At 62.1% G+C, this 55,752-nt stretch carries 56 protein-coding genes, 2 tRNA genes and 2 rRNA genes (1 of these 60 only partly in view); 29 read left to right on the forward strand and 31 right to left on the reverse strand.

Annotation, left to right across the window (positions count from 1 at the left end; genetic code table 11):
• A 23S ribosomal RNA gene (locus RS9916_RS00005) occupies positions 1 to 533 on the forward strand; the annotation flags it as partial.
• Between the two features lie 109 nt (positions 534 to 642).
• Positions 643 to 759: ribosomal RNA gene (gene rrf, locus RS9916_RS00010) — 5S ribosomal RNA — on the forward strand.
• Positions 760 to 966: 207 nt separating this feature from the next.
• On the opposite strand, the gene mtnC is transcribed toward rrf, so the two are convergent.
• The 4 genes from mtnC to RS9916_RS00030 are packed head-to-tail and all read right to left on the reverse strand — an operon-like array spanning position 967 to position 3,442.
• The gene (mtnC, locus tag RS9916_RS00015; protein ID WP_007097061.1) at positions 967 to 1,722 is read right to left on the reverse strand and encodes an acireductone synthase; all 756 of its coding nucleotides are present in this window, start codon (positions 1,720 to 1,722) and stop codon (positions 967 to 969) included.
• Positions 1,722 to 2,330, reverse strand: a complete 609-nt coding sequence (gene mtnB / locus RS9916_RS00020; protein WP_038022913.1) for a methylthioribulose 1-phosphate dehydratase — start codon at positions 2,328 to 2,330, stop codon at positions 1,722 to 1,724. The genes mtnC and mtnB overlap by 1 nt, the downstream gene beginning before the upstream one ends.
• 36 nt (positions 2,331 to 2,366) lie before the next feature.
• Positions 2,367 to 3,227: a DNA-formamidopyrimidine glycosylase gene (locus RS9916_RS00025; protein ID WP_038022916.1), complete on the reverse strand. Its 861-nt coding sequence runs from the start codon at positions 3,225 to 3,227 to the stop codon at positions 2,367 to 2,369.
• Between the two features lie 5 nt (positions 3,228 to 3,232).
• Positions 3,233 to 3,442, reverse strand: a complete 210-nt coding sequence (locus tag RS9916_RS00030; protein WP_007097064.1) for a photosystem I reaction center subunit IV — start codon at positions 3,440 to 3,442, stop codon at positions 3,233 to 3,235.
• An 84-nt stretch (positions 3,443 to 3,526) separates the two neighbouring features.
• Between RS9916_RS00030 and RS9916_RS00035 the strand changes: the two genes are divergently transcribed.
• Both RS9916_RS00035 and RS9916_RS00040 read left to right on the forward strand, forming a co-directional pair.
• Positions 3,527 to 4,600: a hypothetical protein gene (locus RS9916_RS00035; RefSeq protein ID WP_369791597.1), complete on the forward strand. Its 1,074-nt coding sequence runs from the start codon at positions 3,527 to 3,529 to the stop codon at positions 4,598 to 4,600.
• Positions 4,601 to 4,642: 42 nt separating this feature from the next.
• Positions 4,643 to 6,127, forward strand: coding sequence for an ATP-dependent DNA helicase RecQ (locus RS9916_RS00040; protein ID WP_007097066.1), 1,485 nt, complete (start codon positions 4,643 to 4,645; stop codon positions 6,125 to 6,127).
• Positions 6,128 to 6,137: 10 nt separating this feature from the next.
• Here the strand turns inward: RS9916_RS00040 and RS9916_RS00045 are convergent, their stop codons facing one another.
• Together RS9916_RS00045 and RS9916_RS00050 are read right to left on the reverse strand one after the other, a co-directional pair.
• Positions 6,138 to 7,223, reverse strand: a complete 1,086-nt coding sequence (locus RS9916_RS00045) for a LysM peptidoglycan-binding domain-containing protein (RefSeq protein WP_038023879.1) — start codon at positions 7,221 to 7,223, stop codon at positions 6,138 to 6,140.
• A 57-nt stretch (positions 7,224 to 7,280) separates the two neighbouring features.
• The gene (locus RS9916_RS00050) at positions 7,281 to 8,699 is read right to left on the reverse strand and encodes an aldehyde dehydrogenase family protein (RefSeq protein ID WP_007097068.1); all 1,419 of its coding nucleotides are present in this window, start codon (positions 8,697 to 8,699) and stop codon (positions 7,281 to 7,283) included.
• 118 nt (positions 8,700 to 8,817) lie between these two features.
• On the opposite strand from RS9916_RS00050, the gene RS9916_RS00055 reads away from it, so the two are divergent.
• On the forward strand, positions 8,818 to 10,509 hold the full coding sequence (locus RS9916_RS00055) for an alpha-amylase family protein (RefSeq protein ID WP_007097069.1): 1,692 nt from the start codon (positions 8,818 to 8,820) through the stop codon (positions 10,507 to 10,509).
• Here the strand turns inward: RS9916_RS00055 and RS9916_RS00060 are convergent.
• The 7 genes from RS9916_RS00060 to RS9916_RS00090 all read right to left on the reverse strand — a co-directional run bounded on the left by RS9916_RS00060 (position 10,493) and on the right by RS9916_RS00090 (position 17,590).
• Complete coding sequence (locus tag RS9916_RS00060; RefSeq protein ID WP_007097070.1) at positions 10,493 to 12,067, reverse strand: glycerol-3-phosphate dehydrogenase/oxidase; 1,575 nt, start codon at positions 12,065 to 12,067, stop codon at positions 10,493 to 10,495. The genes RS9916_RS00055 and RS9916_RS00060 overlap by 17 nt on opposite strands.
• Entirely contained in the window at positions 12,064 to 13,581 is a 1,518-nt protein-coding gene (locus tag RS9916_RS00065) for a glycerol kinase (RefSeq protein WP_038022920.1), read from the reverse strand. Before RS9916_RS00065 ends, RS9916_RS00060 begins: the two co-directional genes overlap by 4 nt.
• Positions 13,582 to 13,656: 75 nt before the next feature.
• Positions 13,657 to 14,526, reverse strand: a complete 870-nt coding sequence (locus tag RS9916_RS13640; protein WP_038023884.1) for a LysR substrate-binding domain-containing protein — start codon at positions 14,524 to 14,526, stop codon at positions 13,657 to 13,659.
• A 77-nt stretch (positions 14,527 to 14,603) separates the two neighbouring features.
• A complete protein-coding gene (locus RS9916_RS00075; protein WP_007097073.1) occupies positions 14,604 to 16,658 on the reverse strand; it encodes an ATP-binding protein in 2,055 nt (684 codons plus the stop codon).
• On the reverse strand, positions 16,658 to 17,212 hold the full coding sequence (locus RS9916_RS00080; RefSeq protein WP_232199478.1) for a response regulator transcription factor: 555 nt from the start codon (positions 17,210 to 17,212) through the stop codon (positions 16,658 to 16,660). The genes RS9916_RS00075 and RS9916_RS00080 overlap by 1 nt, the downstream gene beginning before the upstream one ends.
• Before the next feature lie 214 nt (positions 17,213 to 17,426).
• Positions 17,427 to 17,498: transfer RNA gene (locus tag RS9916_RS00085), tRNA-Thr, on the reverse strand.
• A gap of 10 nt (positions 17,499 to 17,508) precedes the next feature.
• Positions 17,509 to 17,590 (reverse strand) — tRNA-Tyr (locus RS9916_RS00090).
• Between the two features lie 109 nt (positions 17,591 to 17,699).
• On the opposite strand from RS9916_RS00090, the gene aroQ reads away from it, so the two are divergent.
• From aroQ to RS9916_RS00120, 6 genes are all read left to right on the forward strand, one after another.
• On the forward strand, positions 17,700 to 18,152 hold the full coding sequence (gene aroQ, locus RS9916_RS00095; RefSeq protein WP_007097075.1) for a type II 3-dehydroquinate dehydratase: 453 nt from the start codon (positions 17,700 to 17,702) through the stop codon (positions 18,150 to 18,152).
• Positions 18,152 to 18,814 (forward strand): tRNA-(ms[2]io[6]A)-hydroxylase, encoded by a 663-nt coding sequence (locus tag RS9916_RS00100; protein WP_007097076.1) that lies wholly within the window; start codon positions 18,152 to 18,154, stop codon positions 18,812 to 18,814. Before aroQ ends, RS9916_RS00100 begins: the two co-directional genes overlap by 1 nt.
• A 106-nt stretch (positions 18,815 to 18,920) precedes the next feature.
• Complete coding sequence (gene grrP / locus RS9916_RS00105) at positions 18,921 to 19,823, forward strand: extracellular substrate binding-like orphan protein GrrP (protein ID WP_007097077.1); 903 nt, start codon at positions 18,921 to 18,923, stop codon at positions 19,821 to 19,823.
• A 51-nt stretch (positions 19,824 to 19,874) separates the two neighbouring features.
• Positions 19,875 to 20,186, forward strand: a complete 312-nt coding sequence (grrA, locus tag RS9916_RS00110) for a GrrA/OscA1 family cyclophane-containing rSAM-modified RiPP (protein ID WP_071961536.1) — start codon at positions 19,875 to 19,877, stop codon at positions 20,184 to 20,186.
• A complete protein-coding gene (grrM, locus tag RS9916_RS00115; protein WP_007097079.1) occupies positions 20,183 to 21,331 on the forward strand; it encodes a cyclophane-forming radical SAM/SPASM peptide maturase GrrM/OscB in 1,149 nt (382 codons plus the stop codon). The genes grrA and grrM overlap by 4 nt, the downstream gene beginning before the upstream one ends.
• A gap of 115 nt (positions 21,332 to 21,446) precedes the next feature.
• A complete protein-coding gene (locus tag RS9916_RS00120; protein WP_007097080.1) occupies positions 21,447 to 21,680 on the forward strand; it encodes a hypothetical protein in 234 nt (77 codons plus the stop codon).
• 26 nt (positions 21,681 to 21,706) lie between these two features.
• On the opposite strand, the gene RS9916_RS00125 is transcribed toward RS9916_RS00120, so the two are convergent.
• Positions 21,707 to 22,252 (reverse strand): acireductone dioxygenase, encoded by a 546-nt coding sequence (locus tag RS9916_RS00125; protein ID WP_038022926.1) that lies wholly within the window; start codon positions 22,250 to 22,252, stop codon positions 21,707 to 21,709.
• A 125-nt stretch (positions 22,253 to 22,377) separates the two neighbouring features.
• On the opposite strand from RS9916_RS00125, the gene cobI reads away from it, so the two are divergent.
• Together cobI and RS9916_RS00135 are read left to right on the forward strand one after the other, a co-directional pair.
• Complete coding sequence (gene cobI / locus RS9916_RS00130) at positions 22,378 to 23,088, forward strand: precorrin-2 C(20)-methyltransferase (protein ID WP_038023891.1); 711 nt, start codon at positions 22,378 to 22,380, stop codon at positions 23,086 to 23,088.
• 3 nt (positions 23,089 to 23,091) lie between these two features.
• A complete protein-coding gene (locus tag RS9916_RS00135) occupies positions 23,092 to 23,733 on the forward strand; it encodes a DUF4079 domain-containing protein (RefSeq protein WP_007097083.1) in 642 nt (213 codons plus the stop codon).
• Here RS9916_RS00135 and RS9916_RS00140 read toward each other — a convergent pair.
• Genes RS9916_RS00140 through RS9916_RS00150 form a run of 3 tightly spaced genes read right to left on the reverse strand, consistent with a single transcriptional unit; the run spans position 23,726 to position 27,393 of the window.
• Entirely contained in the window at positions 23,726 to 25,738 is a 2,013-nt protein-coding gene (locus RS9916_RS00140; RefSeq protein ID WP_007097084.1) for a glycosyltransferase, read from the reverse strand. The two genes, RS9916_RS00135 and RS9916_RS00140, sit on opposite strands and share 8 nt — an antisense overlap.
• The gene (gene dusB / locus RS9916_RS00145; protein WP_007097085.1) at positions 25,735 to 26,754 is read right to left on the reverse strand and encodes a tRNA dihydrouridine synthase DusB; all 1,020 of its coding nucleotides are present in this window, start codon (positions 26,752 to 26,754) and stop codon (positions 25,735 to 25,737) included. Before dusB ends, RS9916_RS00140 begins: the two co-directional genes overlap by 4 nt.
• Before the next feature lie 57 nt (positions 26,755 to 26,811).
• Positions 26,812 to 27,393 (reverse strand): hypothetical protein, encoded by a 582-nt coding sequence (locus RS9916_RS00150; protein ID WP_007097086.1) that lies wholly within the window; start codon positions 27,391 to 27,393, stop codon positions 26,812 to 26,814.
• 82 nt (positions 27,394 to 27,475) lie between these two features.
• Here RS9916_RS00150 and RS9916_RS00155 point away from each other — a divergent pair, with 82 nt between their 5' ends.
• On the forward strand, positions 27,476 to 27,940 hold the full coding sequence (locus RS9916_RS00155) for a DUF1823 family protein (protein WP_007097087.1): 465 nt from the start codon (positions 27,476 to 27,478) through the stop codon (positions 27,938 to 27,940).
• 58 nt (positions 27,941 to 27,998) lie between these two features.
• On the opposite strand, the gene RS9916_RS00160 is transcribed toward RS9916_RS00155, so the two are convergent.
• A complete protein-coding gene (locus RS9916_RS00160) occupies positions 27,999 to 28,382 on the reverse strand; it encodes a L,D-transpeptidase (RefSeq protein WP_007097088.1) in 384 nt (127 codons plus the stop codon).
• Between the two features lie 135 nt (positions 28,383 to 28,517).
• Here RS9916_RS00160 and der point away from each other — a divergent pair, with 135 nt between their 5' ends.
• The 6 genes from der (at position 28,518) to proC (ending at position 33,291) form a co-directional block, all read left to right on the forward strand.
• Entirely contained in the window at positions 28,518 to 29,885 is a 1,368-nt protein-coding gene (gene der, locus RS9916_RS00165) for a ribosome biogenesis GTPase Der (RefSeq protein ID WP_007097089.1), read from the forward strand.
• Positions 29,886 to 29,888: 3 nt separating this feature from the next.
• Positions 29,889 to 30,803 carry an energy-coupling factor transporter transmembrane protein EcfT gene (locus RS9916_RS00170; RefSeq protein WP_007097090.1) on the forward strand — a complete coding sequence of 305 codons (915 nt, stop codon included), beginning with the start codon at positions 29,889 to 29,891 and terminating at the stop codon, positions 30,801 to 30,803.
• 17 nt (positions 30,804 to 30,820) lie between these two features.
• Positions 30,821 to 31,087: a PipX family protein gene (locus RS9916_RS00175; RefSeq protein ID WP_007097091.1), complete on the forward strand. Its 267-nt coding sequence runs from the start codon at positions 30,821 to 30,823 to the stop codon at positions 31,085 to 31,087.
• 14 nt (positions 31,088 to 31,101) lie between these two features.
• Complete coding sequence (locus tag RS9916_RS00180; RefSeq protein ID WP_007097092.1) at positions 31,102 to 31,776, forward strand: YggS family pyridoxal phosphate-dependent enzyme; 675 nt, start codon at positions 31,102 to 31,104, stop codon at positions 31,774 to 31,776.
• Between the two features lie 91 nt (positions 31,777 to 31,867).
• The gene (locus tag RS9916_RS00185; protein ID WP_007097093.1) at positions 31,868 to 32,449 is read left to right on the forward strand and encodes a cell division protein SepF; all 582 of its coding nucleotides are present in this window, start codon (positions 31,868 to 31,870) and stop codon (positions 32,447 to 32,449) included.
• 23 nt (positions 32,450 to 32,472) lie between these two features.
• Positions 32,473 to 33,291, forward strand: coding sequence for a pyrroline-5-carboxylate reductase (proC, locus tag RS9916_RS00190; protein ID WP_038022930.1), 819 nt, complete (start codon positions 32,473 to 32,475; stop codon positions 33,289 to 33,291).
• On the opposite strand, the gene RS9916_RS00195 is transcribed toward proC, so the two are convergent.
• From RS9916_RS00195 to hpf, 5 genes are read right to left on the reverse strand one after another with little or no spacing between them, the layout of a single operon-like run.
• Entirely contained in the window at positions 33,292 to 34,506 is a 1,215-nt protein-coding gene (locus RS9916_RS00195) for a glycosyltransferase family 4 protein (protein WP_007097095.1), read from the reverse strand.
• 33 nt (positions 34,507 to 34,539) lie between these two features.
• Complete coding sequence (locus RS9916_RS00200; RefSeq protein ID WP_083773073.1) at positions 34,540 to 35,919, reverse strand: MFS transporter; 1,380 nt, start codon at positions 35,917 to 35,919, stop codon at positions 34,540 to 34,542.
• A 19-nt stretch (positions 35,920 to 35,938) separates the two neighbouring features.
• Positions 35,939 to 36,745, reverse strand: coding sequence for a DNA repair protein RecO (locus tag RS9916_RS00205; protein ID WP_007097097.1), 807 nt, complete (start codon positions 36,743 to 36,745; stop codon positions 35,939 to 35,941).
• The gene (gene deoC, locus RS9916_RS00210) at positions 36,738 to 37,451 is read right to left on the reverse strand and encodes a deoxyribose-phosphate aldolase (protein WP_007097098.1); all 714 of its coding nucleotides are present in this window, start codon (positions 37,449 to 37,451) and stop codon (positions 36,738 to 36,740) included. Before deoC ends, RS9916_RS00205 begins: the two co-directional genes overlap by 8 nt.
• A 19-nt stretch (positions 37,452 to 37,470) precedes the next feature.
• Positions 37,471 to 38,058: a ribosome hibernation-promoting factor, HPF/YfiA family gene (hpf, locus tag RS9916_RS00215; RefSeq protein ID WP_007097099.1), complete on the reverse strand. Its 588-nt coding sequence runs from the start codon at positions 38,056 to 38,058 to the stop codon at positions 37,471 to 37,473.
• Between the two features lie 12 nt (positions 38,059 to 38,070).
• Between hpf and lipB the strand changes: the two genes are divergently transcribed.
• From lipB to queA, 6 genes are all read left to right on the forward strand, one after another.
• A complete protein-coding gene (gene lipB, locus RS9916_RS00220) occupies positions 38,071 to 38,838 on the forward strand; it encodes a lipoyl(octanoyl) transferase LipB (protein ID WP_038022935.1) in 768 nt (255 codons plus the stop codon).
• A 29-nt stretch (positions 38,839 to 38,867) separates the two neighbouring features.
• A complete protein-coding gene (locus RS9916_RS00225) occupies positions 38,868 to 40,811 on the forward strand; it encodes an AMP-binding protein (RefSeq protein WP_038022938.1) in 1,944 nt (647 codons plus the stop codon).
• 84 nt (positions 40,812 to 40,895) lie between these two features.
• Positions 40,896 to 41,339 (forward strand): YlqD family protein, encoded by a 444-nt coding sequence (locus RS9916_RS00230; RefSeq protein ID WP_007097102.1) that lies wholly within the window; start codon positions 40,896 to 40,898, stop codon positions 41,337 to 41,339.
• 63 nt (positions 41,340 to 41,402) lie between these two features.
• On the forward strand, positions 41,403 to 42,743 hold the full coding sequence (locus tag RS9916_RS00235; RefSeq protein WP_007097103.1) for a dihydrolipoamide acetyltransferase family protein: 1,341 nt from the start codon (positions 41,403 to 41,405) through the stop codon (positions 42,741 to 42,743).
• Positions 42,744 to 42,802: 59 nt separating this feature from the next.
• On the forward strand, positions 42,803 to 44,653 hold the full coding sequence (locus RS9916_RS00240) for an APC family permease (protein ID WP_007097104.1): 1,851 nt from the start codon (positions 42,803 to 42,805) through the stop codon (positions 44,651 to 44,653).
• Between the two features lie 77 nt (positions 44,654 to 44,730).
• On the forward strand, positions 44,731 to 45,846 hold the full coding sequence (queA, locus tag RS9916_RS00245; RefSeq protein WP_007097105.1) for a tRNA preQ1(34) S-adenosylmethionine ribosyltransferase-isomerase QueA: 1,116 nt from the start codon (positions 44,731 to 44,733) through the stop codon (positions 45,844 to 45,846).
• A 93-nt stretch (positions 45,847 to 45,939) separates the two neighbouring features.
• On the opposite strand, the gene cysK is transcribed toward queA, so the two are convergent.
• From cysK to rpsD, 6 genes are all read right to left on the reverse strand, one after another.
• Entirely contained in the window at positions 45,940 to 46,926 is a 987-nt protein-coding gene (gene cysK / locus RS9916_RS00250) for a cysteine synthase A (protein ID WP_007097106.1), read from the reverse strand.
• 75 nt (positions 46,927 to 47,001) lie between these two features.
• On the reverse strand, positions 47,002 to 48,492 hold the full coding sequence (locus RS9916_RS00255) for a PLP-dependent transferase (RefSeq protein ID WP_007097107.1): 1,491 nt from the start codon (positions 48,490 to 48,492) through the stop codon (positions 47,002 to 47,004).
• On the reverse strand, positions 48,489 to 49,628 hold the full coding sequence (locus RS9916_RS00260) for a PLP-dependent aspartate aminotransferase family protein (protein WP_007097108.1): 1,140 nt from the start codon (positions 49,626 to 49,628) through the stop codon (positions 48,489 to 48,491). The genes RS9916_RS00255 and RS9916_RS00260 overlap by 4 nt, the downstream gene beginning before the upstream one ends.
• A gap of 79 nt (positions 49,629 to 49,707) precedes the next feature.
• A complete protein-coding gene (locus RS9916_RS13430; protein WP_007097109.1) occupies positions 49,708 to 50,808 on the reverse strand; it encodes a hypothetical protein in 1,101 nt (366 codons plus the stop codon).
• A 72-nt stretch (positions 50,809 to 50,880) separates the two neighbouring features.
• Positions 50,881 to 51,393, reverse strand: coding sequence for a hypothetical protein (locus RS9916_RS00270; RefSeq protein WP_007097110.1), 513 nt, complete (start codon positions 51,391 to 51,393; stop codon positions 50,881 to 50,883).
• 110 nt (positions 51,394 to 51,503) lie between these two features.
• A complete protein-coding gene (rpsD, locus tag RS9916_RS00275; protein ID WP_007097111.1) occupies positions 51,504 to 52,112 on the reverse strand; it encodes a 30S ribosomal protein S4 in 609 nt (202 codons plus the stop codon).
• 60 nt (positions 52,113 to 52,172) lie between these two features.
• Here rpsD and yidD point away from each other — a divergent pair, with 60 nt between their 5' ends.
• The 3 genes from yidD to RS9916_RS00290 are packed head-to-tail and all read left to right on the forward strand — an operon-like array spanning position 52,173 to position 54,303.
• The gene (yidD, locus tag RS9916_RS00280) at positions 52,173 to 52,451 is read left to right on the forward strand and encodes a membrane protein insertion efficiency factor YidD (RefSeq protein WP_038023901.1); all 279 of its coding nucleotides are present in this window, start codon (positions 52,173 to 52,175) and stop codon (positions 52,449 to 52,451) included.
• Position 52,452: 1 nt separating this feature from the next.
• Positions 52,453 to 52,740: a glutaredoxin family protein gene (locus tag RS9916_RS00285; protein WP_007097113.1), complete on the forward strand. Its 288-nt coding sequence runs from the start codon at positions 52,453 to 52,455 to the stop codon at positions 52,738 to 52,740.
• A gap of 27 nt (positions 52,741 to 52,767) precedes the next feature.
• Positions 52,768 to 54,303: a UDP-N-acetylmuramoyl-L-alanyl-D-glutamate--2,6-diaminopimelate ligase gene (locus RS9916_RS00290; RefSeq protein WP_007097114.1), complete on the forward strand. Its 1,536-nt coding sequence runs from the start codon at positions 52,768 to 52,770 to the stop codon at positions 54,301 to 54,303.
• Between the two features lie 22 nt (positions 54,304 to 54,325).
• Here the strand turns inward: RS9916_RS00290 and RS9916_RS00295 are convergent, their stop codons facing one another.
• Positions 54,326 to 55,081 carry a hypothetical protein gene (locus RS9916_RS00295; protein ID WP_007097115.1) on the reverse strand — a complete coding sequence of 252 codons (756 nt, stop codon included), beginning with the start codon at positions 55,079 to 55,081 and terminating at the stop codon, positions 54,326 to 54,328.
• A 107-nt stretch (positions 55,082 to 55,188) separates the two neighbouring features.
• On the reverse strand, positions 55,189 to 55,752 hold the 3' end of the coding sequence (locus RS9916_RS00300; protein WP_007097116.1) for an aminotransferase class V-fold PLP-dependent enzyme. The gene runs 639 nt beyond the window's last position; 564 of the gene's 1,203 nt are visible here — the last part of the coding sequence; the start codon falls outside the window, past its right edge — the gene reads right to left on this strand; it ends in the stop codon at positions 55,189 to 55,191.

Below are 55,752 nucleotides of genomic sequence, written 5' to 3' on the forward strand. Positions count from 1 at the left end.
ACAGGGACGAAAGTCGGCTTTAGTGATCCGACGGTTCTGAGTGGAAGGGCCGTCGCTCAACGGATAAAAGTTACTCTAGGGATAACAGGCTGATCTCCCCCAAGAGTTCACATCGACGGGGAGGTTTGGCACCTCGATGTCGGCTCATCGCAACCTGGGGCTGAAGTCGGTCCCAAGGGTTGGGCTGTTCGCCCATTAAAGCGGTACGCGAGCTGGGTTCAGAACGTCGTGAGACAGTTCGGTCCATATCCGGTGTATGCGTAGGAATATTGAGAGGATTTCTCCCTAGTACGAGAGGACCGGGAGGAACGCACCTCTGGTGTACCAGTTATCGTGCCAACGGTAAACGCTGGGTAGCCATGTGCGGAGTGGATAACCGCTGAAAGCATCTAAGTGGGAAGCCCACCTCAAGATGAGTATTCCCATGGGGTAACCCAGTAAGGTCACGGGAAGAACACCCGTTGATAGGCTCTATGTGGAAGTCCAGTAATGGATGCAGCAGAGGAGTACTAATAGACCGAGGGCTTGACCAACATTTTGGTTCTTGCCTTGAAACAAGCTTGATTCTTTTCTAGATGAGATCACGCAAGTGATCAAAACCTATGCAGTTCTCAGGGTTCATCCTTGAGAATTGAGACCTATCCTGGTGTCCATAGCGCTGTGGCACCACTCCGATCCATCTCGAACTCGGTTGTGAAACGCAGCAGCGGTGACGATATTTGGGGGGTAGCCCCCTGAGAAAATAACTCGATGCCAGGTAAAACTCAATTTTCAATCTGAAGAAGGTGATGGCAGTGGTGTTGACACCCTCCATCGCCTCTTCTGAGAAGAAAGCCGCTCCGTCCGGGGCGGCTTTTTTTGTGCTCGCTTTCAGATCGAGATGTGGGGGGGTGGCAGAGAATTAGAGGGTTGCTGCTTGAGGGATTGCGCTGCGCGGCAAGCAGCAGCCATCGCTGATTGGTGGCTCTAGGTTTCTCGATTGGCTTTGATCATGTCGAGAACTTGGTGCAGCGAGGTGATTACCATGTGGTGCCCGGGTGATTGATCGGGGTTTCCATCTCGCAGGCTGAAAATCGTGTTCATCCCTGCCTCTTCAGCTGCGTCGCATTCGGCTTTGTTATCGCTGATGAATGCGATGTTTCGGGCTGGTGTATTGACTTCTCTGGCGATGGATTGATAGGACTGGCTTTCCTTTTTGGGGCCCGTTCGTGTATCAAACCAGGCGCTGAAGAGATGCCTCACGTCCCCTCCTGGAGTGTGCTGATAGAGCAGTTGTTGTGCAGCCACGCTTCCTGAGGAATACACGGCGAGCTTGTATCCGGCAGATGCCCATTCGTGAAGCGCAGCCAGCGCTTCTGGGTAAAGCTCACTTTGAATAGATCCAAGGTCGTATCCCTGCTTCCAGATCCGGCCTTGAAGATCTTTGAGCGTGGTTGATTTTCTGTCAATTGAGATCAGATGCTGGAGGTAGCCATGGATGCCTTCATTGCCATGATCTTCGGCTTCTGTGGTGCCATCTTTCAGCATTGCCTGGCTTTTCGGATCGGGGTCGACGCGCCATTCATTCCAGGCATCCTTGATGAGTTGGCGCACCTCATCGTCGCTGTCGTTTAAGTCGAGGTAGGCCTTGAGCTGTCTCTTGGCATATGGGAAAAGCACACTTGAAACAAATGTGATCGGGCATGTTGTCCCTTCGATATCAAGCAGCAGGTGGGTAATCATTAGCGGATTCCGAGAAGTTGTTGTTTCCAGTGCAGTTCGAGAAGGAATTCCAGAATTTCCACATGGCGTCGGGCCTCCTGTAGCGAGTCACCCCAGGCGTAGAGGCCATGCCCTGCCACAAGTAGTCCATGGGGGGCTTGTTTGAGGAGTGGTTCTGCAGTCGAAGACAGCCTTTCGAGATCCTGATCGTTCGCAATGATTGGAAGGTTGATTTGCGTCTCGTGGGTGGTCACTCCACGCAATCCTTTCAGCATTTCCCATCCCTCCATCGTGATGCTTCCCCGCTCGCAGGCTTGTTTGGAGAGCAGCGTGGCATTGGTGGAGTGGGTGTGCAGTACTGCACCGCTGCCGCAGATCTCCACAATTTTCAGGTGCATGAGTGTCTCTGCGCTTGCGCGTCCTTCGCCCCGCACGACTTTGGCCTGATTATTGACTTCGATCAGCATCTCCACGCTGACCTTCCCTTTGTCGACACCACTGGGTGCCATCAACAGGGTGAGGGGCGATTGTTGCGTCACCAGGCTGAAGTTCCCGCCTGTGCCGTCGCACCACCCGCGTCGGTGTAAGTCCCCAATCGTTTCGACAAGGTCCTCTGCAGGCGTAGTCAATCGATCGAGAGTGTCTTGTTCTGTCTTAGCCGATCTTCAGCGCTGGCAATTGGGGCACCAATGGGTGCTGCGTCCGGCCAACTTGTCGCGAACGATCGGGGTTCCGCATGCGAGGCAAGGAGATCCTGTGCGTCGGTAAACGGAGGCCTGACCTCCGTAGTTACCATTGACCCCTTCAAGATCTCTGAAGTCGCTGAAGGTGGTTCCTCCTGCGCCAATGCTTTTCTGAAGCACATCCACCAAACAGGCGCAGAGCTCGTTGAGTTGCGCCAGCTTCAGCTGCCCAGCTGCCGTGTGAGGTGCAATGCCGGCAGCAAACAGGCTTTCATCGGCATAGATGTTGCCGGCACCTGCGACAAGGCTTTGGTCCAGTAAAGCTGCCTTGATGGAGCGTTTGCTGTTTTTCAATCGCTGCTTCAGGTAGCCCCCGTTGAAGTCGTCGCTGAAGGGTTCTGGACCCAGTTTTTTTAGGCCAGTGATGACCGACTCCAGTGGATCGCCAGGTGGGACCCACCACATCTCGCCGAAGCTGCGCATATCGATGAAGCGCAGTTCTCTTCCTTCAGGATCCCAGAAGCGCACCCGGGTGTGGCGGCAGGGCTCTGTTGCATCGTCCAGCCAGAGAAACTGCCCTGTCATGCGCAAGTGGACACCCCAATGGCCACGTTCCGCGTCCTGCTGGTGATCGGGGCTGTCGTGGAGGTCGGCGAAAAGGTATTTGCCACGCCTGTGCCATTGTCCGACCCAAGTCCCTCTTAAGGCCTGAGTAAACAAAGAAGATCCTCCGGGACTGGCAATTGCCCTGTCCCGGAGGATCTCAACGTCGTGAATCTGGAAACTTGAGAGACGGTCTGCCAATCCTCGGCGGACCGTCTCGACTTCAGGCAGTTCTGGCAAGGACCTCAGGCCTTTTCCAGCTCTGATTCAGCGAAGTTGTTGGTGTTGATGCCACCTTCGGATCCAGAGATGCCGTTGTAGTTCACCTTTTCGAAGCGAACAACGACTGGATAACGGATGCCAGACGTGTCAATGGAAGCGACTTTGCCCACTTCGTTGTACCAGTAGGACTCGGGGCGCTTGATGCGCACCATGTCACCGCGTGAGATCGCCATCGCTGCGGAGGATTGGGGATGCATTGGGAGCGTATCCCCGGGTGGGTCGCCTGAGACGTGGAGCGTCACACAATGTCGTTCGCCATGGCAGCATCCATCCCCGTCTTGCTTGCTGCCGTGAGTTCCAGCCTCAGCCCTGAGCCCCCCCTGCTTCAGCTGGATCTGCCGGATCCTGAGCGTGATGACATCAGCACGATGGAGTTCCTCGCCCAGCTGGAGCAGGCCTGGGCCGTTTGTGATCGTTTTGACCTGCAGACCGAGATCCTGCGTGGTCGCATTCTGAAAGCAGTACGGGATCGGGAGAAACGCGGTGGAGAAGGACGAGGTGCTGGTTTCCTTCAGTGGCTGCGTGAGAGGGAGATCAGTAAAACCCGGGCCTACAGCCTGATCCAGTTGGCTGAATCGGCGGAGGATCTGGTCGGCGGTGGAATGCTCGAGGAGAGCAGTGTCAACCACTTCTCCAAACGAGCATTCCTGGAGACGGCCCAGGCCGATCCCGAGGTTCAGCTGATGATTTCAGAAGCTGCCAATGAAGGTCAGGAGATCACGCGCAAACAGGTTCGTCGTCTCACCGACGAATTCACTGCGGCCACCAGTCCCTTGTTGCCCGAGGAAATCAGGCAGCGCACTCAGGAAAATCTGCTTCCCCCCAAGGTCGTAGCACCGTTGGTGAAGGAGTTGGCCAAGTTGCCAGAGCCCCAGCAAGAGGATCTCCGCAAAGTGCTTCGGGATGAGCCGGAAATCGATCGCATCAAAGATGTGACGAGTACGGCGCGATGGATCACCAAGGCCACAGAGAGTGGTGTGGCGGTTCGGGCTTTTCAGCAGGGTGAACTGGATCTAGAGAAAGCCATGCAGGAGGCTCAGCGTCTCGATGCCCTTGGGCTGCTGGCTGACGCCGTAGGTCAGGCGCAGGCGCTGGAGTCTGCAGTGCTGAAACTGCACACCTCCTGGCGTCGTCTGGGTGGCTTGCAGGAACGACTTTGGGTGGAGAGCGGCAGCAGCACTCCTTACTTGCGTGATGTGCTCTCAGCCCTTCAGAGCTTGAGTGGGGCCACGATGCGGGTGTCCCTCGGTGAACTTGCTGGTGGTAAGAGGGTGCGTTTGCAGCTGGTCGAGGAGTCTCCAGATCAACTGGAGTCCCCTTTGCTCCCCTAGATCTGGTGGTCGTTAAAGTAGAGCCCCCAGCGCTGGTGTGGTTTGGATCCGCTACTAGCGCTGCTTCAAGAGCACTACGGCTGGGATGACTTTCGTTCTGGGCAACGACCGGTCATTGAGGCGTTGCTCGAAGGGCGCGATGCCTTAGCCGTTTTGCCCACTGGGGGTGGCAAGTCGCTTTGCTATCAGCTCCCTGCCTTGATAAGGCAGGGATTGGTGCTTGTGGTGTCGCCGTTGGTGGCACTGATGGAAGATCAGGTGCGACAGCTTCGTGCCCGAGAGATTCCCGCTGCCTGCCTGCATGCCGGCATGACTCCCGAAGACCGCCAGAAGGTGTGGCGTCTTTTGGCTGAGGGCAGCCTGCGCTTGCTTTATCTGGCTCCGGAACGGCTGCAGTCGCCCCAGGTTCGCGATCTCATTCTCAGTGCGCACACTCTCGGCCGTTTGGTGGCCCTGGCAGTGGATGAAGCCCACTGCATCAGTGCTTGGGGGCATGATTTCCGCCCTGACTATCGCCGGCTCGGAGAGGTGCGTGCTCTCTGCCCAGGGGTGCCCGTGGTTGCTCTCAGCGCCACTGCTGCGCCAAGGGTGCGGGCCGACATCCTCAGGTTGCTGGACCTGCACTCCCCCTTGGTTCAGGTGTGTTCTGCGCAGCGCGACAACCTGCACTACGTGATGCATCGCCGACCCAAGGACCCCTTGGCTCAGGTGCTCAAAGCGGTGAAGCAATCCCGTGGAGCGTCGTTGATCTATGCCCGTACACGCCGATCGGTCGAGCACTGGGCGGAGCGACTGGACGCCAATGGGGTGGAGGCGATCCCGTATCACGCTGGTCTTGATCCAGAGCTGCGACAGCAGGCGCTTTGCCACTTCCTGGAAGCGGAGCGCCCGGTGCTCGTCGCCACGGTGGCCTTCGGAATGGGCGTTGACCGCGGCGATGTGGGGCTCGTTCTCCATCTCGATCTGCCTGCAACACCGGAGGGCTATCTCCAGGAATCCGGACGCGCCGGGCGAGATGGTTTGCCGGCGCAATGCATCGTGTTCTTTTCCCCTCGCGATCGCACCAGCCTGGGCTGGGCGATGCAGGCTTCACTGCGACGTCACATCCAACCCGAGCAGGAAGAGGAAGAACGGCGGCGGGTGGAGCTTGCGCAGCAGCAGCTTCGCCGGATGGAAGCGGTGGCTGAGGGTGAAATGTGTCGCCAGCAGGCTCTTCTTCTTGCTGTGGGGGAACTTGCGCCACCTTGCGGACGCTGTGACCGCTGTCAGGGGCAACTCCACCGTGAGGATTGGTCAGAACCGGCGCTCACGTTGCTTCAAGCCCTCGAGGAGGACCACGGCACCGATGCCCGCAGCTTGAGCGACAGCCTGGCTGCGGTCGAGCCACTTCGTTGGGGTTGGCTGATGCGACGGATGGTGCAAGAGGAGCTGATTCAAGAAACCAATGACGGCTCCCAGAGACTGTTCTTGCGAGACAGCGGGCGACGCTTTCTCAAGCAGCCCTGGCCGTTGCACTACGCGGCCTGACTGCAGGCGATCAGTTCGTTGCGCCTGCGCAACGATCCTTGATCAGGTCCTGCTCGTAGCCGTTCTGCGGGTCGTTCCAGGTTTTCCATGAGCCATTGGCCCCGGTCACGTTGATCTTGCGTGCTCCACAGTTCACAGCGATGTACAGGGGTTGTCCATCGGCATTCAGCGTGGGTGCCACTTCGCTGCCAGCCATGGTTTGCCAGTTCCCCCAGTCGACTTTGAGCGGTCCGTAGCTACGCCAGTCGGCCGTTTTCGGCGCCACCGATGTGGTGGTTTTGGTCGAGGCCGTGGCCACCACGGTGGGCTTGTCTGTTTTGGGTTTGACGCTGGTGGTCGGTTTGGGTTTTGTGGTGCTTGCAGGGCTGCTCGTGGATGTGACCGTTGTTGCCGGCTTGCTGGAGCTCTCTGCAGCAGGTGTGGGTGTTTGCTCTGACACTGCTGGCTGGCTGGTCTGCACCGGCTCCGCCACTGACTGCGTGGCGAGCACAGGTTGTGTGTTTGCGGCAGGGCGACGCAGCAACAATTTCGTGCCCACGGTCACCTTGTTGGGATCGCCGAGGCTGTTGATGTCCACCAGGGAGGTGACTGAAACCTCATAGGCCTTGGCGATCTGGGTCAGCGTCTGACCGCGGGCAACGGTGTGGCTGGTGGCATTGGGGCTTGCATTGATCGGCACAGGCTTGGTCTTGGTGGCCTGGGCACGCTTGGGTTGGGGCAGCACCGCATTGCTGGGGAGGCGCAGGGTCTGACCCAGTTCCACATGGTTGGCGTCGCGCAGATTGTTCACTGCGATCAGGGACCTTTCGCTCACCCGGTAGAGGCTCGCGATGGCGCTGAGGCTGTCGCCACTCACCACGACGTGCCGTCCGCGACCTGGAGTGAATCTGGGCCCGGGAAGGCGAAGGGTCTGCCCCACTTCGACGTGATTGGAATCACGCAGTTGATTCAGACGCATCAGCGTTCCCACAGATACGCCGTAGCGATCGGCGATGTCGGAGAGGGTGTCTCCGGGGCGCACCGTCACCGAGCCGCAGATGGCCTGAAGCGGCATCAGGGCCGATAGGGCCAGGGCTGCGATCAGGGCTTGGCGCATCTGCTGTTTATCCTCTGGGCGAACCATAAGGTGCCTGGGCTTTAGCGCCAGTCCTGATCAGCCCAGTAATCGCCTCATCCAGTCGAGACTGAGGCGATAGGGCGGATAACGCAAGCGCAAATCCAGAGCAAACGGCCGCCTGAGGACGGAGCGCTCATGGCTGAAGGTGCTGAATCCAGCTTCACCGTGATAGCTGCCCATGCCACTGGGGCCGACTCCGCCAAAGGGCAGATCGGGGATGCCCACATGCATCACCACGTCGTTGAAGCAGACGCCACCCGAGCTGGTGCCCATCAGGAGTTGTTGCTGCTGTGCAGCAGTGCCCCCGAAGAGATAGAGAGCCAGGGGCTTGGGTCGGCTGCGGATCTGCTCCATCGCCATGGCCAGATCCTCGACTTCGATCATGGGCAGCAAAGGACCGAAGAGTTCGTCCCGCATCAGGGGGTCGTCAGAACGGTCGACGGCCAGCACGGTGGGGGCGATTTGCCGCTTTGTCGCGTCGCACTCCCCACCGATTAGCACTTGCTCCTGGGCTTGGGCCCCTTGGAGCAATCCCTCCAGGCGCTGGTATTGCCGGACGTTAATAATCCGTCCCAGGTCGGGGGAGTTGAGGGGGGTGTCGCCGTAAAGCTCGCTGCGGGCCACCTTCAGGGCTTCCAGCAGGGGATTGCGTAGATCCCTTTCCACGAGCAGGTAGTCGGGAGCGATGCAGGTCTGGCCGGCGTTCAGGCCTTTGCCCCAGATCAGCCGTCGCGCGGTCACGGCCAGATCAGCGCCTGCCAGAACGACAGCCGGGCTCTTCCCTCCCAGCTCCAGCGTCACAGGGGTGAGGTGACGGGCGGCCCCGGCTAACACCTTGCTGCCGATGCTTCCCCCACCGGTGAAGAAGATGTGGTCATAGCCCTGGTCCACCAAGGCAGCGGCGGTGCCACCGTCACCTTGCACCACCTGCACCACATCGCTATTGAAGGTCTTCTGCAGCAACCGTTCGATCAGTGCCGCGGTTGCCGGTGCATGTTCCGACGGTTTGACCACGGCGGTGTTCCCTGCCGCCAGGGCGCTGATCAGTGGTTGGAGTGTGAGGTGAAAGGGGTAATTCCAGGGGCCAATGATCAACACACACCCGAGGGGTTCCCGAATCACCTCGGCTTGCCCCGGTTGCAGGGGAAGGGGAACGGTCACCTTGCGGGGACGCATCCAGCGGCGCAGCAGGCGATCGCAGAGTTTCAGTTCCTGACGCAGAGCCAGCACCTCCACCATCCCTTCCGTTGGTGGTTTGCCCAGGTCGGCGTGCAGTGCATCAAGGATGTCGTCTTGATGTTGATCAAGCAGCTGGCGCATCGCCTTCAGTTGTTGGCGGCGCCAGGGCTCTGCGCGGGTTTCACCACGAGCCACCGGTGCCCGCAGACGCTCGACATTCGGCAGGCCGTTGCCGTTGTTCTCTGTGGTGTCAGCAGGCGCTGAAAGGAGCGTCATTGGCGTGGCTGCGGAGTGTGGGGCACGGTGCCGCCATGCTGCCAATCCATCCCCGCATGCGGGGGATGACGTCGCCTGATTTCAGGTCTAGCAATGGGGTCGGCTCACGCTTGATGCCATGCAGCAGCCCTGGTGGAACGGCGCAGTGATCTATGAGTTGATCGTGCGCAGTTATGCCGACGGCAATGGCGACGGCGTCGGTGATTTTCAGGGGTTAACGGCGCGGCTTCCCTATTTGCGCTGGTTGGGGGTGGAAGCGGTCTGGTTGACACCGATCTACCCCTCACCTCTGCAGGACGGCGGATACGACATCACCGACTTTCAGGGGATTCACCCCGACCTCGGCGACCTGGCCGCCTTTCATCGCTTTCGCACCGCGGCCCACAAGCACGGCATCAAGGTGATTCTGGATCTGGTCCTGAATCACACCAGCACCCTGCATCCCTGGTTTCAGCGGGCACGTTGGGCTCCGAAACACAGTCCGGAGCGCGATGTGTACGTCTGGAGTGATGACCCCAATCGCTACAGCGAAGCACCGGTGCTGTTTCGCCATTTCGAGGCGTCGAACTGGGAATGGGATGAGGTCGCTCAGCAGTACTACCTGCACCGCTTTTTGCGCCATCAGCCGGATCTCAATTACGAGAACCCCTTAGTGCAAGAGGCCATGCTCGAGGTGGTCGATGTGTGGATCGAGCGCGGCGTCGATGGCTTCCGCTTGGATGCCATTCCGTTTCTGTTTGAAGAAGAGGGGTCCCGTTGCGAGGGGCTGCCGGCGACCCACGCGTTTCTCCAACGGTTGCGTCAGCGGGTGGAGGCCCATGGTCGGGACGTGCTGCTGTTGGCGGAAGCGATCCAGCCGGTGGAAGAAGCCGCCCCATACCTCGATGATTCCGAGCTGCACGGCGCGTTCAATTTCGTGCTCACGGCCCATCTGTTTGCCGCCATCGCCAGCGGTCGCGTGGCGGGCCTGCGCCAATGCCTGGCCGAGGCGAAGGCTGCGGTGCCGGGCTGTCGTTGGGCACTTCCCTTGCGCAACCATGACGAGCTCTGGCTCGGCGATGGTCACCTGGTTAGCGATGCAGTGGTCCAGACCATCCGGGCCGGCCTGCATCAGGGGCATGGGCACTGGCTCAACTGGGGGATCAACCGCCGCTTGGCCCCCTTGCTGAATGGTGACCCCGGCTCCAATCGGGTGCTGCACGCCTTGATCTACAGCTTGCCGGGCATGCCTTGCCTCTATTACGGCGATGAACTGGGCATGGGTGATTGGCCGGGTCTGCGTGACCGTGATCCCAATCGCACGCCGATGGCCTGGACGCCTGCTCGTAATGGGGGGTTCTCGACTGCTCCGGATCCATTGCTCGTTCTGCCGTCCATCACCGCTCCCGGCTACGACTACCGGGTGGTGAACGTGGAAGTGCAGAAACAGCTGCAGGGGTCCTTGCTCAACTGGCACCGCCGCATGCTCACCTGCAGGCGCCTCTTGCCGGCTCTGCGCCATGGCGACTTCGAATTGCTGGAGTGCAGCCATCCAGCGGTCATTGTTTATGTGCGCACCAGTGAATCGATGACCGTGCTGGTGGCGGCCAACCTCTCGGCAGCCGGTGCTTCGCTGCGTTTGGATCTGAGCCGATGGAAAGGGGAACGCACCCGGGAAGTGCTGTGGGGTTGTGAATTTCCCCCGGCAGACCATGACTGGTTTGTCTACCTCCCAGCCCATGGCTTCAGTTGGTGGCTGATCGGCGAGGTGGATGCGGAGCTCGATGACCAGGCTGCCCAGAGATCCCGGCCCGTTACAGCGCCAGATTGAGCCGATCGGCTCCAGCCGGAGTGGTGTCTTGATGCTCCTCGAGTAAGTCATTCACCAGAGGCACCAGGCGTTCCGCATCACCCTGATCCACCATGGCCAGTCGGCAGCGGCGGGCCAGCACTGCGGTGACGCTCCGGGCGTGTTCAGCCTTCACCGCGTGGCGAAGCTCGCCGCGGCAGATCGGGATCACGTCACTCAGAGGGACCCGTTCGTCAGCAGTCCAGCGGCTCACCAGGGTTGCGGCGCGGACGCCGAAGTTGCCCTGCAGATGTCGGATCTGGGCGCCCCGTTGGGGAGTGGCTGGCAAGAGGGTGTGGAGTTCCTGTTGTTGCTGCTGCAGTTGATCCCTGGTGTGATCAGGGGTGTCGGCTGCGCCAAGCAGGGGAAGGGGCTTGGGGGACGGGAGCGGTCGCCCTAACTGATCTGCCACGGCGTCAAGGGTGTCGAGGGCCATGGGTCTGCAGGTGGTCCATTTGCCTCCCATCACGCTCACCAGGCCACAAGGCAAGGTCTCCACCTCGTGTTCCCTCACCACCCGGCTGCTGTCGCGTTCCGCTCCGGCAGGCTTCAGCAGGGGGCGCCCCCCCGCCCAGCTGCTGCCCACATCCAAATCGCTGAGCTGGGGGAACCAGCGACGGACGTAAGCAAGCAAATAGTCCCGCTCGTCCTGGGAGGGCGTTGCTGCTGCTGTGAGGGAACAGGCGGTGTCCGTGGTTCCCACGAGCGTGCGCCCGAAGAACGGCAGCATGAACAACACCCGACCGTCATCGGTGGAGGGCAGCAGCAGACCGACTCCAGCCGGGCAGAGGTTGGCCCGCAGCACTAGATGCACGCCGCGGCTGGTGAGCATGCGATCGGGCACGTCGGGATCCGCCATCTGACGGATGCTGTCGGCTTGGATCCCTGTGGCGTTGACCACTGCCCTGGCTGTCCAGCGCTGCTCCTGGCCGTCGGCGTTCATGCTGATGGCACCGTTGATGCGCCCCGATCCGTCTTTGGTGAGGCTGGTGACGCGACAGCCTGGAAGGATCTGGGCGCCGGCCTGTTCTGCTGTGAGGGCAAGCAGCAGGTTGAGGCGTGCATCGTCAAATTGCCCATCGCTGTAGGCCACGCCACCGTTCAGCCCCGGTTTGATCTGAGGTAAGGCCTGATGCAGCTGGGTTTTGGAGAGCCATCGACTGGACCCGATGCTGGTCTGACCCGCTAAAGCGTCGTAGACCCCAAGCCCCATCCGGTAGTAGAGCTGACCGATCAGCCCGTTGGTGGGTAACGCCAGTTCCAGCCGTTGGGCGAGAAAGGGGGCTTGCCGCAGCCAGTGGCCCCGTTCCAGCAGGGCTTCCCGCACCAGGCGCAGCTGGGCAGGGTCTGCTGTTTTGAAGGCGAGCTCGAGGTAACGCACGCCGCCGTGCAGCAGCTTGGTGCTGCGGCAACTGGTGCCACAGCTGAGGTCAGACCCTTCCAGCAGCGCCACGCTCAGGCCGCGGCGTGCTGCTTCATAGGTCACGCTGGCACCACTGGCGCCGCCACCGATCACCAGCAGATCAAGGGGTTCGCTCATGCCTGGTCGCCGTCACTCCAGTGCAGGCTGCGCTTCACAGCGTTGTCCCATCGCGATTGCCAACGCTGCCGTTGGCCGGCATCCATGGTGGGTGTGAACAGTTCGGCTCCCTGGCTGCGGGTTGCCACCAGGTCCTGGAGGTCATCGATCACTCCGGCTTGCACCCCGGCCAGTAGGGCCACTCCCCGGGCCGTGCTTTCCAGGTTGGCGGGTCGCCTCACCTGCAGGCCTGTGCTGTTGGCTTGGGCTTCGAGTAGCGGATTGGAAGCGGCAGCTCCTCCATCCACGGCCAGCTCTCCCAGGCTGTGGCCGATGGCCTGCTCTGCCAGGCACACCAGGTTGGCGACGGAGAGAGCAATGCCCTCCAGTGCTGCCCGGGCGATGTGACCTCGGCTGCTGTCGCGGGTGAGACCAATCAGCAAGCCGCGGGCACTGGGGTCCCAGTGGGGGGTGCCCCAACCGGTGAAGGCCGGCACCAGCATGACGCCCCCGGAGGAGTTGACGCTCTCAGCGAGGTCATTGATCTCCGCGGCGTTGTTGATCAGTCCCAGGCCATCCCGCAGCCACTGCACCACCGTGCCGGCATTGAAAAGGCTGCCCTCCAGGCAGTAGGTCGGATTGCCTTTGGCATCCGTCCACCCCAGAGTGGTGAGCAGCCCGTCATCGGAGCGGCGCAGCTCGGTACCGGTGTTCACGACCAAAAAAGCACCTGTTCCGTAGGTGCATTTCGCTTCTCCCGGCTTGAGGCAAAGCTGCCCGAGGGTGGCAGCCTGCTGATCTCCCAACAGTGCCCTGATGGGCACTCCGGCGAAGGGCAGGTCTGGGGCGATCACCCCGAAGTCTCCGCGGCAGGGCACCAGTTCCGGCAGAGCGGAGTGCGGCAGACCGATCTGCTCGCAGAAGCGATCCACCCATTGCCGCTTTTCCAGATCCATGAGCAGGGTGCGGCTGGCATTGCTCATGTCGGAGCAGTGGCGCTGACCGGCGGTGAGCTTCCAGAGCAACCAGCTTTCGACCGTGCCAAAGCAGAGGTCATCGTGTTCTGCAGCGGCTGTCGCTGCAGCTTCATGGCCCAGCAGCCATTGGACTTTGCTGGCGCTGAAATAGGGATCCAACAGCAGCCCCGTGCGCTGCCGCCAATCGGCCTCGAGCCCCTGGGCCTTCCACTGCTGGCAAAGGTCGGCCGTACGTCCGTCTTGCCACACCAGAGCTGGTCCGCAGGGGATCCCGTCACTGCGGCGCCACAACACTGTGGTTTCACGTTGGTTGGTAATGCCACAGCCAACAATGTTCTTCCGCTGTTCCGGCGTCAGGCGGGCTTCCAGCTGGGCCATCGCCTGCCGCTGGCTGCCCCAGATCGCTTCAGGATCCTGCTCAACCCAGCCATCGGCTGGGTAGTGGATGGCCAGCGGCGCTGAGGCCTGGGCGATCAACCGACCTTGGTTGTCAAATAAGGCCGCGCGCGAACTGCTGGTGCCCTGATCCAGGGCCAGGAGAAGAGGCGTTGCTGCCATGGCCACACTGTTTTTTCAGTGTTAGCCGTGAACGCGGCGTCTGCAAGCGTTCAGCCGTTCAATGGTTTGGCTTGTTCACGCCAGCATCTGGATATCGGGATACAGCTTTCGAGCCTCCTGCAATGTCTGTCGCAGCCTGGTTTCCAAGTGGCGGATGGCGGGCCGATCGGCATGGTCTTGGAGCACGATCAGGGCGACCCCGGTCACTGCGTTGAGATTCAGGGGCAGGGGCACCAACGCGGGCTGTTCAGGTTGGCTGGTCAAGACTGAGCCGATGTGCACCCGAAATGAGACCCCGTGGGGCCCGTCGTCTTGCGGTGCTTCTCGGTTCTGCCCCCGGCGCGCCGGCGGCCAAACTCCGTGAGCTTTCAAGAGCTGCTCAGTGCCGGGATAGGCCCCTGGTTTGATCCGTTGCCAGGGATAGCGTCTGATTCGCTCCAGACTCAGATCTCTCTGGTGCAGCAGCGGATGCTCGGGCGCCACCATCAGACGCACGGGCAGCGCGCACAGGGGCTGGATGCTGAGACTGGGATCTGGGCTCGGGATGTCAGGAAGCGGGCAGAGCCAGGCATCCACGATGCGTTCGCGCAGGAGCTCCAGGCAGCGGGATTGGCCGACAGGCTTGCAAGCACCCGATCGCCACCCTGGGGGAGGGGGTGTGCAGAGCAGGCCATCCATCCACCCATTCCCCTCGAGCCGGAGAGGAGCCTGCCCAGCAAACCGAGCGGCCTGGTGCACTTCCCGTTCCAGGTTCAGCAGCTCAGTGCTGCCTTGGAGGGCCCAGGTACCCCTCTGTTTACGCAGGGTCAGTCCGAAGGTGCGGGCGCACTTTTTCTGGTTGCGGCTAACGGTGGTTTGGTGTTGCTGAAAGGTCTCGCCCACCTGCTTTCCGGCCTGAAGCCACAGCAGGCCATCCAAGCTGGAAAGAAGGTCGAGACTGACCACCACACGTCAGCGCAGACCCACCGATTGTCTGAAGTCCGGGGACTTTGCTCAATCCCCAGAACTGGGTAGGCAGGCAATCAAGTGCGGGATTTGGGCAGGTTGATGCGTGCCTTCAGACCGCCCCACGCATTGGTTGTGAGCGTGAGTTCACCTTGGTGACTCTCCACAGCTGTTCGCACGATGAACAGCCCCAGCCCACTGCCATCAGGCTTGCTGGTGGACAGTGGCATCGAACCCAGTAAGTCTTGGGACAGTCCTGGACCGTTGTCATCGACATCGATCGTCCACTGAGCGTCCTGCTCGTTCAGTGTGATCTTCACCGAGGGAGGTGGAGCGTTCTCGCTGCGGGTTTGACCAGCAAGGGCATCAAGCCCGTTTTTGAGCAGGTTGATCAGGGCGACCTGGAGTTGCACCGCATCGCCTTCAATCACCGGCTGAACGCCTGGGCTGGTGTTTGAAGCATGGGTTGCAATCCAGTTGCCGTTGCGGTGATTGGATCGCACATAGCGGATGCTGTTGTCGATGACTTGCTGCAGGTCCACTGGCCCAAGGTTGGTTTGGGCATTGCGGAGTAGGGAACGCATTTTTTCCGTGATCGTGGCGATCCGTTCTGTCTGCGCATTGAGCGTGGTGAGGCCTTCGTTCAGAGCGGGAGAGCTTTGGCCTGGGTCTTGCCGTTTGAGTGTGTTCAGCAGTGACTGGGCGGTGAGGCGAACGATGCTCAGAGGTTGGTTGATCTCGTGACCGATGGCCGCAGCTTCCAGGCTGATTTTGAGTTTTTGGCTGATATCTTTCAGCTCCCGTTCGTCTTTCTCTCGAAGGGTCTGGGTGAGTCTGTTGAAGGCTTGCACCAAGGCCTGGATGGCTTTGTTGAGGCCAGCAATTTCTTCAGTGCTGGATGCTGGAAGTGTGCAGGCGTAGCTGACAGGCGTGGCAAACTCTCGTTTTTGGGCTTCTTCTTCAATCTGCACTTCCGTGCTTTTGCTGGCCGATGTGAGGGCCGTTAGAGGAGTCAGGATCCCCTTGATCAGTCGCCTGTTGATTGCCAAGGCAAGGCCAATGGCGGCCAGACTGGTGATCACACTTAAGTAGAGGATCAGCTCGGAGGCGCGCCATTCTTCGTCGGCAGGGATGGCTGTGAGCAGATGCCAAGTGAGGCCGTAATTGTCGCCCCATGGTGTGGAATTGATCAGATAGTGCTGGTCGTCGAGTTCAATGACTCTTGGGCTGGTGTTGTTCAGGCTTTGCTTGGCGCCTTGCTGCGTTGCGATGTTGGCCTCACGGAACTGGGTGTGCAGCTCAGTGGCCAAAGGAAGGGTGATGTCTTTGAGGTTGGCGCGTTGGGGCTGATCGCCTTTGCCGATCAGCAGGGTGTTGGCTTGGGAGCTGGCGACGAGGTCGCCATTGGCTTCCACGATCAGTGCGAGTCCCTGCTGATTTTCCCAGGTGTCCTGCAGCCAGGTGCTGAGTTGGTTGATGACCATGTCAACGCCAACGACGCCTAGCAACTTGTTTGACTTGTTGTAGATCGGTGCGTTGTAAGAGATGGAAAACACATCGGGTTGATCTTCCCAGGCATAAATGCTGCTCCAGCTGGGTTGTCCCGCTTTGACGGTGTCCACATACCAGGCCTCTTCATGGGATGTGCTCATTCCGGGAATGGCATCGGTCTTGGCAAGGCGTTGGCCGTTCGCATCCATGGAATACACCTGCATCGTGCCCCGCCCGAAACGTTGGCTGTCTTCGTTGTGGGCAAAACGGTCGGGGGATAACTTCTCAATGCCGAGAAAGGATCCATCCGTGCTTCCGTAGTTGATGTAATCAACAGGAAAGGATTTCAGTTGTCGCCAGAAACGGTGTGAAAGCCGGTCAAAGTCGTTGAGGAGATTGGGGTCGGCAGACACTGCTGCGACATTCAGGTCATTAATGATGGTGGGATAACTGAGCTTTCGGCTCAGTTGTTCTGCCACGCGCACCACGGGCACAGTGGCGCGATGCGCTTCAATCTGCTGGAAGCCGCTGTTGCGTCCCAGGCTGAAACTCAGGGCGCTCAGGGATCCGGCCACGAGAACCAATTGCAGGCCTGTGGTGCGGCTGAGTTTGGCCGCCAGCGATGGTTTGGAGCGGGCCATTAGTCGATCTTTTGCAGATGGTGTTGGATGGCCGCGGCGCGAATCAGTTCCGCTCCACTGAGATTGAGTTGCTGGCTAATGGCCTTGCGGTGGGTTTCCACCGTGGACAGTGCGCTCCCCAGAAGTTTGGCGATTTCTTTGCTGCTTTTGCCTTCCCCGATTAAGTCGTAAATCTCCTTTTGCCGAGCGGTAAGGCCCAGATGGGCTGGTTTGATTAGGGTTGTGAGGCATTGGCGAAGGGCCTCGAAAGCATCGGTTTTGTCAATCACTGCGCGAACGGAAGATTGCAGTGCTGGCGGACAGACAAAGTCTTGGGCCGCGCCGGACAGAACGATGAGTTGGAGGTTGGGGTGTTGTTCGACGAGCAGTTGCCCGAGGTCGCAGCCATCACCATCGGGAAGCCGTAGATCAAGGATGGCCAGATCCAGCGGCAGAGCCTTGCTGCTCGCGAGGGCGGTGCTGATGCAGTCGGCTTTCGTGACCTGCTCCACCTCGGGAAAGCTTTCCACCACGGAGCCCAGAAGATCCAGGAGAATCGTCTGGTCTTCCACCACCAGGCAATGCATTCATTTGCTGTCCTGTTGTCTGGAAATTAATGGTTGGTTAGCGCTTTGGCTCTGACTTTGAAGGGATGTTGCCTGCTTTGAAAACGTAATTCTTCAATCAAAGCTGGCCTAACAGGTGCCGCAATATTCACTTCCATCAAAAAATTGAGATATCTTGGCTGATGATCTCAATCAACATTCCCGGTGCCGGGGAATGGAAAAGAGCCCTTGACGAGACTTGAACTCGTGACCTCTCCCTTACCAAGGGAGTGCTCTACCGCTGAGCTACAAGGGCATGTGGAGGATGGGCCGGGTTGGATTTGAACCAACGTAGGCAGAGCCAGCGGATTTACAGTCCGCCCCCATTAACCACTCGGGCACCGACCCGAACCACACCCCAAGAATTTACCAGCCGGTCTCCCCCTCCTTCGCGATCCAGAGCCCCATGGCTTGTTCTCGATACGATCGGTTTCTGAATTAGTCCGTGAATGGGGCCATGCGCCTGCTGTTGCTCAATGGCCCGAACCTCAACCTCCTCGGGCAGCGGGAACCTGGCCTTTATGGCAGTGCAACCCTCGCTCAGATTGAGGCTGACCTTCAGGAGCAGGCCCGTGGCTTAGGCGTCTCGCTGGACTGTTTTCAAAGCAATTTCGAAGGGGCGCTGGTGGATCGTGTCCATCAGGCCATGGGGCAAGTGGACGGGATCCTGATCAATGCGGGGGCCTACACCCACACCTCCATTGCCTTGCGTGATGCTCTTTTGGGCGTGGCGATTCCTTACCTGGAACTGCATCTGAGCAACACCCATGCTCGTGAACCGTTCCGGCATCACTCTTATCTGGCTGACCGGGCCATCGGAGTGATCTGTGGTTTCGGCGCTGATAGCTATCGCCTGGCGCTCGATGGCTTGGTCCACCACTTGAAGGGTCGCGCCGAGGCAGCGGGCTGATGGTGGTTGTTTCTCCGATGCCTGCAGAAGGCCAGTGTCTTGAGAAATCGGTGGCCAGCATCCGTTGGCTGGCGGCACCCACCAGCGCCTCTTGGGTGGAGCAAGCCAATGCGCACCCCATCGAGGTGTTGATTGATCACGCCCACTGCGAGCGCAAGGCCGCGGGGGCAGCTGTTCAGTTGATGTTTCGCTACCTCTGCGAGCCAGGTTTAGGCGAAGCCCTGAGTCCCTTGGCTCGGGAGGAGCTGGAGCATTTCGAGCAAGTGCTGGAGGTTTTGAAAGCCAGGGGCCGTTACCTCGAACCGCTCCCTTCCCCTGGCTACGGCGCGTTGCTGGCCAAGCAGGTGCGTCGTGCGGAGCCGCAGCGGATGCTCGATTCTTTCCTGGTGGCCGGTCTGATTGAGGCGCGCAGTCACGAGCGCATGGCCTTATTGGCCGAACACAGTCCAGACCCTGAGCTGCGCAGCCTCTACGGCGCGTTGCTGGCCAGCGAAGCCCGTCATTTCGGGCTTTATTGGGTGTTGTGCGAACAGCGCTGGGATCGTTCGGTGATCGTGCCGCGTTTGGAAGAGCTGGCTGATGTGGAAGCCGACATTTTGAGCGGCGATCTGGAACGCCCGGAAGACGTACGGATGCATTCCGTCGGGGTGTCGCGCGGCTGATCGGCTGGGGTGATCCCGATCGTGCCGGTTCAAGCCAGGGCTGTGGTCTCTTTGTCTCGTTCTGCCTAGAGGTGTGGTTCGTCGAACCCCACAGGACCGTCACACCATGAGTTTGCGTAAGAGGGCCTCTTGTGCACTGCTTGCTCTGTCGGCCATCGGTTTGGTGGCCTGCCAGAAGCCGGCTGAAAAACCGGAGTCGTCGTCGGCCAATGCCTTTGAAACCGGCACGTTGCGTGCTGTGGTGATCGGGAGCGCTTTGCCGATGGTGGAGAAATCCGGAAGCTCCTACGACGGTTTGTCGTTCGTGGTGCTCGAGGCGATCCGTGATCAGATGAAGTGGGCTCCCCAGGCGAAGGCCGATCAATTCAGTATTGAGCCCGTGGCGGTGAGCTCCCCCCGTGAGGGGCTCGACAAGATCCGCTCGGGTGAGGCAGACATCGCCTGTGGTGTTGCCTTCAGCTGGGAGCGCCAACGAACGCTTGATTTCACGATCCCCTTCGCCAACGGTGGCGTGCGGGTGCTGGCACCCAAAGGCACGGATGGCACTCCAGACGGCCTCAAGGGCAAGACCATCGGTGTGGTGCAGAACAGCGTCGCTGCAGATGTGCTCGCCGCTTCGATCGACGATGCCCAATTCAAGTTCTTTGAGGGGCATGAACAGGCCTTGGCTGCTCTCAAGGGAGAAGAGATCACCGTTTTGGGTGGGGACAGCCTTTGGCTGAAGGCGAACCGCGCGGCCACGGCTCCGGATGCCGTGCTTGTTCCGGATCGGCCCTATGCACGTTCGGGTGTCGGCTGCGTGGTGGGTGATGCCACGCCTCATCTGCTCAATGTCAGCAATTTGGCGATCGGGCGTCTGCTGTCGGGCTATGTCGCCAACGACCCTGCTGTACGTTCTGAAATCAACCGGTGGATCGGCAGCGGCAGTGCCGTGGGTCTGAAGGATGACCAGATCAGCACCTTCTTCCGCATGGTGCTCGGGACGACTGCTCAGCTCAGTGCGAAGTGAGGCCCTGTGGGTCTCCCCCTCGTTTCGTTGTTTTCTACCTGAATGCCTGCCATGAACAAAACAACACTCCTCACAGTTGCTGCGGCTTTGGCCGCTAGCTCCGTGCTTTGTGAATCAAGCCGCGCTGCGGTTCATCGTCAGCCCGATGGCGCCAATGCTCTCGAGCAACGCATCGAAAGGCTCAATCCTGAAGCTTGGGCAGCCTTGGATCCTGCGTTGCCGCAGGCTCCTGATCTCTTGGCGCGTGCTTGGGGGAATGGTGGAGGCCGTGCTTGGGGCAACGGGCGTGGTCGTGGTTTTGCAAATGGTGGCGGTCGCCGTGGTTTTGGGAATGCTTATCGGGGAGGGTTCGCGAATTGGTGAGCTGCGCTGATTTCGGTCCCATTGGCCTGGTGGTGATCCAGGCCACGTCGCTCTGCAATCTCGATTGCAGTTACTGCTATCTGCCGGATCGCCAAAAGCGCCGGCAGTTTGATCTTGATCAGCTGCCGCTGCTGCTCAACCGGATCTACGAGAGCCCCTATTGGGGGCCTCAACTGTCGATCCTCTGGCATGCCGGAGAACCCCTCACCCTTCCCTGTGGGTTCTACGACGAAGCGACCCGTCGCCTCCAGGACCACACGCGGGAACTCCAGCAGCAGGGCGTGGCGATCGAACAGCATGTGCAGACCAATGCCACCTTGATCAACGATGAATGGGCGGAGTGCTTCAAGCGCAACCGCATCGTGGTCGGCGTGAGTGTGGATGGCCCCGAGGCGCTCCACGATGTCCATCGTCGTTTCCGCAATGGCCGTGGGTCACATGCCCACACCATGCGTGGCATTCGCACGCTCCAGGCCCATGGGATTCCATTCCATGCCATTGCTGTGCTCACGGAAGAGGCATTGGGACAACCCGAGGTGATGTATGCCTTCCTTCGCGATGAAGGCATCCATCAGATCGGCTTCAACGTCGAGGAGCAGGAGGGTGTGAATGCCCGCTCGTCCATGCAGGGGCTCCAGCGTGAGATGCAATACCGAGCGTTTCTGCGCCGCTTCTGGGAGTGCAATCAGCGCGATGGCTTCCCGATTCAGTTGCGGGAATTCAGCCAGGTGCTGGAGATGATCGACTGCGGCCAGCGTCTGCGCCAGAACGAGATGAATCGGCCGTATTCCATTCTCAGCGTGGATGCGGCGGGCAATTTCTCCACCTTTGACCCAGAGCTGTTGTCGGTGGAAACCGAACGATATGGGTTGTTCAACCTGGGCAACCTGCGCGATTTGTCCTTGGAGGAGGCGACCCGCACCGATGCTTTCCTCAGGCTGCAGCACGACATGGAGGCGGGCATGGAGCAGTGCAAGGCGCAGTGCGACTACTACGGGTTCTGTGGTGGCGGCACGGGCAGCAACAAATACTGGGAGCACGGGACTCTCAATGCCAGTGAGACCTGTGCCTGTCGCTTCGCGACCCAGATCCCTGTCGATGTGTTGTTAGAGCAGCTCGAGACCCGTTCGCTGGAGGCGAGCTGATTTCCACGGTGTCAGCCGTTACGGAATCGCAGGAAAAGTCCAAAAGAAGTCCAAAGAGATCGACCAGGGTTTTGTGGGCGGTTTTATAATTGACCCAGTCATTGGTCGTTTGACGATGGTTGATCCTGTTGTGGCCGTTGCCGATTCCCTGCAGGCTCTTCGGAATGGCACCACCGATGACCAGTGGGACCTCCTCAAGGCCAATCCACTGGTGAAAGATCTGTTGCGTAAATGCTCCGATCTGGAAGCTGCACTGCTGGTTGGTGATGGTGTGCCTCAGGATCAACGCAGCGCCAGACCCATCGTCTTTCAGTCTGTGGTTGACGCCCATCTGCTGTTGGCCGCCTGAGGCGGCCCAGTTGTTCCGCGTTTGGCTTAGTCCAGCCGCGGGAAATGGTCAGCGATGGCATCGCCGCTGAACCGTGCCACCCAGCCTTCGGGATTGTTGAAGAAGCGGATTGCGCAGAAATTGGGTGCGCTGCCCATGTCGAACCAATGCTTCGTGCCGGCTGGCACGGCAATCCAGTCGCCGGCCTGACAAAGCACCTGAAGCACTTCATCGTTGATGTGCAGGCAGAACAGGCCCTGCCCCTCCACGAAAAACCGTACTTCGTCCTCGTCGTGGGTGTGTTCGCTGAGGAACTTTTCTCGTAGCGCCACGCGATCGGGATGGTCTGGTGTCATGCGAATGGCGTCCACCGTCGGGTAAGTCCCCTTGGCCTGCACACGGGCCACCTCATTGGCGTAGGCCTTGAGAATGCTGTGTTGATCGGCCTCTGGCTCCAGGGTCTGGCGTGCTGGCCAGCGTTCAAAGCGGATGCCGCGTTGCAGCAGTTCGTGCTTGATTACACGGGGCTCCTGGCTGTCGAGCCGAGGTGGTGCCTTTGGATCGGTTGCTGACTGGATTCGGAGATGGCTCATGCCGGCTCTGGCAGTGCATTCAGTCTCGCGCTGCACCGGGCTGACTTAGAACAACCCCAGTTGCCTCTAGGGGTCTGAGCTATACCCCCGCATCAAATCCGGCCCCTTCCCCCTCGTTGGTGCTGATCGGTGTCGGCCCCGGTGATCCGGAGCTGCTCACGTTGAAGGCCCACCGCTGCCTGAGGGCTGCCGAGGTGGTCGCTTACCCGGTGGCCCGGCTTGATGCCACAGGCATGGCCGCGGCCATTGTGGAGCCCTTTTTGGATCCAGCCCAGCGCCGTCTTCCCCTGGTTTTTCCCATGGTGACGGAGCCCGAGCCACTCCTGGAGGCCTGGCGTGCTGCCGCCGCAACCCTGGCCCATGAGGTGCAGCAAGGTCGGCGCGTGGTGTTTCTCTGCGAGGGCGATGTGTCGCTGTTCGCCACGGGCAGTTATGTGTTGTTGGCTTTGCAGCGCCACCACGCCGAGCTGGCCGTGGAGGTGATCCCTGGGATTTCGTCGGTGGCTGCGGCGGCTGCCGCAGGCGCCTGGCCTCTCGCGTTTCAGAAGGAGGGGTTGTTGATTCGCCCCTGCCCTGAGACGCCGGAGGCCATGGAAGCCCTCTTGGCCTTGGCCAAGGCCAGTGGAACTGTTCTGGCTCTTCTCAAGCTTGGTGTTCGCTGGCACTGGATTCAGCCCTTGCTGCAGGCCCGTGGTCTGTTGGATGACGCCTTGTTCGCCGAGAGGGTGGGGTGGCCAGATCAACGGGTGATGCCGGCGGCTGCCGTGCAGGCTGGGGAGCGACCCTATTTCTCGTTGCTGCTGGTCCGTCAGGGCACCAGTGCCGTTTTGCCGTAAGACATGACCGTGATCCTGCTTTCCGTGCCGTCCCTCAGCCCCATGCAGTGGCTGGGGCTCGTGCATCCGGTGCTGATCATCTTGTTTGTGTATCCGGTGGTGGGCGCCACGATCCGGCTGGGGATCCTGGCGCGCGAGCGGCGCCTGGATCTCAATCCGATTGCGCCCACCGTGCCGGTTGAGCATGCCGATCACGGCCGCTGGGTCACGGCTGTGATGGTGGTGGCAGTTCTGATTGCCATGGCCCATGACGTGGCCACCGCGCCGGTGACTCTGGCCGCCCCGCGGATTGCCGGTTTTCTTGCTGCTGCGCTCGGGGTGGTGGCTGCGTTGGTGGCACTCCTGCGTTCCAGGCGCACGGCCTTGCGCCTGGGTTGGGCGATCAGCACCTGGATCGGTTTGCTGCTGCTGGGATCGCAGCCCGAGGTGCATCGTGGTGCCGACTGGCCCTGGCAGGCCGCGTTCTGGCAATCCCATTACTGGGGTGGCATGGCCTTATGCGGGTTGCTGCTGCTCTCCCTGGGATTGCAGGCGGAGATCGCACGGCGACTGGCGATTCGGCGGCTCCATGTGGGCCTGAACCTGATGGTGGCGTTGTTGCTGGCGACCCAGGCGATCAGTGGAACCCGCAACCTGATCAGCTGAGTTGCTGGCGCATCACGCTGCGGTGCAGTGGTCCTGGCGCGGCTGCCGGACGCACGATGCGGCTGAGCAACACCAGCAGTGCTTGCCATTCCCCATGGGCCTCACGATCGGGCCAGCACCCTGGGCGCCCGTAGAGCCAGCGGATCAACGCTTGTCTCCTTGGGTCATTCGTTGCCATTGCCCATCGCAGCGCCACCTGGTTCCCGCGGCGTTTCACCAGACTGATCGGGATGGCTGGCACCTGCTGGCACCAGCTCAGGTCTTGACCAGTCAGGTTTTGAAGCTCAGAGCCTGGAACCATCAGTTCAACACCCGACTCACTCATCGCGGTGATCGTGCAGGAGCGAGAGGGGCCGCTGATGTTGCTGAGCCAAGCGGGGCAGTCGAGTTGTTGCCAGGGGGCAGGATCGGACGCCGGTGGATCCCAGCAGGCCCGAAGGGCAATCAGCAGGCTGATCAGATTCACGCTCGCCCAGAGCAGACCAATCGGGCGACCACTGATCGCCTGAGGGTCCACTGGAGCAGAGGGCATCAGCAGGCCCTGCAAGTTGATCAGGCTGATCACCGTCAGCCCCACCAGAGGCAGCGCCAACGCAGCGCTGCAACTGCCGCGGTCGCGGCGCTGATGTTTTGGGGTGATGCGAAAGCCACCGTTGGATCGTCTCCAAAGCAGTCGCCAGCCTTGTTGCAGCACGGTGATGCTCAGGGGCACCGCCAGCACCCAGCTGGTGAGTTCACTGATCAGGGCCCCGCGGGAGCTGCGGTTCAGCCAGCCCACACTCAGGAGCAGTGTTCCCCAGAGCGGCAGTAACTGATCCCTGGCGTCTTGCCAGCTCATCAACACCGGCAGGGTGTGCAGCAGCCCATAGCTGAGGGGCATCAGCAACAGCAGAATCCGCGGCAGCGGATTCAGCCAATGCACCACTCCCTCCAGATAGGCGATACGTTGGCCGAGGTTGAGATTGGGGCTGCGCAGGGGGCCTTGCTTCAGCCCCAGGCTTTGCAACGTGCCTTCAGCCCAGCGTTGTCGCTGACGCACGAAATCAGCCATCGTTTCCGCTGCAAGGCCAGCACTGAGCTTTTCCTGCAGGTAGATCAACCGCCAGCCCTGGGCGTTGAGGGCGATTCCTGTGACGAGGTCTTCCGAAATCGCATTCCCCACAAATCCACCCACGCTCTCGAGTGCTGATCGGCGGGCCACAAACGACGTGCCAGCGCAGACCACGGCGCCCCACCCGTCGCGCACGGGCTGAATCCAGCGATAGAAGCTTTCTTCATCCGAGAGAAGCCAGGGTTCCATCCCCAGATTGCGCATCACCGGATCTGCATTGAGGAAGCATTGCGGCGTCTGTACCAGAGCCACATCCGGTTCGCTCAGAAAGCCGATGCAGCGGTGGAGAAAGTCCTGTTGGGGGATGAAGTCCGCATCCAGCACGGCCACGAGTTCCCCTCGGCCGTAACGGAGCCCGTGGTTGAGGTTGCCGGCTTTGGCCTGCACTCGTTCCGGCCGGTGCAAATAACGGCAGCCCAGGTGGACTGCCAGTTGGCGCACTTCCGCGCGGCCGCTGTCATCCAACACCCACACCTGGGCGTTGCCATAGCTCTGCTGACTGCATCCGATCAGGGTGCGTTCCAGCACGGTCAGCGGTTCACCGCAGGTGGGCACGTAGAGGTCCACCTTGGGGCGCCAACGACTGGCCAGCCAGCGTTGTTCCACGGCATCCATTTGCTCGCGCCGATCCGGAAAGCGTTTCCATGCCAGCCCGAAGGCGATCAGGCCTGTGAGCAGCAGCCAGCTTTCGGTCAGCAGCAGCACCAGACTGAGGCCGCTGGAGAGAGGCGTGCTGAGGTTGAGGCTGTGGGTGACGCGCCAGCTCAAGTAGCGCAGGGTCAGCAGGCTGATCAGCAGGATCAGGCTGCGGCGCGCCCAGAGTGGGCTTTCGTCTTCTGGGCGTTGCCGGAGCCAGAGGGGCCAGATCAGTACGAGCAGGGCCCACCAGCTCATCCCAGTTGTTGCAGCTGGCCATCCAAGAGGTCCAGTGCATCCTGAGGGCTGGGGGCACGCATCAGGGCATGGCGCAACTGGGGAGCTCCAGGAAAGCCCGTGCAGGTCCAGCTCATGTGTTTTCGGGCAATCAACAACCCGTGGTCTCCGCGGTCGGCCACCAGGGCGACGAGCTGCTCACGGGCAATTGTCAGGCGTTCGGCCGCTCCAGGGGTGGTGGGGATGGGGCGGCCCGACAGTGCGGAATCAATCTGGCCCACCAGCCAGGGGGAACCCATCGTGCCCCGGCCGACCATCACCCCATCGGCCCCTGTCTCTGCGAGGCAGCGCAGGGCGTCATCCGGTGTGTTGACGTCGCCATTGGCGATCACGGGGATCGAGAGGGCGTCCTTGACGGCGGCGATCGCCTGCCAGTCGGCACGACCACTGAACTTCTGTTCCCGGGTGCGGCCATGCAGGGTGAGCAGACGAGCACCCGCCTCTTCCAGTTGTTGGCACCACTGCACGGCATCGGCGGCCGATCCATCGCTGCCACACCAGCCCAGACGGGTCTTCACGGTCACAGGAATGGCAACGGCTGCGGCCACCGTGTCCACGATCCGTGCGGCCAGGTCTGGCTCACGGATCAGCCCACTGCCCCCGCCTTTTTTGGCGATTTTTTTGACCGGGCACCCCATGTTGATGTCGATCAGGAAAGCTCCCGATGCTTCAGCCCGCCGAGCGGCTTCGGCCATGGCCTGGGGCCGGTGATCAAACAGTTGCACTCCGATGGGGCCGGCTTCCTGGGCCAGCTCCTCCACTTTGCGGCGCCCATGGCCGAGCTCGAGGCTGGTGGCATTCACCATTTCGGTGAACAACAGTGCATCGGGTGCCCAGCGGCGAACCAAGTGGCGGAAGATGCGATCGCTGACTCCGGCCAGCGGAGACTGCAGCACCCGGCAACGCAGCTGCCGTTCGCTTCGACTCCCTTTCAGAGCAAGGGGAGTGGCGAACCGTTCGATGGCGGCTGGCGTCATGGCTGCCTCCTGGAGACGTCATTCTCCCTCTCGATGCCAGCCTTTCGCGATCGGGATTTAGGCCGCCGAACGCCGGTTGTCGCGTTCCCGTTGCGCTCGGCTCACCTGGCTTTCGATGGCATTGCGCAGCCAGGCCGACACCGACCATTCGTCAGCCTTGGCGAGCCGTTCCACCTCCTGCATCAGATCGACAGGCAGTGCAAGAGGCACGGTCTGAATGCTGTGGGGGCTTGCGGGCTTGTTTTTGCCTGCGGGGGCATCAACCAGCAACAACTGCAGCTTGAGCACTTCCAGTCGCGTGCCTGGCCTGGATCCGCCTCGTTGCACCTGGCGCAGCGACAGTCGCACGGGTTGGCCGGTATGGATCTGCTGACGGCTGCGGCGTGGCAGCGGTTCATCGCGCCGATCGCAGAACAGGGGCTGACTGCGCTGAGAGCTGGCGCTGTAGGTGAACGTCACCCGGCCGTCGCGATCCCAGGGCAATGGCGCCATCGATGCAGCCTCTTTGCCCATCAACTTGCGCTGGTCCTTGCGCACCTTGCGTTGCAGGTCAGGAGGCAGCGGAAACACCAGCTTCTGCAGCGAGCATTCGGTGGTGACGCGAGTCCCTGCGGAGAGGGTGGTGTCAACGACATACATGCCCTGAACTTATCGGGTGGGTTGGTGGGCTGTCTGTCGCCTGGATGCATGAAACGATGAAGGCCCTCGCCTTGAAGCTCAGGTGCCTCTTTGGCCTCTCAGTCGTGCTCTGCTGCAGCAGATCCTGGAGGACCGCACCAGTGATCGTTTTGTGGCAGAACGCATCTGGGAGCGGCTTGGCTACGAGCGCCCATCGGAGAACGATGGCGGTGGCCCCTGGCGTGCCGGCCCAGACACCCCTGAGAGTTGGCGTGAGGCTTTTCCCGAGGGGCCGGAGGTGATTGCCACACGGCCAGCATCGGTGGCCCTGACCCGTTCAGTGCCCAAGCCCCTGAAGCAACTGCTCAAGGAGCAGATGGGTTTTAAGGGCTACACCATTGGTGAGCTCTATCCCCGCCGCACCCGCAGAGCCACGGCCGTGAATTGGCTTCTGGCCTGGCTTGCGGAGCGCAGTGAACCCCTCCTCGAGGAGGGGCCCTGTCCTGACCCCTTAGATCCACCCTCCAATCCCGTTTGCGGTCATCCCGGAGATCTGCCGGTGAGTTGATCGATGGCGGCCTGAATCGTTTGACTTCCGATCGGTGGATGGTCAGATCGCTGGACGCTCAGAGCTGAATCAGCACTTCGGTCCCTTTACGGGTGTTTTCGAACAACCAGCGCGCCTGGGCGGTCGGCATGCGCACGCATCCATGGCTGCGGGGCACCCCGAAGGCCTGTCCGGCATCTTCCTGCCAGGGGGCCCCATGCAGGCAGATCATTTCGTTTGCGGTGATGCACATGGCATAGGGCACCCCAGGGGCGACATAGCCGCGTCCGCGCATGGTCACCGAGCGGTACTTGGTGCGAACTGCGCCCAGGCCCGTGGGGGTGGGGGTACTGGCTTTGCCAGTGCTCACAGGAATCACACGCACCACTTGGTCGTTGTGGTCGTAGACGGTGAGCTTCTGGTCGGAGAGGTCTACCACCAGCGAGGCGATCAGTTCGATCATGGAGAGAACCGCCAGACCGGCGGAGGGAGCTGCCCGATCCCTAGCTGTCTCAACTGCGTCTCACGTGTCGCAAGCGGAAAGGTTTTGCATTTCGTGCCTCTGTAGGGTCAAGACATCTCTTTTTTGTGGTATCTCGTGGCGCGTCCGGTCGTTGCCATCATCGGTCGCCCCAACGTTGGCAAGTCAACGCTGGTGAATCGTCTCTGCCGGAGCAGAGAGGCGATTGTGCATGACGAGCCCGGTGTGACCCGCGACCGCACCTATCAGGACGGTTACTGGGGAGATCGTGAATTCAAAGTGGTCGACACCGGCGGGTTGGTGTTCGACGACGACAGCGAGTTTCTGCCTGAGATCCGTGAGCAGGCGAATCTGGCCATGGCTGAGGCCTGTGTCGCGCTGGTGATCGTCGATGGCCAGCAAGGCATGACGGCCGCCGATGAGTCGATTGCGGAATGGTTGCGCAGCCAGAACTGCCCGACGCTCCTGGCGGTCAATAAATGTGAGTCGCCGGATCAGGGTCTGGCGATGGCAGCGGAGTTCTGGAGTTTGGGGTTGGGTGAGCCCCACCCGATTTCCGCCATTCATGGTGCTGGCACGGGTGATCTGCTTGATCAGGTGCTCACCTTCCTTCCCCCGAAGGATGAAGAAGGAGAGGGGGATGAGCCGATCCAGATGGCCATCGTCGGTCGGCCCAATGTGGGGAAATCCAGTCTGCTGAATGCCATCTGCGGTGAACAGCGCGCGATCGTCAGCCCGATCCGTGGCACCACGCGCGACACGATCGACACCAACATCGAGCGCCAGGGCATGCCCTGGAAATTGGTGGATACCGCTGGAATTCGCCGTCGCCGCAGCGTCAACTACGGCCCGGAATTCTTTGGCATCAACCGCAGTTTCAAGGCGATTGAACGCAGCGACGTGTGTGTGCTGGTGATCGATGCCCTTGATGGGGTGACCGAACAGGATCAGCGCCTGGCGGGACGCATCGAAGACGAAGGTCGCGCCTGCGTGGTGGTGGTGAACAAATGGGATGCCGTTGAAAAAGACAGCCACACGATGCCGGCGATGGAAAAAGAGCTCCGCGCCAAGCTGTATTTCCTCGACTGGGCGCCGATGCTGTTCACCTCGGCCCTGACCGGTCAACGGGTTGACAGCATCTTTGCCCTTGCAGCGCTAGCGGTCGAGCAGCATCGCCGTCGTGTGAGCACGTCTGTTGTGAATGAGGTGCTCAAGGAAGCGCTCAGCTGGCGCAGCCCACCCACCACCCGCGGGGGGCGTCAAGGACGTTTGTATTACGGCACCCAGGTCGCCAGCCGCCCACCGAGCTTCACGTTGTTCGTGAATGATCCCAAGCTGTTCGGAGACACCTACCGCCGCTACGTGGAGCGTCAGATCCGAGAAGGCCTTGGCTTTGAGGGCACCCCTTTGAAATTGTTCTGGCGCGGCAAGCAACAGCGCGACGCCGAGCGCGATCTTGCCCGTCAGCAGAGCCGCTCCAGCTGAGCGATGGACTGGTTGCGACAGATCCCCATCGGCCAGTTCGTCGATGGCAAAGCCGGTTGGCTGCGTTGGCTTGATCCTCGCCTGAAGCTGGGCTGGGTGCTGATGTTTCTGCTGACCCCGGTGTTGGCTGGGCCGGTCTGGCGCGTTTCTCTGCTTCTATTGCTGCTGCTGATCACGCTGTGCAGTGGTGTGCCGGTGCGGGTGTGGTGGCGATCTCTGGCGCTGCTCACCGTGCTGGCCGTCTTTGCAGGTCTGCTGGCCACCTTGCTGCCCACCGGGGCTCCGCCGGCCGTTCTTCCTGTGCGTCCGCCCCAGGAGCTCACGGCACCGTTGCCATCCATGCCCTCATGGGAACTGCTGCGGCTGGGCCCTCTCAAGCTCGGTGGCTTCAGCCTCGGTCCGCTTGTGGTGAATCGGCGTTCCGCCGAGCTGGGGCTGAACAGTGCCACGTTGATTCTGACGCTGGTCCACAGCGTCAACCTGATGCTGCTCACCACCCCCAGCGAAGATCTCGTCTGGGCTTTGAGCTGGTTTCTATCGCCTTTGGCTGCCCTCGGTCTGCCGGTGGATCGGCTCAGCTTTCAGCTTCTGCTTGCTCTGCGCTTTTTGCCTCTGGTGCAGGAAGAACTTCAGAACCTGCTGCGCTCTCTTGCCAGTCGGGCGGTGAATCTCAAACGATTGGGCCTCAAGGCTTCGTTCGGCTTGGTGCTGGCGGTGGGAGAGCGCCTGCTGGCCAATATTTTGCTGCGGGCTGAGCAGGGTGCTGAAGCGCTTCTGGCCCGTGGAGGCCAATGGTTGCCTTATGAATATTTTCGGCCCAGCAGCCTTGCTGCAGCTGGAGTTAGGCCACTGAACTGGTTGGGAGGGGCTCTTTTGCTGCTTATGTTTGGCTTGCGTGGGAGGTACGGTTCCTTCTGAAGTTCACCGTTGGGTGCGTGACAGCCGAGCGTTACCTCAATCACCCCACCTTCGGCATGCTTTACCGCGTCGCGCCTGCGGGAGAAGGCAGGGACGTCTACGCGACGCTGTATGCGCAGCGCATGTATTTCCTGGTCACGCTGCAGCCTCGGGGCGCGCAGTTTGAGGTCATTCCCTTTCAGGATGCTCGCCACCACGCTGAGATCAATCTCGCGCGCAGCCGCCGGAATGGGCTGGAGGAGCATCAGCGTTGGAAGGAGCTTTTTAACCAGACTTTCATCTGAACGCTGACCGGGTGATGCCGAACGAACTGGAGGAGAGAGCCCAGCGTTGGCGAGCGTTGCAGACCCAGATGCCCGAGGGTGTGCGTTTGTTGGCGGTGAGCAAGGGCCACCCGGCAGCACCCGTGCGTGAGTTGGCTGAACTGGGCCAGGTGGATTTCGGTGAGAGCCGCGTGCAGGATGCGCTGCCCAAGCAGGAGCAGCTGGCTGACCTGGTGCAGATCCGTTGGCATTTCATTGGTCGCCTGCAGGCCAACAAGGTGCGCCCGGTGGTGCGCGCCTTTGCCGTGATCCATTCCGTGGATTCCCTGGCTTTGGCGCAGAGAATGGATCGCATCGCAGCCGAAGAGGGGGTGATTCCCGAGGCGTTTCTGCAGGTCAAGATGCGTCCTGACCCGGCGAAGGGTGGCTGGGATCCTCAGGCTCTGACGGACGCTTGGCCCCAGCTCCAGGCTCTTCCCCATGTGCGTTTCACGGGATTGATGACCATGGCGCCGCTGGGATGCTCGCAAGAGCAGCGCAGTGCGTTGTTTGCCGACTGCCGGACGCTTGCCGATCGCCTTGGCCTGCGCGAATGCTCGATGGGAATGAGCGGTGACTGGCCGGAGGCGGCGGCCGCAGGCGCCACCTGGGTGCGGGTGGGGTCTGGCTTGTTTGGAGCACGGCCAGGCGTTGTGAATTTCCCGGCATAAGCGCTGGAATTGAAACAATTGAAATGGCTCAAAGCGCTTGCTCGGCACGGATCGGAGCGCTATCCAGGGTCAAGGTTTTTGCAGTCTCCCGGTGTCGCTGATTTCCCGCCTTCGTGCTGTTGTTGCTGGCGATGAGTATCTCGACGGTGATTACGACGATCTCGATTACGACACCGGCGAAGAGTTGGAAGCCGACCATGGCGCCAGCCATGCCATCGGAGGAGCGTTGGCCCCTCTCGATAGCGGCAATCCCTTTGGCGACAGCGAGCCGTTTTCTAGCAGCAGCTCCAATGTGATCGGCATGCCTGGCATCAGCACCAATGCTGCAGAGGTCACCCTGATGGAGCCCCGCAGCTTCGATGAGATGCCCCGTGCCATTCAGGCGCTGCGCGAGCGCAAAACAGTGATCCTCAACCTCACGATGATGGAGCCGGATCAGGCCCAGCGTGCGGTTGATTTCGTGGCCGGCGGCACCTTCGCCATTGATGGTCACCAGGAGCGGGTGGGTGAAAGCATTTTCCTGTTTGCGCCCAGTTGCGTCACGGTCACCAATGCCAGCCAGGACGAGGCTTCTGCCCCCACTGTGGTGACCAAGGATGTGGAGCAGGCTTCCGCTGAGGCCAGCGTCGCTCCCGCTCCGGCTTGGGGTGAAACCAGCGCTGCGGCACTCTGAGAGCAGTGATCAGCTGATCGTCTGTGACGCTTTCTCTTGGCGTGATTGGCCTGGGCCGCATGGCTCAGGCTTTGTTGTTGCCCCTCCTGGAGCAGAACGACCCTGCCGCGGCTGATGTGATCGCTGTGGTGGGTCAGCAAGCCACGGCGGATCGCCTGGCGGCATCGTTGCCTGGGGATCTCAACCTTGTGTCAGCGTCGGATTCCCGCGCCGCAGCGGCTTGGACGGCGCCCGTGCAGCTGCTGGCGATCAAGCCCTACCAACTGGACCAAGTGGCAGCGAGTGCACCTGCCGTGCAGGGACCAGAGCCACCCCTGCTGATTTCAGTCCTTGCGGGGATCACCCTTGAGCGGCTGGAACAGTCCTTCCCTGGGCGTGTCTGTGTTCGGGCCGTGCCCAACACCCCGTCTTTGGTGCGGGCAGGTCTCACCGGTTTGGCCTGGGGCCAGGGGGTGACGGACGCGCACAAGCAACGGGTGCAGGCGTTCTTCTCCCCCGTCAGCGAGGTGCTGGAGCTACCCGAGGAACGGCTTGATGTCTTTCTGGCCCTCACGTCATCGGGGCCGGCCTATGTGGCCATGATGGCTGAGGCCATGGCCGACGGTGCTGTGGCCGTTGGGATGCCCCGTGATCAGGCTCTGCACCTGGCCAATCGCACGCTGGCGGGCACCGCTGCTCTGTTGCACGAGCAACAACTTCATCCGGCCCAGCTCAAAGACATGGTGGCCTCCCCTGGAGGAACCACGATGGCCGCGATCCGTCGCCTGGAGCAGGCGGGTCTTCGATCCGCTCTGATCGAGGCTGTGGTGGCCGCGGCTGAGCATGGCCGCAACTTGCGCTGATCAGGCCGCTATGGGGGCGGCGAGCAGGCCGCTGTACAGCTCCTCAAGGGCGTCGATGTTGCGGCTGAGGGTGTAACGCTCCAGCACCCGCTCGCGGGCGCGGCGCCCCAGCTCTGCCGTGAGCACAGGTTGGTCCCGCAGAACCGGCAGCAAGGTGCGCAATTGCGTTGTCACCCCTTGGGTGCTGAGCACGATGCCGGCGCCGTCCGCCAGCACTTCCCCGTCGGCTCCGGCATCGGTGGCCAGGCAGGCGCAGCCACTGGACATGGCCTCCAGCAGGGCAATCGAGAGTCCCTCCACAAGGCTGGGTAGAACAAACACCTCCGCTTCCTGCAGCAGCGCCACGCGCGTGTCGAGGTTGGATTCATAGCCCCACCACACCACGTTGTCGGTCGTGTGGGTGTTTTGCAGGGTGGCGCGCAGCGGGCCATCACCCACGATCACCAATATGCAGCCGGCGGGATTGACCAACTTCCAACCTTTGAGCAGGGCTTCGACGTTCTTTTCTGTCGACACCCGCCCCATGTAGAGAAAGATGCGCTGATTGCCCAACTGTTGCCGCACCTTCTGGCGTTCGCTCAGGCCTGCTGACGACAGTCCTCGTGCAGAAGGGCCTCCGTGATGGAGCGCATCGATGCTCGGGCTGGCTGGAGCCCATTGCTCCTGATCCACACCATTGGGAATCACCGCCAGCCTGTCCTCTCGTACGCCGAGTCGCGCCAGCACATCGGCCTGGATCTCGGAGAACACAATCACCCGGTCGTAGCGGGCCAGTGCCGGGGCGTAGAGCTGATAAGTGAGCTGTTGGGTGCCCGCAGTGAGGTTGCGTAGCCCAGCATCAAACGCCGGATGGAAGGTGGCCACCAACGGAACCCCCAGTTGCTGGCAGAGGTCGGGCAGGCGGAAATCCAGGGGCGACAGGGTCAGGCTGGCGTGCACCAAATCCGGTTGAAGGCGCTCGAGGGACTCGCGCAGCTCACGCTGTGCCCGAGGCGAAGGGATGGTGTAGACCTGCGATTTGACCAGATAGGGCAGGCTGACATCAGGGTCATTGGCCAGCAGAGATGTGTTGCTGCTGCCAGGCGAACCCGGGTTGTCGAAATGGATGAAGCTGGTCTGATGCCCCCGCTGGCGAAGCGCCTCAGTGGTGCTCAAGCCATAGGTGACGTTGCCGCAGAACGGTGATTTCTTTCCCAGCCAGGCGATGTGGGCCACCCGCTCTGTCGTTCCCGCTTCTGATTTAGCAAACTAGCAGCGCTGCCATGGCCGCTCCAGCAGGGCCGCAATCAGGGCCAACACCGCCAGCAGCCACAGCACGGGGGTGAGACCAATGCTGCTGACCAACGTTCCTGCCAGAACGAGCGGAAGGCTGAGGGCAATATTGATCAGATTGTTCTGCAGGCCAAACACCCGGCCCCGCTGGGATTCAGGTGTTTCCTCCTGGATCGTGGTCTGGGCGGGGATCGCCACGAGTGCGGCGCCAACGCCAAGAATTCCGCACAGGGCCAGGGTGCTGCTGAGGGAGCCTTTGAACTGGCTGAGCAGCACTAATGAAAACGTGATTGTCCCCAGGCCTGCTGCCGATAACCGGCGCCGGTCGAAGTGGTGGCCTAGCTGAGCAATCACCACCGCACCCAATGCCATCCCCAAGCCGCTCATGGCTAGCAGGGTGCCGAAGCCTGAAGGGCCAAGGGTTTTGATCAGGCCAGCCAGCTGCAGGGCCAGCACGTAAAGGGCAGCCAGCAGGCTGTAAAGCAGCACCAAATGCACCATGGCGTTGCGCACCGTGGGGATGCGTTTGAGCACCTGCAGGCCTTCGCCAATCTCGTGCCACACCGAACGACCGTTGTGGTGGATGGTTTGTTCCCGGTGGCGGATGGTCAGCAGGCTGAGGGCTGCCATGCCGTAACAGAAGGGCAGCAGCAGGAATTCGCCGCCCTGAATGTCGATCAGAGAGAGGAGATGGTCGAGGCCCCGCAGGATCGGTTCTCCGAGGGCAAAGCCAACGATCGTCGCTCCCATGCTGGTGGTCTGGTAGAGCGAGTTGGCTGCCAGCAGATGCTCATTAGGCACCAGCAGGGTGATGGCCGCTTGCTCTGCCGGGGCAAAGAACTGGGTGAGCACCGACTCCACGAAGGTCATGGCCAAGAGGCCCCAGTAGCCCCAGGGCAGGCCAAGGACGTGGGGCCCCGGAATCAGAAACAGGGGGGTGAACAGCACCATCAGGGCCCGAAGCCCGTTGGAGGCCACCATCACCCGCCGTTTCGGCCAGCGGTCGACCCACACGCCTGCGACGCTGCCCAGCACCATGGCTGGCAGGGTGTTTGCCACGAAAATGCCTGTCGCCAGCAGCGTGATCACCTGGGTACGGGTGCTGATGTCGAGGCCGTAATCCGAAGCCACACCTGCGAGCACACCGCCCTGCTGCGAGGTGATCATCAGGTGCTGATCGATCAGGAAGACCATCAGCACGATGTAGAACTTGTCCGCCAGCTGGGAAAAGATCTGTCCGATCCATAGCTTGCGGAAATCATTCAGGCGCAGCACAGCTTGCAATCCGCGCCCGCCTTCGGGGTTATTGCCGGTGGGCAGGGCCGGTTCCGGGCTGGAGATGGAAGGTCCGCTCAAGATCCCAGGGGAGACCGGCTCATGATCGCTCAGCGTCTCCACCGGTGGGGAGGACCAGGGCCTCCCGCAGCATCCCTAGGGACCGCACCGGTCTGGGCAGGTGGCAGCGGATCCAGCACTCCACCACCGCCAGTAAGCGCAGCCACACCGCTTGGGGGCCCATCAGTTCGCCGTCCTGGCGCCGGGGGAGTTCAGCCCGGGGTAGACGCTGCAGGAGGGCCAGCTCCGATGGATTGAGCTGCACCGCTGCACCCGGTTGGCTGCCGATGGCGATGCCCTCATCGGCGATCAGGCTGCAGCGCCAGTCCCATTGCCCGATGGGTGGAATCAGGGGTGCGCCGCTGCGACAGCAGCTCTGCAACGGCAATCCGTAGCCACCGATAGCGAGCAGATGCACGCAGGCCTGCACGCTGCTGGCCAGGGCCAGGCTGCCGTCATCGGGGCCTCGGCTAATTGCTTCCAGCCGTTCCAGATGAATCACCACGGCGTCCAGCAGGCCGTTGAGGGGGTCATCGTCTTCCACGAGGCCCATGCACAATTCCGCTAGGGCCTGGGCACCAGCCAGGGTCTCCAGCCGTTGCCCCACGGCCCCGAAGTTGTGCTGTACGCGCAGTTGGCGGACCCGGGGCAGGCCGCGGCGACCGACAACCTGCAGTTCCAGCTGGGTGAGGGGAACAGCACCCGCCAGACTGCTTTTGGGTTTCCGGGCTCCGGGTACCGCCAGTCGGATCACGCCCACCTGGTCACTCAGCAGGGTGAGCAGACGGTCGTGTTCCCCCAGTGGCCCCACCTTCAGGGCCAGTCCCTCAAGCCGGCGATCAGCCATCTGCGCTGTGGCCGCTGCTGGTGCTGCTCATCGGCGTGCGCAGTGCCTGGATCAGCTGCGGACCACTGCTGGTGCCCAGAGCGGTGGCGCCCGCTTCGACCAGGGCGCCGCAGTGCTCAAGGGTGTGCACGCCACCCGCGGCTTTGATGCCGCAGCGCCCACGGGTGAGGCTGTGCAGGAGCTGGATCTGTTGCGCTGTCGCGGCACCACCGAACCCGTTGCTGTTCTGCACAGCTGCGGCTCCGGCATCGATGGCGGCTTCCACTGCCAGGGTCAGTTGGTCGTCGTCGAGCCGCACCATGTCGAGGATCACGGTCACCGGCAGGCCGATGGCGCAGAGCTGGGCCAGCTCCTCGGCGAAGGCATTGGCCTGGCCATCGGCCAGGGCTGGCATGGCCGGCACCACATCCAGCGCTTCCGCGCCCTGCTCGGCCGCCCACTCCGCTTGCGTGAGTTTGAGGGGGGTGGGAATCGCACCGAACGGGAAGGCGATCACCGCAGTCAGTCGCGTAGGCCCCGGGGCTCCCAGGCGCTCGCGGGCAGCCACCAATTGGCTGAGGTTGGTGCACACCTCGCCGAAGCCGCAGTGACGGGCTGTGTCGCATCCCTCCTGGAGGCGTTCGAGGCCCAGCAGCGGATCGAGCAGGGCCTGATGGATCAAGGGGGCCAGATCCGGTAGCTCCTGCCGTCGGGGCGTGCGGGTCATGGCAAAGGGAAGGTTGGCGTCAGTCTCGCGCCTGGATCACGCCGTAGCCGCCGTGGTTGCGCCGATAGATCACCTGCAGTTCTTTGCTGCTCGCATCGCGAAACAGGAAGAAGTCGTGATCGATCAGATCCAACTGGTGGCGCGCTTCCTCCACGCTCATCGGTGGCATGGGGAAATACTTGCGCCGCACGCCGGGATCGGGCAGATGGGCTTCCTTTCCGTCGAGCAGGGATCCATCCACGGCACTGTCATCCAGCACCGCCTCGGTGGTGGGGGTTGTGCTGGCGCGGTGGCCGTGGCTGTGGTGGTGATCGCTGTGGCGCTCCTTGTAGCGGCGCAGCTGGCGGCTGAGCTTGTTGGCCACCAGATCGATGCTGGCGTAAAGGTTTTCGCTGCGCTCCTGAGCGCGGATCACAGTGCCGTTGGCAAACACGGTGACTTCGGCGGTCTGTTGCGGAACCCGGGGGTTGCGGGCCACGGAGAGGTGCACATCCGCTTCTACCACCATCTCGTCGTAGTGCTGAACGGCGCGCTCAAGCTTCGATTCGGTGTACTCCCGCAGAGCCGCTGTCACTTCCAGGTTGCGACCATGGATCAGAAGCTTCATGGCATCCCTCCGGTGCCGGTTGATATCTGCAAGCTAGAGACGCCAAACCAGGCAGCCCAGCCGCCTGCGGCATTTCTTTTTGAGCCGCAGCAGTTGGTGGATTTCACCCAGGCCTGGCAGTGGCAGCAGCATTGGCAGCAGGGCATGTTGCAGGCCGACGGCTGCGCTCGCAGTGAAGCGGACATCGCCCAGTGCCCGGAGGCGGTGTGGCTGCTGCAGCATGTCGGCTGTTACACCCTTGGGCGGGGCGCTTCCGAGCAGCATCTGCTGTTTGACCTTGCGGATCCCCCTGCTCCGTTGCATCGCATTGATCGGGGTGGGGAGGTGACCCATCACATGCCTGGTCAGTTGGTGGCCTATCCGGTGCTGGATCTGCGCCGCCGCCAATGCGATTTGCATTGGTACCTGCGTCAGCTGGAGCAGGTGGTGATCGACGTGCTGGCGCAGACGGGCTTGGTGGGTGAACGGGTCGACGGGATGACCGGCGTTTGGCTTGAGGGCCGCAAGTTGGCGGCCATTGGTGTGGGGTGTCGCCGTTGGATCACCCAGCACGGCCTGGCCCTCAATGTGGATGGTGATCTGAGCGGCTTTGCTGCCGTGGTGCCCTGCGGGCTGAAGGGCAAGCCTGTGGGGCGTTTGAGCGACTGGATTCCTGGCATCACCGTCGCCGAGGTGCAGCCCTTGGTGCGGGAGGCTTTGGCCCATCGCTTCGCTCTGCATTGGCAATCTCCAGGCCCGGCACAGCAGTGGTTGGCGATTGCCGAGGACCAGAAGGGGTGATAGCCCTGGGCCATCTGCGCTCGCCTGTTGTGCCCACCGCCGCCTTCGCCAGCTGGAGCCCCACGCCCCGTGAGCAGGCGGCTTTAGCCGCCCATTGCCATGCCGACAGATGGGGACGGGTGGATCAGATGTGGCCCTGGCTCGCGGCCCAGCATCCCGAGGTGATGGCGGTGGATGCTCCCCACGCTGCCCACCCCGAGCGCTTCACCTACAAGCAACTCGACGAGCGCATCCACGCGGCGGCTGCCGGCCTCCGTGCCCTGGGCATTGCCAATGGCGATGTGGTCGGTTTGTTTGCCGAGAACAGTCCCCGCTGGTTGGTGGCGGATCAGGCGCTGATGCGTGCCGGTGCCACGAGTGCGGTGCGCGGGGCCGCAGCACCGGTGCCTGAGTTGCTCTACATCCTTGAAGACAGTGCTGCTGTGGCGCTGGTGGTGCAGAACGCCGAGCTGCTGACTCGTCTGGCACTGCCTGAGGCCGTTCGAAGTCGCTTGCGCTGTGTGATTCAGCTGGAAGGAGAAGCGGCGGAGGGGGTGATCAGTTTTGAGGCTCTGCTGGCGCAAGGGGCTGAGGTCATGCCCCCAGATCCCCTCGCCGGCCGCGGCATCGACAGTGCCGCCACCACCACGGCCACAATCCTCTACACCTCAGGCACCACGGGACAGCCCAAGGGGGTACCCCTCACGCACGCCAACCTGTTGCATCAGATCCGCAGCCTGGCCTGTGTGGCCCATCCGGCTCCAGGCTCACCGGTTTTAAGCGTGCTGCCGATCTGGCATTCCTACGAACGCAGCGCTGAGTATTACTTCTTCTCCTGCGCCTGTTCGCAGAGCTACACCACGATCAAGCAGCTCAAAAAGGATCTCCCCCGGGTGAAACCGGTGGTGATGGCCACGGTGCCGCGCCTCTGGGAAGCCGTGCAGGCCGGTTTCGAAGATGTGCTGAAAACCTTCCCGGCTTCGCGCCAACGCTTGCTTCGCAGTGCGCTTGCGAACAGCAGCGCCTACTGCCTGGCGCGGCGCCGCAGCCGGGATCTGATGGTGGAATCGCTTGGGAAGCGGCAACGGCTGAAGGCTGCGCTTGAGGCCAGCCGCCGTTGGCCAGCCCATGCCGTTGCCTCAAAGTTGATCTGGCCAAAATTGCGTCTCCAGCTCAGTGGCGGCCAGTTGCAGTTCCCCATTAATGGTGGTGGGGCGATTGCTCCCCACGTGGATGCCTTTTATGAGGCGGTGGGTATTGAGTTGCTGGTGGGCTACGGCCTGACCGAAACCAGCCCTGTGGTGAGTTGCCGCCGCCCCTGGCGCAACATCCGGGGCAGTTCCGGTCAGCCGTTGCCAGACACCGAATTCCGAATCGTCGATCCAGAGACGCGCGCTCCACTGGGCTTCCGGGAGCGGGGCGTGGTGCTGGTGCGCGGCCCGCAGGTGATGGGGGGCTATCTGGGCAAACCGGAGGCCACCGCCAAGGTGCTCGATGGTGAGGGTTGGTTTGACACCGGTGATCTGGGTCTCTTACTGCCCGATGGGTCTGTGGTCCTCACCGGTCGTGCCAAGGACACGATTGTGCTCAGCAGTGGCGAAAACATTGAGCCGGGGCCCTTGGAGGAATGCCTGGTGGCCAGCCCGCTCGTGGAGCAGGTGATGCTGGTGGGTCAAGACGAAAAACAGCTTGGGGCGCTCGTGGTGCCTCGGCTGGAGGCGATCCAGGCCTGGGCTGCAGAGCAAGGTCTGTCGTTGGCCGACGATTTGGGTGGGTCCCCTGGCGAGCCCGCGTTGCTCAAGCTGTTGCGGGGCGAGTTCAATCGCCTTCTGGCCGGTCGCCATGGGGCTCGCGCCGATGAACGTCTGGCCGGTGTGGGGCTGGTGCAGCCGTTCACGATCGACAACGGCTTGCTGACCCAGACCCTCAAGCAACGCCGCGATCGGATCACGCAGCGTGATCACAGCGTGATCGACGGCATCTACGGACGCTGAGCGTCGCTGATCGGAAACCCGCCATCGAGGCGGGTTGACCCTCGGGGCCAGGACTGAGACGCTTGGCGCTCTTTCCTGGCTCCCATGTCTGACGGCACCACCCTTTCGATCAAGCGCACAATTGCAGTGCGTGCCGTGGTGACTCCGGCCTGGAAGGAGGAAGCTGAGCGGGAGCTGAGCAACGGGGTTGCCACCACTGATCAGCAGCTGGCTCAGCTGGAGCAGGAAGGCCAGCAGGTGGTGGATGAAGTGCGCCGTCAGAGCGCCAATCCCCTTGATCCCCGTGTGCAGGAGCAGGTGGCCCAGGTGCAGCAGCAGGTGGCTGCCAAGCGTGCTGAGCTCGAGGAGCAGAAGCGCAACCTTTTGCAGCAGCAGGCCCAGGTGCGCGAGGTGGAGATGGAGCAGATCGTTGAACAGGGGCAGCTCGAAAGCTTCTGCGATATCCAGGTGGGCGACAACCTCGTCAGCAAGATGCAGGTGGCTGTTGTGGTGCGCGACGGCGTGATCGAGTCGATCGAGCAGGGCTGACCCTGCTCTGGCTCGGCCTGCCGGCCCGTAAAATCCCCCTACTCAGCCCCTCTGGAGACGGTTTTGGCGACCCACGACATCTTCATGCCTGCCCTCAGCTCCACCATGACGGAGGGGAAGATCGTCGAGTGGCTCAAGAAGCCCGGAGAGAAGGTGGGCCGGGGAGAGTCGGTGCTCGTGGTCGAGTCCGACAAGGCCGACATGGACGTTGAGTCGTTTAACGAGGGCTATCTGGCGGCTGTGTTGATGCCGGCTGGCAGCACTGCCCCTGTGGGAGAGACCATCGGTCTGATCGTGGAGACCGAGGCGGAAATCGCTGAAGCCCAGGCCAAAGCAGGCTCCGGTGGTGGTGCCGCTTCGGCTCCCGCCGCTGCTGCTCCAGCAGCTCCCGCGCCCGCGCCGGCCGCTGCTCCGGCACCTGCGGCTCCTGCCCCAGTCGCCCCTCCTGCGCCCGCGGTTGCAGCAGCACCCGCTGCACCAGCTCCAGTGGTCAACAGCGGCCGCCTGGTGGCCAGCCCCCGCGCCAAGAAATTGGCGTCTCAGATGGGCGTGAATCTGGCCAGCGTCCGCGGCAGCGGACCCAACGGCCGAATCCAGGCCGAAGACGTCGAACGGGCGGCAGGTCGTCCGGTCAGCGTGCCTCGAGTGGGTGAAGGCACCCCTGCGGCCGTCGTGGCTGGTGCTGGAGCCGCGGCCCCCAGCGCCCCTGCCGGCAACAGCTTTGGTGCCCCTGGTGACACCGTTGCCTTCAACACTCTCCAGGCTGCGGTCAACCGCAACATGGAAGCCAGCCTGGCGGTGCCCTGCTTCCGCGTGGGTTACACCATCACCACCGACAAGCTCGACGCCTTCTACAAGCAGGTGAAGCCGAAGGGCGTCACGATGACCGCTCTGCTGGCTAAGGCTGTGGCGGTGACCCTCGCCCGTCACCCCCAGGTGAATGCAGCCACCACCGCTGCTGGGATGGCTTATCCCGCTGATGTGAATGTGGCCGTGGCGGTGGCCATGGAAGATGGCGGCCTGATCACGCCGGTGTTGCGTCAAGCCGACCGCACCGATCTCTATGAGATGTCGCGTCAGTGGGCTGATCTGGTCAAGCGCTCCCGTAGCAAGCAGCTGCAGCCTGAGGAATACAGCACCGGCACCTTCACCCTTTCCAACCTGGGCATGTTCGGTGTGGATCGCTTCGACGCGATTCTTCCCCCTGGCACCGGCGCGATCCTGGCGGTGGCTGCGTCTCGCCCCACCGTTGTGGCAGGCAAAGACGGCTCCATCTCCGTGAAGCGTCAGATGCAGGTGAATCTCACGGCTGACCATCGCGTGATCTACGGCGCGGATGGTGCAGCCTTCCTCAAGGATCTGGCGGAGCTGATCGAAACCCGTCCGGAAAGCCTGGCGATCTGAGGCTGCCGAATTCCGGCGCAGCCTGCATGGTGGGGAGGCGGTGATCGCATCCCCGCCGGATGAGCTTGTATTCCGTCCTGATCGGGCGTCCTCTTCCTAAGAGCAGTGCGGGCCAGGAGCGCCTGCCCCGGTTGGAAGCGCTGCCGATTCTTTCCTCCGATGCGCTGTCGTCGGTGGCCTATGCCACGGAGGCAGCCCTTGGGGTTCTAATCCTGGCGGGCAGCCGGGCCCTGAGCCTTTCACTGCCGATCACTCTGGCGATCATCGCTTTGATCACCGTGGTGGTGTTGTCGTATCGCCAGGTCATCGCTGCCTATCCCGAAGGGGGCGGCTCCTATGTGGTAGCGCGCGACAACCTGGGCCGCAACGTGGGCCTGGTGGCGGCAGCGGCCCTGTTGATTGATTACGTGCTCACAGCGGCTGTGAGCTTGATGGCCGGTGGTCAGGCGATCAGTTCGCTGCTGCCGTCGCTGTTGCCCCATGAGGTGGCGCTGTCCTTGTTGCTGTTGGCCTTGGTGGGGTGGGCCAATCTGCGCGGTTTGCGTGAGGCGGGTCGCCTGTTTGCCGTGCCGACCTACGCCTTCGTGGTGATGCTGGCCTTGCTCACCTTGCTGGGTCTCCATGACCTGGTGTTTCACCACGGCTTTCGCCCCGACCCGCCTCCCTCGGTCACGGCCCTGGAACCTCTGGGGTTGTTCTTGATTCTCAGGGCGTTCAGTTCCGGTTGTTCGGCCATGACGGGGATTGAGGCGATCGCCAACGGCGTGCAGGTGTTCCGCGAACCGGCCCCGGCCCATGCCCGCCAGACCCTGCTGGTGATGGGCGTCTTGCTTTCGTTGATGTTCTTTTCCGTGAGCGGGATGGGATTTCTCTATGGCATCGCCCCCGATCCCCACATCACCGTGCTGGCTCAGATCGGCACCCGGGTGTTTGGGTCCGGGAGTGTTCTTCTCTGGGCACTGCAGATTTCAACCTTGCTGATCCTGGTGCTGGCGGCGAACACCGCCTTCTCGGGGTTTCCCCTGCTGGCAGCGATGCTGGCCAACGATCGCTGCCTGCCGCGTCAGATGGCCTGGCTGGGAGACCGGCTTGTGTATCAGAACGGCATCGGCGTGCTGCTGGGATTCACGGCCGTGATCATCTGGATCTGTCAAGGCGACACCACCGTGGCGGTGAATCTCTATGCCCTGGGAGTGTTCACGGCCTTCACCCTGTCGCAGCTTGGCCTGGTGCTGCGCTGGTGGCGCCAGCGGGGCTCAAGTTGGCACGGACGGATGGCGATGAATGCCCTGGGGGCCAGTGCCACCTTCGTGGTGCTGCTGGTGATCATCGTCAGCAAGTTTCGCGAAGGGGCCTGGACGGTGGTGATTGCCATCCCCCTCTTGGTGTGGGTGCTAGCCGCCATCCGGCGACGGCATCGAGAGGTGGATGCTGCTTTGGCGCCTGATCCAGCGATCGCCCCCGTGTATCTCGCCCCCGCACAGCGGGAGGTGCACCATCAGGCGATTGTTTGGATGGGCGGGTTGTCGCGCTCCACCCTGGAGGCCGTGCGGTATGCCTGCTCGATTGCCGATCAGGTCACGGCGGTGATGGTGATGGCGGATCGCGAGGATCCTGGCCGCATCAGCCTTGAGTGGGACCGGCTGATGGGAACGGATACCGGTGCGTTGCAGTTCGAGATGCTGATGAGTCCCTACAGCTCGGTGATCGATCCATTCCGCCAATTCGTGCAGGAGCGCGAAATGGCGCACCCCGACTGCCGAACAACGGTGGTGATGCCCGTGGCCGTGCCACGCAATTGGTTTGATCGCGTGTTGCTCAATCAACGCGCCCTGTATCTCTATCGGTCACTGCAGGCCGATCAGGGCACCCACGTGTTTTGCATCGTGCGCACGGCAATCGATCCCTAGCCAGCCGGCCGGCGTGGCCTGGATCATCGGAACCACCCGATTCGGCAGCATGGTTGTTGTCTTTGACACCAGCGTCTGTGCCCGATTCCAGGGATCTTCAGCTCGGCTCTTACGACTACGTTCTCCCGGAAGAACGCATCGCTCAGTCACCGGTGGAGCCGCGCCATGCGGCCCGCTTGCTGATGGTTCCCCCGGCTGATGCCCCTCTGGAGCAGGTTCGCCACCAGCAGGTGTGGGACTGGCAGCAGGAGCTTCGGGCTGGCGATCTGCTGGTGGTAAATGACACCCGGGTGCTGCGTGCCCGGCTGAGGGTTCGACGTTCAGGCGGTGGGCAGGCGGAGCTGTTGGTGCTGGAACCGCGGGGGGAAGGACAGTGGCTCTGTCTGGCCAGGCCTGCCAAGAAGCTTCGGCCAGGAGATCAGGTGTGGTTGGAGGGCCTGGAGCAGGAGTCCGTCGCCCTGCAGGTGGTGGCTGTTGATCAGGCCACCGGTGGGCGTGTGATGCAGTTCCCCTCCGGTTGTGATGACGCCGTCGCGATCGAAGGCCTGTTGCAGCGTTACGGCGAAGTGCCCTTGCCGCCCTACATCGCACGCCATGACGCCGATGATCAGACGCGGTACCAGACCCGTTATGCGTCGAAGCCTGGTGCCGTCGCGGCACCCACTGCGGGACTGCATCTCAGTGACGCGTTGCTCGACTGTTTGCGGGAGAAGGGGGTGACGATCGCCCACGTCACCCTGCATGTGGGCCTCGGCACCTTCCGGCCCGTGGAAACGGAAGATCTCACCCAACTCACCTTGCACAGCGAATGGGTGGAGGTGACGCCAGAGGTGGTGCGTGCGGTGGAGGAGTGCCGTCAGCGCGGAGGGCGGGTGATGGCTGTGGGCACCACCAGTGTGCGGGCGCTTGAGGGTGCGGCCCAGGCTGGTGGCGGTCAGTTGCAGCCCCTCAAGGGTTCGGTGGATCTGGTGATTCAACCCGGCTATCGCTTTGCCGTTGTGCAGGGCTTGCTCACCAACTTTCATCTCCCCAAGAGTTCCCTGCTGTTGTTGGTCAGCGCCTTGATCGGTCGGGAGCGCCTGCTTGCTCTGTATGGCGTCGCGATTGAGGAGGCGTATCGCTTTTATTCCTACGGCGATGCGATGTGGATTGCTCCCGAGGCGGTGCTGGAGGAGTCCCGCCCGCTGGGTTGAGCACAGGCAAGAAAAAACCCCGTGTCTGCACACGGGGTCAAGCTCGAATCCCTGCTGGCGCAGGGACCTCGTTCGTTGCGAGGTGGGGATGCCTCAGACGGCAACAGGCTCCTCGATGATGCCTGCGGGTACGTCGGCAAACAGCACGGAGGAGAGATAACGCTCGGCCAGGTCGGGCAGGATCACCACGATGGTTTTGCCGGCGTAGGCGTCCTGCTGGGCGAGGCGGATGGCAGCAGCAGCAGCGGCACCGCAGGAGATACCCACTAGAAGGCCTTCCTCCTGGGCGAGGCGCAGAGCCATCTCAATCGACTCCTCGTTGGTCACCTGCTCCACCTTGTCGACCACGGAAAGGTCGAGGTTTTTGGGGATGAAGCCGGCACCGATGCCCTGGATCTTGTGGGGCCCGGGCTTCACCTCCTCACCATTCATGGTTTGGGTGATCACCGGGCTGTGGCTGGGCTCCACCGCGACCGATTCGATCGCTTTGCCAGCGCTGTTCTTGATGTAGCGGGAGATGCCGGTGATGGTGCCGCCGGTGCCCACGCCAGACACGAGCACGTCGATGGCACCGTCGCAGTCGTTCCAGATTTCAGGGCCGGTGGTCTTTTCGTGAATCTCGGGGTTGGCGGGATTCTCGAACTGACCGGGCATGAAGTATTTGGCTGAATCGCTTTCAGCGATTTCCTTGGCCTTGGCGATGGCGCCAGGCATGCCTTTGGCAGCTTCAGTGAGGATCAGCTGAGCACCCAGAGCGGCCATCACGCGGCGACGCTCGATCGACATCGACTCGGGCATCGTCAGGATCAGCTTGTAACCCCGGGCTGCTGCGGTGTAAGCCAGAGCGATACCGGTGTTGCCGGAGGTGGGCTCGACGATGGTTTTGTCAGCCGTGAGCGCGCCACGCTTCTCGGCGTCCCAGATCATGTTCGCGCCGATGCGGCACTTGACGCTGTAGGCGGGGTTGCGGCCTTCGATTTTGGCCAGCACGGTGGCTTTGCAGCCCTTGGTGACATTGTTCAGGCGCACCAGAGGGGTGTTGCCGATCGCCTGGCTGTTATCGGCGTAAACGCGAGACATGGAAGAACGCAGGATGCCCAAGTCCGTCAATGTAGGAATGGCACCCCAGGGTTGGCTCGTCGCTTAACGGCTTGTTCAGACTTTGACAACCCCTGAACGGCTGAGCGCCTGCTCGAATCGTTGCCAGAGGTCTTCGGGATCCTCCAGTCCCACCGAGACCCGAAGTAAGTGCGATGGCACACCGCAGGATGCTGCCCAGGGCAATTCGTCGTAATGGGCCAGCAGCACGTAAGGGCAGCACAGCGTGAAGTGGGTCCCAAGGCTGGGGCCTTTGCTGACGGCAAGGGCGTCGTAGACGTGCTCGGCGGCCTGCAGCCCGCCGTGGAGCTCAAACGACAGCAGGCAGCCGTGGCCGGCCCCTGGTCGCATCAACGCTTGAAAGGTGGCGCATTGGTTCGGATGCAACACCTGTTTCACTGCCGGGTGGCTGCGTAGCCGTTCGGCCAGGGCGCTGCAGTTGGCATTCAGTCGCGGAAGTCTTGTGACGACATCACGGCTGGCGTCTTCAAGGCAGAGGGCATCCGCATCACCAAGACCGGCAGGGGCGTCGGCCAGGCCAGCCTGCAGGGTCTCCTGCCAGCGGGACTGGGGGCTGACCACTAGGGCCCCGGCCAACACATCACCGCGCCCGGCGAAACTCTTGGTCAGTGAGCTGAACACCAGATCGGCGTAAGGAAGGGCGTCGATGTTCAGGCCTGATCCGATCGTGTCATCGGCAATCACGGGGATGCCACGCGCGTGGGCGAGCTCGGCCAGGGTGATCAGATCCACGCACTGCAGCATCGGATTGCTGGGGAGTTCCACCACCACAGCTGCTGGGTTGAGGTGATCGAGGCTGTGGCCGATGGCGGCTGGGCTGCTGTCGGTGAGCAGTTCGGCTCCGGCAAACACCACCTGCGGCAGTTTGAGCACATCCACATAGGGGAAGCCCACTTGCAGGGTGGGGCGGCCGGGATGGAGGGCTGTCACCAGGCGCAGGGCGCTGTGCAAAGCGGCCATGCCAGATGGATGCAGGCTGATGGCCTCGGCTTCACAGCCATAGATGGCGGCCAGCCGTTGACGAATGGTGCTGCGGGCCGCGTGGCCATCGTCTTGGTTGGGGGCGGTTTCCTGGCCCAGGGCGATGGCGGCCTGCCGGGAACTGGCCCCCAGGCCGGCGTGCTGCCAGAACGCCTTGGCGGCCGGGGTTGCGGATGCTTCAACGATCAGACAGGGAAGCCCCTGCACGTGCACCACCTGGCTGGAACTCGAGGGTTGCAGACGTTTGCAGTGCTCCAGTGCGCAGTGGGCCGCTTCCTCGCTGGGGTAAGGCCAGGCGCTCGATCCGTTTGCTGCACCGCTCTGGGTTAGCGCTGTTTTGGCCAGTGCGGCCACCAGGGGATGGAAGCCGAAGCGTGGATAGACCGCTTGCAATTGGTTGCGGCACGCGGGGTCGTTTTCCTCGTAGGCGATCACATCACGCCAGCGGGGCAGGGCCACCGACACCGCATGGGTGCTGTCGGGCAAGGGATGACCCAGGTCATGTCCCTGCCAGCAGGGATCGCTCAGCAGGTTGCGCGCGCTCACGGCAGCAGGGTGAGGGCTTGATCGAGATCGGCGATCAAATCTGCGCTGTCTTCACAACCCAACGACAGACGCACCAGTCCATCGCTGATCCCCAGCTTTTCTTTCACCTCCGCGGCGACAGCGGCGTGGGTCATGGTGGCGGGATGGCAGATCAGGCTTTCCACCCCTCCGAGGCTTTCGGCCATCGTGAACCAGCGCAGCGCCTTGCAGACGGCATAGGCCTGATCGCGGCTGGCCTGCAGGCCAATGGTCACGATCGCTCCACCCCCATTCATCTGCTGCAGCGCCACAGCTTGCTGGGGATGGTCGGCCCTTAGGGGGTAGCGCACCCAGGCCACCGCAGGGTGGGATGCCAGGTGGTCAGCCACGGCTGCGGCGTTGGCCATCTGCTGCCGCAGGCGTAGCGGAAGGGTCTTAATGCCCCGGGTGATTAGCCAGCAATCAAAGGGGGAAGGCATCAGGCCCAACGCCTTCTGGGCAAACACCATTTTCTGGTGCCAGGCAGGGTCGTCGCAGCAGACGGCACCACCGAGGGCATCGGAGTGTCCGTTGATGTATTTCGTGGTGCTGGTGAGCGACAGGGTGGCTCCCAGTTGGAGGGGGCGCTGCACCAGTGCAGTGGCGAAGGTGTTGTCGACCACCACCGGCACTCCGGCGCTCTTGGCTGCGCTGCACACGGCTGCCAGGTCAATCACCTTCAGCAAGGGGTTGGTGGGGCTCTCCAGCCAGACCATCGCCGGTTGACGGCTTTCGATGGCCGTCAGGGCTGCGGGATCGGTGAAATCGACCCATTCGGTTCGCACCCCGAACTTGGCGAACACCTGCTCGAACAGGCGCACGGTGCAGCCATACAGGTTTTCTTCGCACAGCACCAGATCGCCTTGGCTGAGGGTGGAGGCGATGGCGGTGATGGCACTCACCCCTGAACCAAACACCGTGGCGTGCTCGCACGTCTCCACCGAGGCCAGCACCCCTTCGAGGATGCGGAAGTTCGGGTTGCCGGAGCGGGTGTAATCGAACCCACCGGGGTTGCCGTGGGCAAAGGTGGAGGTGGCGTAGATCGGCGGCATCACCGTGCCGGTTTCGGTCGCAAAGCTGTCGCCGTGATGAATGGCCCGGGTGGCATCCCCTGGCATTGGCGATGGGCGCTGCACGGCGTGATCTGAATGGATCGATCAGGCTAAGGAATGGGGTGATGGGTGCTGATTGGCCCCGCTAAGGCTGAACACGTTGCTCCCGTTGGATGGGAGTGATCTGCAGTGAGCCGCAGTCGTAATGCGCCTCGAGAACGTCGATCAGGGCATCGAGGATCGATGCGATGCCGTCGTCTTCGTCATTGTTGGTGTCGCTCGGCGGCATCTGGAGGGTGACCGTGGCGCTGCGGCCCTGGTGCTCCACCGTGAGCACCAGGCTTTGGTCTTCGCTTCGCCCCCACGGCAGCCGAAAATTGAGATCGCCTTGTCCGTGACAAGCCAGCCCTTCAAGCTTGTGTCCTGCGGGAACCGCGACGCGATCGAAGCGGCTCAGGGAGGGAAGGATGCAGGGGGTCTCCGGTGTGATCAACCAGTAGTGACACTGCTTGTCCCGGTTGATCTCAGTCCAGGTCTGGCTCGCCAGGTGGAGCAGGTGGACGCTGGGATTAATCAAGCTCTGCGGGTCCATGTCCACAAGCCGGCAGTGGCGTTGCCCGCCACTGACCAGCAACTGGCCGCCATCGGCCGATAGCTCTGTCTGGTGCCCCCAGATCGCGCCTGGATTGGGGCCCTGGCATTCGGCCGTGCGCATGGTCCAGGTTTGGGTGTTGAGCACCCTGATCTGGGTTGGGCGATCGTCGCGCTTGTCTTTGTAGCCCAGGCTGCCGATGATCCAGATTTCATCCCCCACCAGGGTTGCTGTGGCGTAATCCGTTGGAGGAAACACCGCTTCCGGATAGCCGTAGACCGTGATGTTGTCGCTATCCATCACCACCACATCGTTGTAGATGCAGAAGTCGGGGTCATAGAAGTCTTCATGGGTGCCACCGATCAACACGCGGCGCCCATCGGCGAGGTGAACCTCGGCTTGTCCATAGCGTTGAAAGGAGAAACAAGGCCCTGCCTCAAACGAATCGGGACCGTCGAAGTCCTCCTTGAAGCCCCAGCCACTGCCGCCCTCTCGAATGGCGTAACTCCAGAAGGGATTGGTGAGGTTGTCGGGATTGCTGATGCCAAAGCGCGGTGATCGCCACTGCAGAAAGGTGTCCCGGTCGGGGCCTTCTCGCTTCAGACGCTCGCGACGTTCTCGTGTCCGTTGCTCGATGTCGTCAAAGAGGCCCATGGTTCCGCGTGGTCCAGCGATGCAGGGATGGTCTCCCGTTGCCGTGGCCTGGAGTGGTGATGGAGGACATGCTCAGATGTGTGTGGCATCACTGCCCTGGGGGCGGCTGCGTCGTTCCAACGCAATGATGCTTCGCCCCACCTCCAGAAGGCTGCGCAGGCATGACAGCAGCACGAAGCCGATGCCCGTGGAGAGGAAGCACCAGATCAAGGCTTCCTGATTGAACGCTCCTGGGACGACCAGCAGGCTGATCACTTCGCTGATCTGCAGCAGGGCATAAGACCAGAACCACCACAGAGCAATGGCATTCACTCCGCGCATGATCGGTAGTGCCGCAACAGGTTTCAGCGATAGGTCGGTCAGTAGCGCCCGTAGCAAGGCTTTCAGGCCTTGGCGCTTCGGCCGCTTCGATGCCCTGCATTGGCGCAGCCAGAGCCCAAGCACCAGCACCAGTGCAAGCCCCATCGACGCGATCAAGCGGACCGTTGCGGTTTGATCGGGGGCAAAGGTGCTTCCTGACGCGCGGCCGATGCCTCCCATGGCGCTGGCCATCGGCAGTGCTGTGCTCGCGCAGAAGAAACCCATGAGGGAGTGCTGTTGACGATTTCAGTCTGGCGACGCTGACCAGCAGCTCTAGGCCCAAAAAAAACCGCCTCCCAAAAAGAGAGGCGGCCACGAAGCAATGGTGTTCAGGATCAGACCTTGCGGGAGTAGTACTCCACCACCAGCAGTTCGTTGATCTCAAGGGCAACCCACTCGCGCTCGGAACGGCCAATCACCTTGGCGCTGAGCTTGCTCTTGTCGAGCTCGAGGTGGGGAGGCACGTTGGCCAGACCGGGGAATTCCAGGTTGGCTTCAGCCAGCTTCTTGCTGCACTTGCGCTCGCGGATGGCGATGACATCGCCGGGCTTGCACTGATAGCTGGCGATGTCGGTGACGCGACCGTTCACGGTCACGTGGCCATGGTTCACCAGCTGACGGGCGCCGGGCACGGTGGGACCGAAGCCGAGGCGGAAACAAACGTTGTCGAGACGGTTCTCGAGCAGCTTGAGCAGGTTGGTACCGGTGGAACCATCCTGGGCGCGCGCTTTCTTCACGTAGCGCACGAGCTGACGCTCGGAGACGCCGTAGTTGAAGCGAAGCTTCTGCTTCTCTTCGAGACGGATCGCGTATTCAGAGCGCTTGCGACGGGCTTGGCCGTGCTGACCGGGGGGATAGGACCGCTTTGCGGCCTTCCGGGTGAGACCGGGAAGGTCTCCCAAGCGCCGCGTGATCCTCAGGCGAGGGCCGCGGTAGCGAGACATAGGGAGTGAATCGAGGAACGAACGAGCGTTTGAGCAGGCATGCTGGGTTTGTGGCCCGAGATGCAACTCTTGACGCACGAATCAACCATCTTATCTGGCGGCCCTCTCGCAGCCTTTAACCGCCTGCTTGCGGCGGTGATGCTGGCCTTGATCAATTTCTACAGGCGCTGGTTCTCGCCTTTTCTGGGCCCCCGCTGTCGTTTCATTCCCTCCTGCAGTGCCTACGGCCTGGAAGCGATCCAGCGTCATGGCCCGTGGCGGGGTGGCTGGCTCACGCTGCGCCGTTTGTTGCGCTGTCATCCCTTCACTCCTTGCGGCTGTGACCCTGTCCCCGACTGAGATGCAGCGACTTTGGCTTTACAGCCGTCAGGGCTGCTGCCTGTGCGAAGGGCTGGAAGAGCGTTTGCGGAGCCTGGATTTAGCAGCGCTTGACCCGCCGCTGCAGCTGGAGGTGATTGATATCGACGCTGCGGGGGGCGACCCTGGCCTCAAAGCCCGCTACGACCTTGAGGTGCCTGTCTTGGCTTTGTCGGTCGGTGCCCTGCCGCGGGTCTCCCCCCGGTTGTCAGGCGACGGATTGTTCACCTGGCTACAACGCGCCTGTGTTGCTGCGCTTGGATCGGATTAGAACTACACCACTCCTGGTGGCCGGCTGATGGCTCAGACGCTGCATTCGCTGCTCCAAGCGGTCGGTCTGCCCGTACCCGAGGGCTGTCCCAATCCAGCGATCACCGCCCTCACCTGTGATTCGCGTTGTGCCAGCAACGGCAGTCTGTTTCTGGGTTTGCCCGGCGAACGGGTGGATGGCGGCAGCTTCTGGCGACAGACCCTTGCTGATGGCGCTGCGGCCGCAGTGATCGGTTCGGCGGCGGCGTTGGCGGATCCACCATCCCCCGCGGATCCTGTGGTGGTGGTGGCTGACCCGGTGGCCGATTGGGCCGGAGCCCTGGCGGCAGCGTTCTGGCAGTACCCCTCCCGTCGCATGACCCTGATTGGGGTGACCGGGACCAACGGCAAAACCACCACCACCCATCTGATCGAACACATTTGTGATCAGATCGGCCGCTCTGCGGCCTTATTCGGCACGTTGGTGAATCGCTGGCCCGGTCACAGCATCACCTCGACCCATACCACCGCTTTCGCCGATCGCCTGCAGGCCCAGTTGGCTGAAGCGGTGGCTGGCGGCACGCAGGTGGCGGCCATGGAAGTGAGTTCCCATGCCCTGGATCAGGGGCGTGTCGCGGGGTGTCAGTTCTCCGCTGCTGTGTTCACCAACCTCACCCAGGACCATCTCGACTACCACCCTTCAATGCAGGCCTATTTCGAGGCCAAGGCGCGCCTGTTTGCCGAGCCGCTGCTGATGGCAGAGGGTGAGGGCGCGCGGGCTGTGGTCAATGTGGATGACCCCTGGGGACAGAAGCTGGCGGATCAGCTGGGGGAGCGTTGCTGGCGCTGTTCCCTCGAGCCTGAGCGCCATCCCGGTGGCGTGGAGCTGACGATGACCGACCTGACCATGACGTCAGCTGGAGTCTCCGGTGAGATCGTCACGCCGGCTGGACGTGGTGCGTTTCAGTCTCCGCTGGTCGGGGCGTTCAACCTGATGAATCTGCTGGAGGCCGTTGGGGTGCTGGTGCAGCAGGGGATGCCCTTGGCTCTGGTGCTGCAAGCGGCTGCCTGCTTTAAAGGGGTCCCCGGCCGGATGGAGCGGGTGATGCTGGGGTCAGACCAGGCGATGGCCGATCTGCCGTCCGTGCTGGTGGACTACGCCCACACACCCGACGGCTTGCGCAATGCCTTGTTGGCATCCCGTCCGTTCGTGAAAGGTGACTTGGTGTGCGTGTTCGGCTGCGGCGGTGATCGTGATCGGGGCAAGCGCCCTCAGATGGCCGCAGTGGCTGCCGAGTTGTCGGATCGCGTGGTGGTCACGTCGGATAACCCCCGCACCGAAGACCCGCAGCAGATCTTGGATGACGTGGTGGCAGGGATCCCGGCCGAGGCGTCATTGGTGGTTGACGTTGATCGTGCCAGCGCCATTGCTGATGTGATTGCCGAAGCTGGGGCGGATGATCTGGTGCTGATCGCCGGCAAGGGCCATGAGGACTACCAGATTCTCGGCACCACCAAGATCCACTTTGATGATCGTGAACAGGCGGAGATCGCCTTGCGCAAGCGGGTCGCTGCGGCGTCGTAACCGCGGTTAGGTGGGGTTAGATCTAGCCGTGATGGACAGCTCCGCCATGGGCTGTCGCGATCAGCAGCAGCGTTGTCATGCCCACCAGGCCAAGGCTGAACCACCCCAGGCGTGAGCGGTCTGCATCGGGCAATTCCTCGCGGAACACGCTGATCAGAAGGCCTCCTCCCACGAAGGCAGTGGCGATCGCCAGGGTGAGATCTGACACTGGATGCAGTGCAGCCGCATGAAGGCTCCCTGCCACAAGCGCCGCAGCGCCGATCCAGCGGAAGCGACGGCGGAAGGCCTTGGGATGCTCCTTGGCCAGGGTGCGGTCGGCCAGCAGCACGTGGGCGCTGATCGCCACGGTGAAGAGCAGTCCATAGCCGATGCCGGTGGTGAGCAGTGAGGGCAGCGAGTAGGCGTAGAGGTAGTTGATCAGGGCAAAGGTGGCCAGGCGTGCTGAGCCGGTCCAGCTGCTGCTGGTGGGGTGTTGCCGGCTGATCACATTGAGGGCATAGGGGATCACTACGCCCACCAGGGTTACGAGAAACAGCAGGCTTTCCGTCATGGCGTCGGGCAGGAAACGGTGCATTCCCATCGCATCACTGATGGTGCGTCCACCACTGGCCAGTTCAGGGAGCAGGTGGATGAACACGTAGGCCAGTCCTGCGCCACCTCCCACTGAGGCCCAGCGGGATTGGGCTCGATCTCCGAGTCTGGAGATCAGCGCTGCCAGCCAGTGGCAGCTGCCGATGGTGAGAACACAGAGGCAAACCAGAAGCCAGAGCAGGGACATGGGCGTGATGCCGGGCGGCCGATGCCTGCAGGGTGCTCAGGGGAGACCAAGGGGGCAACTGGTTCCTCATGCTGCGTCAGAGGCGGCACGTTTTTGTTTCTTATGCGTTACGAAACGGTGCCCTTAATGGCGCTGCTCAGGGTTTCCAGCTCCTGTTCGGTGGTGCTCACATGGGTGCAGGCACGCAGGCAAGAGGGATCGGCCAGGTCACGGATCCAGAGGCCCTGGGCTCCCAGCTGTTTCACGATCTCCGCAGGAGCCCTGCCGGCCTCGCCGGAGCTGGGTTGTATCGCGAAGCTCACGAGACCAGCAGGAGGTGCATCGTCGAGTAACGGCGTCACGCCTGGCAGTGCTTGGAGCTGGTGCCACAGCTGGTGACTGAGCTGTTGAATGCGCGTCAGGCGTTCTTCCGCGTTTCCCTCCTTGTCCAAAAGATCCAGGGAGGTGCGTAGCCCGGCCAGCAGGGGCACACAACTGGTGGCCACTTCAAATCGGCGACTGTCGTGATGGAACGGGTCGGGATCGTCGAGGTTGGCTTTGGTTTCGTCCTGGAGGCTGCGCCAGCCAATCAGGGTGGGTTGGGCTTCGCTCAGCACGCGCTCTGACAGGGCGACGCCGCCCAGGCCTTCGGGTCCGCAGGCCCATTTGTGGCCAGTGAAGGCATAGATGTC

Source organism: Synechococcus sp. RS9916 (assembly GCF_000153825.1).
GTDB lineage: Bacteria > Cyanobacteriota > Cyanobacteriia > PCC-6307 > Cyanobiaceae > Synechococcus_C.

Bases quoted from the DNA above. Each gene is read 5' to 3' on its own strand.
- RS9916_RS00140 (WP_007097084.1), bottom strand. From the start codon at position 25,738: ATGAGCTGGTGGGCCCTGCTCGTACTGATCTGGCCCCTCTGGCTCCGG.
- RS9916_RS00160 (WP_007097088.1), bottom strand. From the start codon at position 28,382: ATGATCGAACTGATCGCCTCGCTGGTGGTAGACCTCTCCGACCAGAAG.
- RS9916_RS00045 (WP_038023879.1), bottom strand. From the start codon at position 7,223: ATGCGCCAAGCCCTGATCGCAGCCCTGGCCCTATCGGCCCTGATGCCG.
- RS9916_RS00295 (WP_007097115.1), bottom strand. From the start codon at position 55,081: ATGTCCCTGCTCTGGCTTCTGGTTTGCCTCTGTGTTCTCACCATCGGC.
- hpf (WP_007097099.1), bottom strand. From the start codon at position 38,058: ATGAAGCTTCTGATCCATGGTCGCAACCTGGAAGTGACAGCGGCTCTG.
- RS9916_RS00285 (WP_007097113.1), top strand. From the start codon at position 52,453: ATGCAGCGACTTTGGCTTTACAGCCGTCAGGGCTGCTGCCTGTGCGAA.
- grrP (WP_007097077.1), top strand. From the start codon at position 18,921: ATGAGTTTGCGTAAGAGGGCCTCTTGTGCACTGCTTGCTCTGTCGGCC.
- RS9916_RS00230 (WP_007097102.1), top strand. From the start codon at position 40,896: ATGTCTGACGGCACCACCCTTTCGATCAAGCGCACAATTGCAGTGCGT.
- RS9916_RS00065 (WP_038022920.1), bottom strand. From the start codon at position 13,581: ATGGCAGCAACGCCTCTTCTCCTGGCCCTGGATCAGGGCACCAGCAGT.
- RS9916_RS00120 (WP_007097080.1), top strand. From the start codon at position 21,447: ATGGTTGATCCTGTTGTGGCCGTTGCCGATTCCCTGCAGGCTCTTCGG.
- RS9916_RS00030 (WP_007097064.1), bottom strand. From the start codon at position 3,442: ATGGCGATCTCACGCGGTGACATGGTGCGCATCAAGCGCCCCGAGTCC.
- RS9916_RS00135 (WP_007097083.1), top strand. From the start codon at position 23,092: ATGACCGTGATCCTGCTTTCCGTGCCGTCCCTCAGCCCCATGCAGTGG.
- cysK (WP_007097106.1), bottom strand. From the start codon at position 46,926: ATGTCTCGCGTTTACGCCGATAACAGCCAGGCGATCGGCAACACCCCT.
- RS9916_RS00270 (WP_007097110.1), bottom strand. From the start codon at position 51,393: ATGGGTTTCTTCTGCGCGAGCACAGCACTGCCGATGGCCAGCGCCATG.
- RS9916_RS00055 (WP_007097069.1), top strand. From the start codon at position 8,818: ATGCAGCAGCCCTGGTGGAACGGCGCAGTGATCTATGAGTTGATCGTG.
- aroQ (WP_007097075.1), top strand. From the start codon at position 17,700: ATGCGCCTGCTGTTGCTCAATGGCCCGAACCTCAACCTCCTCGGGCAG.
- rpsD (WP_007097111.1), bottom strand. From the start codon at position 52,112: ATGTCTCGCTACCGCGGCCCTCGCCTGAGGATCACGCGGCGCTTGGGA.
- RS9916_RS00240 (WP_007097104.1), top strand. From the start codon at position 42,803: ATGAGCTTGTATTCCGTCCTGATCGGGCGTCCTCTTCCTAAGAGCAGT.
- RS9916_RS00125 (WP_038022926.1), bottom strand. From the start codon at position 22,252: ATGAGCCATCTCCGAATCCAGTCAGCAACCGATCCAAAGGCACCACCT.
- yidD (WP_038023901.1), top strand. From the start codon at position 52,173: ATGCAACTCTTGACGCACGAATCAACCATCTTATCTGGCGGCCCTCTC.
- RS9916_RS00170 (WP_007097090.1), top strand. From the start codon at position 29,889: ATGGACTGGTTGCGACAGATCCCCATCGGCCAGTTCGTCGATGGCAAA.
- RS9916_RS00180 (WP_007097092.1), top strand. From the start codon at position 31,102: ATGCCGAACGAACTGGAGGAGAGAGCCCAGCGTTGGCGAGCGTTGCAG.
- RS9916_RS00060 (WP_007097070.1), bottom strand. From the start codon at position 12,067: ATGAGCGAACCCCTTGATCTGCTGGTGATCGGTGGCGGCGCCAGTGGT.
- RS9916_RS00050 (WP_007097068.1), bottom strand. From the start codon at position 8,699: ATGACGCTCCTTTCAGCGCCTGCTGACACCACAGAGAACAACGGCAAC.
- RS9916_RS00075 (WP_007097073.1), bottom strand. From the start codon at position 16,658: ATGGCCCGCTCCAAACCATCGCTGGCGGCCAAACTCAGCCGCACCACA.
- RS9916_RS00150 (WP_007097086.1), bottom strand. From the start codon at position 27,393: ATGTATGTCGTTGACACCACCCTCTCCGCAGGGACTCGCGTCACCACC.
- RS9916_RS00035 (WP_369791597.1), top strand. From the start codon at position 3,527: ATGGCAGCATCCATCCCCGTCTTGCTTGCTGCCGTGAGTTCCAGCCTC.
- RS9916_RS00260 (WP_007097108.1), bottom strand. From the start codon at position 49,628: ATGCCAGGGGATGCCACCCGGGCCATTCATCACGGCGACAGCTTTGCG.
- RS9916_RS00100 (WP_007097076.1), top strand. From the start codon at position 18,152: ATGGTGGTTGTTTCTCCGATGCCTGCAGAAGGCCAGTGTCTTGAGAAA.
- RS9916_RS00205 (WP_007097097.1), bottom strand. From the start codon at position 36,745: ATGGCTGATCGCCGGCTTGAGGGACTGGCCCTGAAGGTGGGGCCACTG.
- RS9916_RS13430 (WP_007097109.1), bottom strand. From the start codon at position 50,808: ATGGGCCTCTTTGACGACATCGAGCAACGGACACGAGAACGTCGCGAG.
- deoC (WP_007097098.1), bottom strand. From the start codon at position 37,451: ATGACCCGCACGCCCCGACGGCAGGAGCTACCGGATCTGGCCCCCTTG.
- mtnC (WP_007097061.1), bottom strand. From the start codon at position 1,722: ATGATTACCCACCTGCTGCTTGATATCGAAGGGACAACATGCCCGATC.
- dusB (WP_007097085.1), bottom strand. From the start codon at position 26,754: ATGACGCCAGCCGCCATCGAACGGTTCGCCACTCCCCTTGCTCTGAAA.
- RS9916_RS00290 (WP_007097114.1), top strand. From the start codon at position 52,768: ATGGCTCAGACGCTGCATTCGCTGCTCCAAGCGGTCGGTCTGCCCGTA.
- grrA (WP_071961536.1), top strand. From the start codon at position 19,875: ATGAACAAAACAACACTCCTCACAGTTGCTGCGGCTTTGGCCGCTAGC.